The sequence below is a fragment of the Bacillus sp. 5w2 genome (assembly GCF_054353775.1).
Genome location: NZ_JBTIWT010000025.1, coordinates 1 through 57,671, shown reverse-complemented (window position 1 = coordinate 57,671; position 57,671 = coordinate 1). Strand labels below are relative to the sequence as shown.

Here is a 57,671-nt window from a genome sequence, read left to right as displayed (position 1 = left end):
GAATAAATTCCTCATTTCTTATAGTGATTTTTTCCGTAAAGTCCAGTATATCAATAAGAAAGCTTATAATCCCAATATTTTTTGACAAAACTTTGACATTTTCACACAAAAAAAGAAGAAAGCTCCTATATGTAGCTTTCTTCTCAAAAGGTATAGTATCCCTTATTTTTCTGATACAGTTTTTAGTTCTTCTAATAACTCTTCTACGTAATGTTGTGCGCTTTGCGCTGCAATACTACCGTCACCTGTTGCAGTTACAATTTGACGAAGCATTTTTTCGCGAACATCACCAGCTGCGAAAATACCAGGAACTTTCGTTTCCATACGCTCGTTCGTTTCAAGGTAACCATTTTCATTTGTAATACCTAATTCAACAAATGGTTTTGATAATGGTAACATACCGATGTATATGAACACACCATCAGTTTTGACTTCTTTCTCTTCTCCACTGTTTACGTCTACAAGTGTTACGCTTCCCACTTTACCATTTGCATCGTTAATTTCTTTTATCGTGTGATTCCAAATGAAATCTACTTTCTCGTTTTGGAAAGCACGATCTTGTAAAATTTTCTGTGCACGAAGCGTGTCACGACGGTGAACGATTGTTACTTTTGATGCGAAGCGTGTTAAGAACACACCCTCTTCAACAGCAGAATCTCCGCCGCCAATAACTACAAGTTCTTTTCCTTTAAAGAATGCCCCATCACATACTGCACAATATGATACACCGCGTCCGCCAAGTTCTGTTTCACCTGGTACACCGATTTTTTTATACTCTGCACCGCTCGCAACGATAATTGCACGTGCTTTATATTCTTTTTTGCCAGCAATAATTGTTTTGTATTCTTTACCATCAATGACTGCTTTCACATCACCGTATGCATATTCAGCACCAAATTTCTTCGCATGCTCGAACATTTTATTTGATAAGTCTGGTCCTAAAATAGACTCATAACCTGGGTAGTTTTCTACATCTTCTGTATTTGCCATTTGGCCACCTGGAATACCACGCTCAAGCATTAATGTGCTTAAGTTTGCACGAGATGTATATACTGCAGCTGTCATACCAGCTGGTCCTGCACCAATAATAATGACATCATAAATTTTTTCTTCTGACACACTATTCACTCCTATTCATTCCTACACAATTAAGTTACCCTCATTATACTGTTAGCATCATTTTTTTCCCAATGATTTGCTTACCTTATGTGTGCGTACGCTTAACAGCCTGCACATACTTTCGAACAGTCGCTACAGATACATTATATACATCTCCAAGCTCCGACTGTGTCATCTTATTTCCTTGCTCGCCGCGCACAATGTATTCAACCGCAGCTGACCAGCCGTATACATTTGTAAAAACTGCTCCGGATGTATATAAACGTATGAACGTACAAAACCAAAATTGTAAACACTCTTCGATTAATTCATCATCTTTTTTCGTATAATTGTATAAGGCATCCGCGATTCGCGCGCACTGTTCAAATTGCTGTAAATCAGCTGGAATGCTCTTATGGCTATTCAGTAAAAAGAAATACTTTGCAAGTTGCGATACGATTGGAACACCATTCTTCGCCTGCGTTACATCAAAGAAGAATCCAACCTTCTCTGGCGTTGATAATTCATTCATTAAATATAAAGCTAGCATTTGTTCCTCAAGCGTCGCACTTTGCTGAAATGACTTTCGTAATTCTTCAAATAAAACGTTTTGCTCTTCATCTGCTAAATTCAGCGCATTCCATGGTTCTTTTCCCTTTTTATCAGGGTGTAATTCTACAACATGTTGCCACATTTTTTCAGCTACTTGCTGCTCTTTCACCATATATGCAGAATATGCAAACCAATAATAAAAACTAACGTCTCCTTCGTATCCTTGACGCTTTAATACTTTGAACCATTTATATGCATGCTCGAAATGACCAATTGTCGCAAGGGTCGTTCCAAGTTTCAAACGATGTTCAAATGAAATTGGATATACTGCAACTAACTGAGCAGCTAACGCTTCTACTTGTTTATGCTCTCCAATTGAATATAGAAAAATAAGCGTATTACAAAGCGCATGTATGTTACCAGGATTTTTCTCTAAAATCATTTCCGTTAACTTTAGTGCCTTATCTACATTACCAGATTGAAAATGCGCAATGGCTAAATTATTATGCCCCGACCAAAATTCCGGATAATCTTTCGTAACAATTTCTAATGTAGTAATTGCTTCTTCCAATTGTCCATTACGAATATAACGATTCGCTTCTTCCTGCATAACAATTAAATCATCTTCATCCTCAATCTCTTCTGCACCCATCGCTTCTTCTTCCATAATTTCAAGTAATTCTAATGTATCTTCTACGAATTCCTTCTCTTCTGCAACTTCTAAATAGCGCTCCGCATACTTTTTCGCCTGCTGAAATAGACCCATATATGCATAGTTATTTGCAATAAAATAATAGCATTGTTCAAGATCAGGGTTAGTTCTAACTAGCCTTAAGAATATTTGATTCGACTCTTGGTATTCACCAGACTCAGACAATACTGTTGCTAATTGGCATAAAATAAACGGCTCCTTCTCACTTTGTGCCGCTCTTCGAAAATATTTAATTGCATCTTGCAATTTTTGCCCTTTGTAAGCCCTCATCCCTTTTTTATAAAAGAAGTCCGCTAATTGATTAAAAGAGATAACTTGTCCGTTCTCCTTATACATTCTTTGATTTTTCCCCATATATCCTCCAGTTTTTTGTTTTCTTCGTTCACACATTCTTCTATCTATAAGTATAAACGATTCCGTAAAAAACAAAACAGTATATTGTACTCAATTATTTCCTTTTTATTCATTAAAAAAGAAGAGAAATGTTACATTTTTAGCATCAACCTTCTCTAGCAATCATCTCTTCTTTTGTATAAATAACACGCATTGGATTTCCACCCACGAAAGCGCCGCTTGGTACATCTCTATGAACAAGTGTGCCAGCTGAAACAATCGCAGCATCCCCAATTTCCACACCTGGTAATATAGTTGTATTTGCTCCAATCATCACTTCATTTCCTATGACAATCTCTCCAAGTCGATATTCGCGAATTAAATATTCATGTGCTAAAAGCGTTGTATTATAGCCGATAATCGAATTTTCTCCCACAGTTATCTTTTCTGGGAACATAATATCCGGCATTACCATAAGCGCAAATGATGTTTTCTTTCCAACTTTCATCCGTAAAAACGTGCGGTACAACCAATTCTTGACAGATAAAAATGGCGTATAACGCGCAATTTGGATAATAATAAAGTTCTTCATTACCTTCCAAAAAGACACTGTTTTATACACATTCCATAATGAATTTTCTCCTGAAACAGGATAGCGCGTTGTCCGTCGCACTTAGCTCGCCCCTCTACTAAAAAGTGAAACTGTATGTAAGTTAGTAGAGAAACACACCCCTACTAACTTGCTTGGACCTTTATGAACGGTTCATATCAGACAAAATCGGTAGTAAATCACTCATTTTATCTAACATAAAGTCCGGCTTGTAAGCCTCTAAATACGCTCTACCTTTCAACGTCCATGAAACCGCAGCTGTTTTCGTGCCCGCATTTTGTCCGCCGACAACATCATGATGATTATCCCCAACCATCAATGCTTCTTCCGGTTTCGCATCCAATAACTCAAGCGCTTTTTGAAGTGGCTCTGGATGTGGTTTCACATGCTCTACATCATCAATTGTCACAACAACATCAAAAAATTCATCAAGCTTTGACAACTTTAATCCCATCTCAACGGTTTGTCTCGCTTTCGTTGTAACAATACCAACTTTATAGCCTTGCTTCTTCAACTCTTGAACTGTTTCATATACAGTTTCATATTCTTCCACTAATTCATCGTGATGATCATGGTTAAATTGACGATAACATGTAATCATCTCTTCAACCTTGTTTTCATCAATCTTGCTGAAAGTATCATGTAAAGAAGGGCCGATAAATGGCAATACATCTTCACGCTTATATTGACTTGGATAATATGTATGTAACGTATGTAAAAAAGAAGAAATAATAAGTTCGTTTGTATTAATTAAAGTTCCATCTAAATCAAATAACACTGTATTTATTCTCATTGCCTTAGTCCCTTCTCTTTCCTGAATATGAAAGAAGCAGCATCTTGTAATAAGATGCTACTTTTCTCTAATTTTCCGAATATCTTTTATCAGCTTGCCCCATTTTTCGTCTCACAATAATGAAAATAATAGAAATAACAACAAGTCCAATTGACATTACTTGTGCGATACGAAGTGGTCCTAACATTAAACTATCTGTACGTAAACCTTCTACGAAGAAGCGCCCTACTGAATACCAAATTAAATACGTGAAGAATAATTCGCCGCGTCGTAAGTTCACTTTTCGTAATGCAAGTAATAAAATGACACCTGCAAAATTCCATAATGATTCATATAAAAACGTCGGATGATAGTACACACCCTCAATGTACATTTGATTAATAATGAAATCCGGTAAATGAAGACCTTCTAAAAACTGTCTCGTTACTTCATCACCATGCGCCTCTTGGTTCATAAAGTTTCCCCATCGGCCAATTGCTTGTCCTAGTAAAATACTCGGCGCAGCAATATCAGCCAACTTCCAGAATGAAACCCCGCGTCGTTTCGCAAATAGAATCCCTGTAATAACAGCCCCAATTAAACCACCATGAATCGCCAAGCCACCTTGACGAATATTAATAATTTGACTCGGGTTTTGCGCGTAATATTCCCATTCAAAAATAACATAGTACATTCTCGCAAATAGAATAGCGATCGGTACTGCAATTAATACAAGGTCAACGAATGTATCTTTTGGAATACCTAGCCTTTCTCCCTCACGAGTTGCTAGCCAAAGACCTAATAGCACACCTGTACCGATAATAATCCCGTACCAATACACAGGGAACGGCCCAAGTTGGATGGCTACGCGGTCAAGCTGTGGTACAGAACCTAACAGCATATGTATGACCTCCCTCTCCAAAGTTTACTCCTGATTCCCTAACTCAATCGCACTCATTAATCGTTCTGAGAACTGCTGTGCTGCATTGACTCCCATACGTTTTAAACGGAAGTTCATCGCTGCTACTTCAATAATAACAGCCAAGTTTCGACCAGGACGAACTGGAAGTGTAATCTTCGTAAGTTCTGTATCAATAATTTTCATCTTCTCTTCATCAAGACCTAAGCGATCATAATTTTTCTTTTGATCCCAAATTTCAAGATTAATAACAAGTGTAATACGCTTATAATTTCGCACTGCCCCTGCACCGAATAACGTCATAACGTTAATGATACCTAGACCACGAATTTCTAATAAATGCTCAATTAAATCTGGTGAGCTTCCTACTAATGTATCTTCATCTTCTTGGCGAATTTCTACACTATCATCCGCAACAAGGCGGTGACCACGCTTCACAAGTTCAAGAGCTGTCTCACTTTTACCAACACCACTTTGACCTGTAATTAAAACACCAACACCGTAAATATCTACTAATACACCATGAACAGCAGTTGTTGGTGCTAGCTTACCTTCTAAATAATTAGTTAAACGACTTGATAATCTCGTTGTCGTTTGAGAAGAACGTAATAAAGGCATGCCTGATTCACGTGATGCTTGTAATAACTCATCTGGTACATCTTGATTACGAGTTATAATAATACATGGCGTCTCCTCGGTACAAAGCGCTTTCATTCTCTCTTGTTTTTGCTCTGTTGTTAACGTATCAAAGAACGTAAGCTCCGTTTTTCCAAGAAGCTGCACACGATCAGCTGGATAATAAGTAAAAAATCCTGCCATTTCAATTCCAGGTCGTGATAAATCACTTGTATCAATCGGACGATGAATTCCTTCTTCACCACTTATTAACTCCAATTGAAATTGTTCAATTAAATCTTTTGTCCTTACTTTCGGCATATGTATAAACCTCCACTCCGCTGCGGGTTCAGTCTCATTTGATGTAAAATTCCATTCTACCGGATATTGTACCATTTTTTTCTGGAAACAAGAAATACGGTTTCTAATAAATAAAAAAAAACATTTCATACAAACAATGAAATGTTTTTCTTTTTGTCATTTTCTCTTTTTTTCATATAGCGGTTCCACAATTGCCTTTTCAATAATCATATTAAAAATTGAAATACAAATTGCTGCAACGATCGCTACACCAAACCCTGATATATTAAATGCATCTCCTAATAATGAATCTGCTATTTTTAACGTAATCGCATTAATAACAATTAAGAAGAACCCGAAAGTTACAACAGTAATTGGTAACGTAATTAAAATTAAAAACGGTTTTACGAATACATTTAAAACAGCCAAGATAATACTCGCAATAATTGCAGTTTGTATATTTGCTACGTAAAACGCGTCTGGTGCAATCCCTTTTAAAAGTCCCGATACAGCGATTAACACAACGCTATTTACAAGAAGTGATACAATCCATCTCATTTTCTTACACATCCTTTTGACATATATATTTCATCATACGCTAATAGCTAATAAACGCAAGTATCATGCAAACACTTATATCAACCTATTCTATTCTTCATGCTTGTATACCTACTAACATTTCTTTGTGAAATAAGGGCCATACCATCCATGCTCATGCGTTTTCACAAAGGTCCAAGTGAACTCTTTATCTACAATATAAATATCACCTTTATATGCATCGTCCGTCTCCCTTAATATATCATCTATATGCAATAAGCTCGAATCCTTTATTAGCAGTACGTCGTCACAATGTTGATAGAATACATAACAATCCTTTTTCACTTCATTATGAAACGCGTTCTCTGCTTCTTTACCCTCTAAACACTTCTTTTTCTCATAACTAAATATGTGCCATAGATAACCACATGCATACTTATCTCCGTAAAGGAAAATGTCTTCTTTCTCCTCATCGCTTAAATGATTTGCAAAATGATCCTCCCAGCGCTTGCGAAAATATACACCCCACTTTTGAAACTCTCTTACCTCCATGTTCTTCTTTAATCCTTCTAAGAACTCCATCTTCTCCCCCCTACGAAATAAAAACCGAGTGTCATTTCCACTCGGTTTTTATTCATACACTTATTGTGATAACTCTACTTCTTTTATTTTCTCTTTCATTCTCGCTTTATCACGAACTAAAATATCTTTTAAATACTTACCTGTATATGAGCGCTCTTCTTTTACTACTTGCTCTGGTGTTCCGGAAGCAACGATTTGTCCACCTTTGTCCCCGCCCTCTGGTCCAAGGTCAACGATATAATCAGCTGTTTTAATTACATCTAAATTATGTTCAATCACAAGTACTGTTTCACCACTCTCAACAAGGCGCTGCAACACTTCTAGAAGACGTGCGATATCATGCGCATGTAAACCAGTCGTTGGCTCATCTAAAATGTATAGCGTACGTCCTGTAGAACGACGGTGTAATTCAGAAGCTAGTTTCACGCGCTGTGCTTCTCCTCCAGATAACGTCGTAGCTGGTTGCCCTAATTTCATATAACCAAGCCCAACGTCTACAAGCGTTTGGAGTTTACGCTTAATTTTCGGGATATTAGCGAAGAATTCTACCCCGTCCTCAATTGTCATCCCTAACACTTCAGAAATGTTCTTATCTTTATACTTCACTTCTAACGTTTCACGATTGTATCGTTTACCATGACAAACTTCACACGGAACGTATACGTCTGGTAAGAAGTGCATTTCGATTTTAATAATCCCATCACCGCGGCACGCTTCACAACGTCCACCTTTTACATTAAAGCTGAAACGTCCTTTTTGATATCCGCGCACTTTCGCTTCATTCGTTTGTGCAAACACATCACGAATATCATCGAATACACCTGTATACGTAGCTGGATTAGAACGTGGTGTACGACCGATTGGCGATTGATCAATATCGATTACTTTATCTAAATGCTCAAGACCTTTAATCTCTTTATGAGTACCTGGCTTCGCTTTCGCTTTATATAATTTTTGCGCTAACGATTTATATAATACTTCATTAATCATCGTACTTTTACCAGAACCAGATACACCCGTTACCGCTACAAACGTACCAAGTGGGAATGACATCTTGGCGTTCTTTAAGTTATTCTCTTTTGCACCGATGATTTCCACTTTACGTCCGTCACCCTTACGTCTTTCAAGTGGAACCGGAATAAACTCTTTACCGCTTAAATACTTCCCTGTTAATGAATTTTCATCTTGCATCACTTCAGCTGGCGTCCCCGCTGATACAACTTGACCACCGTGAATACCAGCACCAGGTCCGATATCAAGTAAATAATCAGCAGCCATCATCGTATCTTCATCATGTTCAACGACAATTAACGTATTTCCTAAATCGCGCATTTCTTGCAATGTGCGAATAAGACGATCGTTATCGCGCTGATGCAAACCGATAGAAGGCTCATCAAGAATGTAAAGTACGCCAGTCAGACGAGAACCGATTTGTGTCGCTAAACGAATACGCTGTGCCTCACCACCTGATAAAGTTCCTGCAGCACGACTTAACGTTAAATAGTCTAAACCGACGTTTACTAAGAATCCAACGCGCTCCTGAATTTCTCTTAAAATTAAATGAGCAATTTTTTGTTGTTTCTCCGTTAGCTCCACATTTGAGAAGAATTCCTGTACTTCTTGAACAGAATACTTCGTTACGTCAGCAATCGTTTTATCACCAACGAAAACAGCTAAACTCTCAGGCTTTAAGCGTCCACCTTTACACTTCGGACAAGCTTGCTCTGCCATATATTTCTCCATTTGCTCACGAATATAATCAGAACTCGTTTCACGATAACGACGTTCGATATTTGGAATAACACCTTCAAATAAAATCTCATTTTCCTTTACTTGACCAAATTCATTTACATAGCGGAAATAAACTTTCTCTTCTCCGCTTCCGTACAACACTTTATCAAATAAATCTTTCGGTATATCTTTCACAGGCATATCCATATCAACGCCGTAATGATTACATACAGATTGTAAAAGCTGTGGGTAATATTGTGAGCTTGTCGGTTCCCAAGGCGCAATCGCATGTTTATTTAATGATAAATCCCAGTTCGGGATAACAAGTTCTAAATCTACCTCTAACTTTGAACCAAGTCCATCACAAGAAGGACATGCCCCAAACGGACTGTTGAATGAGAACATACGCGGCTCTAATTCTCCGATTGAAAAACCACAATGCGGACAAGCATGATGTTCACTAAACAGAAGTTCCTCTTCTCCCATTACATCGATTAACACTCGTCCCCCGCCAAGCTTTAATGCACTTTCAAGAGAATCCGCAAGACGGCTTGCAATCCCTTCTTTTACAACAATACGGTCAATTACAACTTCGATAGAATGCTTCTTATTTTTATCTAACGCAATATCTTCAGATACATCAAGCATTTCACCATCAACACGTACACGAACATACCCTTGCTTCTTAATATCTTCAAGCACTTTCACGTGCGCACCTTTACGCCCAGAAACGATAGGAGCTAACACTTGTAATTTCGTACGTTCAGGATATTCAAGTACACGGTCTACCATTTGCTCTACTGTTTGTGATGTAATTTCAATGCCATGATTCGGACAAATCGGCGTACCAATTCGCGCAAATAATAAACGTAAATAATCATAAATCTCTGTGACCGTTCCAACTGTTGAACGAGGATTACGACTCGTCGTTTTTTGATCGATTGAAATCGCTGGTGACAATCCTTCAATCGTATCTACATCTGGCTTATCCATTTGTCCTAAAAACTGGCGCGCATACGCAGATAACGATTCTACGTATCTGCGCTGCCCTTCTGCGTAAATCGTATCAAACGCTAATGATGACTTCCCTGAACCAGACAATCCCGTTACAACAACAAGCTGATTTCTCGGAATGGTTACATCAATATTTTTTAAGTTATGTGCTCTAGCACCTTTTACAACAATAAAATCCTTACTCACGCTCACTCTTTTCACCCTTCCGCTTTTAATTCTAATAGTAAATCTCTTAATTCAGCTGCACGCTCGAAATCTAACGCTTTTGCTGCCTCTTTCATCTCTGCTTCCATCTTCGTAATTGTCTTTTCACGCTCTTTTTTCGTCATCTTCTTAGCTGGCGCTGCTTCATATGTTTCTGGCTCTTCAGCAGCTGTCGTTGCCCGGATTACATCACGCACGCCTTTTTGAATCGTTTTCGGCGTAATACCATGCTCTTTATTGTAAGCTTCTTGTATAGTACGACGACGCTGCGTTTCTTCAATCGCAATTCCCATTGATCTCGTTATACGATCTGCGTACATAATAACGCGGCCATTTTCATTACGTGCCGCACGACCGATTGTTTGAATTAACGAACGCTCTGAACGCAAGAAACCTTCTTTATCAGCATCTAAAATAGCTACAAGTGATACTTCTGGAATATCTAACCCTTCTCGTAATAAGTTAATACCAACAAGTACATCAAACTTACCAAGGCGAAGATCACGGATAATTTCAATACGTTCTAACGTTTTAATTTCAGAGTGAAGATAGTTCACTTTAATTCCTACATCTTTTAAGTAGTCCGTTAAATCCTCTGACATCTTCTTCGTTAAAGTCGTAATTAATACACGTTCATTTTTCGCAATGCGATCTTGAATCTCTCCTAATAAATCGTCAATTTGCCCTTCAATTGGTCGTATATCGATTGGTGGATCTAAAAGCCCTGTTGGACGAATAATTTGTTCTATTACTTCTGGTGACTGCTCTAACTCATACGGTCCTGGCGTTGCCGAAACGTAAATAACTTGATTCGTTTTCTCTTCAAATTCATCAAACATGAGCGGTCTATTATCTAAAGCTGATGGCAGACGGAATCCATGATCCACAAGCACTTGCTTACGTGCTTGGTCCCCGTTATACATCGCTCTTACTTGCGGTACTGATACGTGCGACTCATCCATAACGATTAAGAAATCTTCCGGGAAATAGTCTAATAACGTATACGGCGTTGCACCTGCTGGTCGAAGCGTTAAATGGCGGGAATAGTTTTCAATCCCTGAACAAAAGCCCATCTCGCGCATCATTTCTAAATCATAACGTGTACGTTGCTCTATACGCTGCGCTTCTAACAACTTGCCATTATCATTTAATTCCTTTAAACGCTCTTCTAATTCTTTTTCGATATTTTCAATAGCGACCTTCATCTTTTCTTCACGTGTAACGAAGTGAGATGCTGGGAAGATTGCTACATGATCACGTTCTGCTAATACTTCACCTGTTAACGCATTTACTTCGCGAATACGATCAATTTCATCGCCGAAAAATTCAATTCGAATACAATGCTCGTCAAGTGATGCTGGGAAGATTTCAACTACATCTCCGCGCACACGGAATGTACCACGCTTGAAATCAATATCATTACGTCCATACTGCACATCAACAAGTTCACGAAGCAATTGATTACGGTCCTTTTCCATACCAACTCGAAGTGAAACAACTAACTCGCGGTATTCTTCTGGAGAACCTAAACCATATATACACGAAACACTCGCAACAATAATCACATCATCCCGTTCAAATAATGAAGACGTTGCTGAGTGACGCAATTTATCAATTTCATCATTAATCTGCGCGTCTTTTTCAATAAACGTATCTGTTTGTGGCACATACGCTTCCGGCTGATAATAATCGTAATAACTAACAAAATACTCAACTGCATTATTCGGGAAAAAGTCTTTCAACTCACTATATAACTGTCCCGCTAACGTTTTATTATGAGCCATGACAAGTGTTGGCTTCTGCACTTCTTTAATGACATTTGAAATCGTAAATGTCTTACCCGTTCCTGTCGCTCCAAGCAACACTTGCTTTTTCTTTCCACTATTAATTCCTTCTACAAGCTTCTCTATAGCTACCGGCTGATCACCTTGCGGGGAATACGCTGAGATAATTTCAAATTGATGTTCCAAGTAAAATCCGACCTCCTCATAAAAAATCTGTATTATTATTTTACCACGAATGCCCATAAAAAACCTAAAAAAACGAACAGATATTCGGTAAAATTTTCGACAATATATACATAGAAAAAGGAAGGAGTCAAATCTTCCTTCCTCTACTAACTCTATTTTTTAGGTACATATAATAAATCATATCCATTGCGCCCATTTTCATTCGCACAGTCTATTAACCTATAAGCCGTTTGTGATTCACGTTGCTCTTTAACAATCCTTTTACAGCTATCTTTATGTAACCCTTTATCCTTCCCAGCAAATTTGTCTTTTCTATTATCTGACACATAAAATATATCGTTCCCACTATACTCTAACGTTTGAAAAATCGGGTCCCCTTCAAGGGTATACTGTACAATTCTTATTTTATCAACTTCCCTTTGCTCGACATTCCAAACGAACTTTTCAAATTTATCTAGATTGGAAATCCTGGTTCCCTTTACAATGACATCGTTCTTCTTATCAATTGTAGTGTTAGATGGTGAACATGCTACTAAACTAAAAAGAAATAGACATATAAAACTGATTCTTCTTCCTATTGTCATCCTCTCCTATAAAAATTATTTGTATACCCAAAAGCTACTTTCAACTATGAAAGTAGCTTTTCTTTTCCTTTCTCCTTCTTCGGAAAAATCACATATGAAAATGAAATCGCTGTATCAACTAAAAATATAATTGCCCACACTTGGCTCACGCGACTTGCAGCTTTATTTAAAACAATTCCTGACTCTAACCAATTGCCCCATTGTTCAAATGGAATCAATCCGTACGCGAAGAAAAAGAATATGTGCACACCAACGAATAAAACAAGATGTACTACCAAATTTTTCACTTCCTGCTTCGCATAGGCCATACCTGTTAATTCTATCTGTTCTTCTATAATAGGCGCCGGCTCATTCCGCCATTTCGCAACTAGCTTTTGCGCAAATATATCCAGCTTCTTCAAATCCTTTTTCCCGTAAAAGACTGCATACAATAAAATAATTACAGTAATAATTTGAAAGTTAGAGAACTTTCCTGTTTGATAATAGTCCACTGCCCCTAAAGTTAAAATAAACACTTCATTTACGAGGAGTACAATCCCCATAATAAAACTCGCCTTTTTCAAACGGAATCCGTAACGGAGTAAAAAGAAACCGATAGCTGATAACCAAAATACAATTTCCGCCCCAATTAAAAAATACCAACGATATTCTGCGAGTATACTCATTTATCCTTCTCCCTTTCATCATAAATACGAAAAGCCTCATCCATATATACTAAAAGTTCTTCTTCAATTGGATACATGCTCATTTTCTGTGAATCTTCCTTCGATTTTCTAACTTCCCATAACTTATCTAAAAACGCTTCGTCACCATTAGCCATTTCTAAACACTTCTGCATTAATTTCTTCGTTGCCTCTTGTACCTCATCACTCCCTGCTTCCTTACCATCTTTCATAAAATGACGTAATTGCTTTAATAAATCTACCCATTCTAAAACATTCGGATCTTCTTCACTCATCTTTGGTAAGTTATGAAGCAATTTTTGTTCTTCCTTTGAAAATACTTCATTTTGAAATATTTCACGTATACGAGGAGACTGTTTTGAAAGCTGAATAAGTTCAAACATAACTTTCCAATCGAGTTCTCCCTCTACATCTACCGAATAAACAACCGCTTGTAAAACACGCTCCATTTGATTAAATTTCTTTTGTTCTTCCTGTACAAATCGAAGTTGTTTTTCAAGCGAATCCTTTAAATTCAGCTCACCTTTTACTAACATATTCGCAGTTTCTTTTAATGAAAATCCCATTTCTTTTAAAAATAAAATTTGTTGCAAACGAATGACATCAGCTTCACTATATAACCGATGTCCCCCCTCTGTTTTCCCACTTGGCTTTAATAAATCTATTTGATCATAATAACGTAATGTACGTACCGTAACCCCTGTTTCTCTCGTCAATTGCTGTATTGAAATCACTACCATCACCTCTTCCCCTTCATTATAAAAGATGACGTTACGTAACTTTCAAGTGTTTTGTAAAAAAAATACAAAAAGCTGTTTATACTCTTTGTATAAACAGCCTTTATGGAAATAATCCCTTTTGTATGGCACGCCCACAAAATAAAATAAGTGCCCCAACAACAACACTCGTTGCCGTTTTATGATAATGGGCTAATAATAATAAATAATACGATAAACCTACAGTACCAATCATAATACAAATACTCGGCACTGGATTACGAGAAAAATTTTGCATTCCCCAAAGAAGCGCAAATATAGCTGTAGCGACACATAACACCGGTAATCCCATCCCAGTTCCCCTTTTCTATTTATGCCTTACTCAGGCGATGCCAAACTCATACACGATCAGCCTCTTTACTATTTCTATATCTCCACTTCGGCCAATAGTTCACAAGAAAATACACCCACTGCCCTAGTACAAATAAAACAAACGGCATACCAGCATTTCCATCAACAATTAAATTATATAAACCCCATATCGCTAAACTAATCGTAAAAAATAATCCTACATATTTAAACGCTTTATCTGACTGGAATCTCTCAAACTCATCCTGCATTTTTTCATTCCTCCTATCGCTATGCTCGTTTCCCTACCATAACTCCTATGATGAGACTACCTGCAAATAAGGAACTACATATTATCAATATCTCTTGCACAGGTATAACAGCCCTGCCTATTGCTTTACTCGCAACAATATAAACAATAAGCAACAGAAATGCGAATACAAATGAGACGTTTACATGCTTTTTTATATTTTCATTTACTCGCTCATCTATATCGGGAAGTTCTTCTTTTCTGTACTTACGCTTTTTGTAATACACATACACTGTCAAAAATACAATTGCTAAAACGTTACTCACTACGAGCGGTAAAATTGGTATAGCCGGATTCATAATATGAACTATAATGTCTCCCAAAAACAATCCAAAAAACGCACCGATATACAACTTTCTAGCATTGTTCATTTTCTCTCCCCTTACTCCAGCGTAAAGATTTCCTCCACCTTCACTCCAAAATATTTGGCGATTTTTAGGGATAACTCTAGACTCGGGTTGTAATGATGGTTTTCAATCGCCACGATTGTCTGCCGTGTCACCTGCATCGCCTTTGCCATTTCCACTTGTGTTATATGATGTTGCTTTCTTAATTCTTTAATTTTATTTTTTACACCCATAGGCTCCACCTTCAAAAGTAAAGATATCTTTACTTGAATTATAAATATTTTCCAGTTATAAGTAAAGATATCTTTACAAATTTTAGAAAAACGTTTCACTGAACATCTACTCTAACAAAGTACAAAAGTAATTCAATTTATATCAGCGATTTTTTAATATATCGACATCCGTAGCGCTATAATCATAAGAAAAAGCTGTCCCCAAATACCTTTGGGAACAGCTTTTTCATCCTACTACATAAATCCTAATCCCCAGACAAGAACGTATCCAAGAACCGATAAGCAAACCGAGCCGATTAGCCCCGCGACGAATGCTTTACTTCCTAATTTACGGAACGTTTTAAACTCTACATTTAAGCCGAGCCCTGCCATCGCCATTGCGATTAACATATAAGCAATGACCACAATGTAGCCCGCGACAACTTCTGGAATAATTCCAAGTGAATGCACTGCACTCATCGCTAAAAATCCGAAGATGAACCAAGGAATTGGAAGGTCACGCCACGATCTTTTTTCTTCGCTTCCCTCGCTCTTACCAAACCATAATCCGATTAAAATCGCTACTGGTACAAGCATTGCAACGCGCGTTAATTTCACGATAACTGCGATGTCTACAGCCGCGCTTCCCCCTGGCGCCGCAGCTGCGATGACATGAGCGATTTCATGAAGCGTCGCCCCTGAGAATACACCGTAACCGTACGGAGAAAAGCCGAGCACTGGGTATAATAGCGTATAAATAAGTGTAAATATCGTACCTAAAATTGCAATAATTGCTGCTCCAACTGCCGTTTCTTCATCCTTCGCTTTCACTTGCGGTGCAATTGCCACGACCGCAGCCGCCCCGCAAATTGCTGTTCCGCATGCTGTTAAAATTCCAAGTTTCTTTTCTACTTTGAATACTTTCGTTAGTCCATATACAACGAAAATCGTAAATGTAATAACAACCGCTGCGATGACCAATACTTTCGGTCCCGCCTTCGCAATATCAACAAGATTTAACCGCATTCCAAGTAAGATGATCCCAAAGCGAAGCAACTTCTTACTCGCGAAATTCGTTCCAGCTATCGCTTCTTGCGGAACTCCGATAGCTGCTCGCCAAACCATCCCAATTAGAATAGCAATTACTAATTGTCCCATAATATTTAAAAATGGAAGCTCTGCTAAATATTTCGCGACAATTGCGATTAATAATGTAATCCCAATTCCTTGCGAAAATCCAAAGCCCTTTTTCTTTTGTATAACAAGTGTTTGTTCCACTTTGTACCACCCCAATAATCGTATTGGAACATGCATGTTCTTTCTACTTACATTATAAGAGAGTTTCTATAATAAGTTTAATATCAATATTGAATCTCTATCATCAGAAATACTTATGATAAGATGATAGAAAAACGAAAGGATCCCATTATATGAACGTAGACATTTTAAAGATTTTTGTTACTGTCGTTGAACAGAAACACTTCTCCCGTGCAGCAGAATTATTAAACCTCTCGCAACCTGGCGTAAGTATGCACATACGCAACTTAGAAAACGAATTTGGCACTACACTTATTCAGCGCTCTCCTAAGCACGTTCAAGTGACAGAGGCTGGAAACATTTTATATATACACGCAAAGCAAATGCTCTCTCTTTACGAAGATGCTAAACAAGAAATTAACGAATTACATAACGTTGTAACAGGAACTCTTCGCATCGGTGCTAGTTTTACAATTGGCGAATACTTACTTCCAAAAATACTAGCTAACTATGCGAATGAAAATCCACACGTCGAAGTTCATACTTTTATCTCAAATACAGAAGACGTTTTGCAAAGCCTTCGCTCTAATCAAATTGATATCGGCTTAGTTGAAGGGCAAGTCGTATATGCCGATGTTGACGTTGAAACATTTATGCAAGATGAAATGAAGCTCGTCGTTCCGCCAAATCATCCACTGCTCCGCACAAATGAAATAAATGAAAACACACTCCAAGATCAAGTATGGGTATTAAGAGAAAGTGGTTCTGGAACACGTGCTTATAGTGATCGCTTTATTCATCAACACCATTTAAAAATGAAACGATTCTTTACATTCAGTAGTATTCAAAGCGTGAAGGAAGCAGTTAGTGCTGGGCTTGGCATCGCTATACTTTCTGATTGGACTGTACGGAAAGAGCTACTGGCAAAAGAGCTATTCCACGTCGAAGTTCCAAATGAACAACTCATCCGTCCCTTCTCCATCGTGCGTGGCAAATACTTTATTCAGTCTAAAGCTATTCAAGTGTTTTTAAATCATGTAGGTTCTTTTGCGAAAAAACAGAGTTGACCTTCACATTAGTGTGAAGGTTTACAATACGTTTAAAAGGAGTGAAACACGTTGCGAATTGGAGAGTTATCAAAAGAAACTGGCGTTAGCGAAAGATCACTAAGACATTATGAGGAAAAGGGATTACTCCCTTCTAAACGCCTCACAAATGGCTACCGTGATTTTGATGAAAATGCCATCAAAAAAGTAGAACTTATTCAAATGTACTTACAAATTGGCTTGAATTTAGAAGAGACGGCAAGGATGCTGCGTTGCCTTGAAATTGAACCACACCTGTACGACAATCCTTGCAGCAGTATCCTTACGCTTTATGAAGATAAACTCAATGAAGTAACAAAGCAAATTTCATTACTTTCCAGTATTCAAAAGAATTTGCAACAACACGTTTCACTCCTAAAACAAGCAAAAGAAAAGGAATGATTACATGTTTGTTATACACGGCAGTTCAAGACAAAACGGAAATACGGAAGCTTTAACACATATGATGATTGATGGAATGGAAACAGAACAAATTTACTTGCGAGACCATACAGTTCATCCTATTACGGATCAACGTCATGATGCAGAAGGATTTCAACCTGTAAATGATGACTATGGGCAGTTAACCAAACGCATGTTAGAGCACGACACGATTATCTTTGCTACACCATTATATTGGTACGGAATGAGTGGACATATGAAAAATTTTGTTGATCGCTGGTCACAAAGCTTGCGTGATACATCCCTTCATTTCAAAGAAAAAATGAAGGGCAAAAAAATGTATGTTGTCATCGTTGGTGGGGACAATCCAAAACTAAAAGCATTACCGCTTATTGCTCAATTCCAATATATCTTTGATTTTGTTGGTTCATCATTTGAAGGGTATGTTATCGGAGATGCGAATGGATTAGATGAAATCCAAAATGATGCTGAGGCGCTAGCAAAGGTACAAATTTATAATAAAGAATTCAAAAATCACAAACAGAAATAAGTTTGACAAACTCATTTGTATGCGCATACAATAAAAGTAATATTATGAAAGGAAGGTACTTTGACCAATGAAGTTCTAATTCTCTTATTTATTTCATCCATCACAAATAGTGAACAAAAATGATGAAAACTAGCAGGGGATTAGTCTGTCCATTTGTCGATACTTTCTTTCGAAACGATCATGTAAAAAAATCGTTTATTTATGTACGATTTTTTACATGCAAGGGCGACGTTTATCCTCTCTAGTGAAACTAGGGAGGTTTTTTTATGACTATTTTATTCGCACGTAATATTGAAAAGAGCTTTGGTGATCGCACACTATTTACGTTACCATCACTGGAAATTCAAGCACAGGATCGCATAGGAATTGTCGGAGTCAACGGAGCTGGTAAATCTACGTTATTACAAATATTAAGTAAAGAAATAGAAGCTGATAAAGGCATAGTAACTCATCATAGCTCTATAAGCATCATTCCTCAAATTAGCGAGGAATTACCAGAGGTCGCTTCTTCTCCTGCAAAAGGAAAATGGAATATTTCAAACGTCTCAAATTCAATGAGCGGCGGTGAACGAATGCGTCTAAAGATTGCCCATGCTCTCGAGCAAGAGGCAGGCATTTTATTCGCTGACGAACCAACAAGCCACTTAGATATGACCGGTACAGAGCAATTAGAAAAAGCACTTTTATCTTATAAAGGGGCTCTTGTTTTAATATCGCATGATCGTGACTTTTTAGATAATATATGTACAAAAATCATTGAAATTGAAGACGGGATGATTCAAGAATATAAAGGAAACTATTCCAACTATCGAAAACAAAAAGAACGTGAGCGAATACAAAAACAAGCAGAATATGAGCAATATGTACAAGAAAAAAATCGTTTAGAGCAGTCCATTCTACAAAGAAAGCAACGTGCTTCTAACATGACAAAAATCCCAACACGGTTCAGTTCATCTGAATCTAAACTGTATAAGTTAAGCGGGGCTCATGGGCAAGAAAAGGTTAGCAAAGCAGCGAAAGCATTAGAGACACGTCTCGAAAAACTAGAAAAGAAGGAAAAGCCAAAGGATCTTTCTCAGGCCCAGTTTGACGTGCAATACCATACACCCATTCATAGTAAAGTGGCAGTACAGTTCAATAAAGTAACAAAGAAAATAGACGACCGCACACTATTTACAAATATGAATGGAACGATTGCTCCTGGTGCAAAGCTTGCCGTTTTAGGGGCAAATGGAAGCGGCAAAACAACTTTGTTCAACATGCTTCTCGCAAACGAGCGTGGCATACAGCTATCGAAAAGCTGTAAAATCGGATACTTCGAACAAACACTATCAATTTTAAAAACAGATAAAACCATTTTAGAAAACGTTCTAGAAGAAACAAACTATACAGAAGCATTCGCTCGCACAATACTTGCACGACTCCTATTCCGCCGTGAAGATGTTCATAAACCTGTTCACGTTCTAAGCGGCGGTGAACGAATGAAGGTTGCACTCGCAAAAGTATTTTTAGGAAACTATAATATGCTTCTGCTCGATGAACCGACAAACTATTTGGACTTAGCGACGCAAGAAGAATTAGAAATCATGTTACAAGAATACCCTGGCACAATACTTTTCATTAGCCATGACCGTGCCTTTATTCGCTCTGTTGCAGACCATATTCTACAAGTAGATGAGAGTGAACCAAGAGTCTTCCACGGTAATTACGAGCAATACACAAAAAGAACAACCGATGCTTCTGTAAACGTTACTGAACAAGAATTATTACGATTACAAACAAAATTAACAGAAATCATCAGCCGAATTTCCATAACAAATCATCACGATGACATCACATCTCTCGAACAAAAATATGAAACATTATTAGTCCAAATCCGAAAATGTAAAGAAGCACTCTAGTATCTTCCCTATATATCGACGGGACCTTCCGCATTTCCCAAGAAATATCGAGGCTTCGACATAGAATATCGTCCTATCTATCGTGTTAGACGTAATAACAACAAAAAGCCGTGCACCCGCACGGCTTTTCACTTTATATACGAACAGCAGTCCCGCTCACTGCAACCATTAGCATTCCTTCGCGAACTACTTCGTAATCCACGTCGATACCCACAATTGCATTCGCATTTTTTTGTCTTGCGAAAGTTTTCATTTCTTCCATTGCGATGTCGCGCGCTTCTTTTAATTTACTTTCATAAGCGCCTGCACGACCGCCGACAACGTCACGGACAGAGGCGAAAAGGTCACGAACGATATTCGCGCCCATAATCGCTTCTCCATTGACGATATCGATATACTCAATAATTTCTTTGCCTTGAATTGTAGACGTTGTTGTTACAATCATACTTTATAGCCTCCCATATGAGATTTTCACCTACTTATGGTGCACTAATTCAGTACAAATTATATTTACGAACTAAACTGAGCTTCGTATAACCTACTGTATCCTCCGCCTTGCTCAATTAATTCATCATGTGAACCTTGCTCTGCAATACCGTCTTTATTTACAACGACGATACGATCTGCATTTTTAATCGTTGCAAGTCTGTGAGCGATAACTAACGTTGTACGGCCAACTGCTAATTCTGCAAGCGATTTTTGAATCGCAAGTTCCGTCTCTGTATCTAATGCGGAAGTCGCTTCATCTAGTATTAAAATTGGCGGGTTTTTCAAGAACATACGAGCAATAGCTAGACGTTGTTTCTGTCCGCCTGAAAGTTTCACACCGCGCTCACCGATAACAGTATCTAAACCGTCTGGTTGTGAGTAAATTAAATCTTCTAATTGAGCTCTCTTTACCGCCTGCCAAATTTCAGCTTCTGACGCCTTTAAGTTTCCGTAAGCGATATTTTCACGAATCGTTCCTGAGAATAAGAACACATCTTGCTGCACAATTCCAATTTGCTTACGAAGTGAAGATAACGTCATATCTTTCGTATCAATACCATCAATTTGAATCGATCCAGATGATTGCTCGTAAAATCGTGGTAATAAACTACATAGTGTTGTTTTCCCTGCCCCTGACGGTCCAACGAAAGCAACCGTTTCACCTGCATGGATTTTCAAACTAATCTCATTTAAAATCGGTTCTTTGTTTTCATATCCGAACGTAATGTTGTTATATTGAATATCACCATGTACATGTTTTACTTCTATCGCATCTTTAGAGTCTACAATGTCAGGCTCTGTTTCAAGAAGCTCTACATATCTCTTAAAACCAGCAATCCCTTTCGGATAGCTTTCGATTACCGCATTAATTTTTTCAATTGGACGGAAGAAAATATTCGTTAATAGAACGAATCCGATAAATCCACCGTACGTTAATTCGCCTTGCAGAACAAACCATGTACCGCATATTAAGACGAAGAGCGTTACGAGACGCATGAGCATATAACTAATCGATGAATTTAACGCCATAATTTTATACGCCATTAATTTCGTTGTACGGAAACGAGCGTTGTTCACAGCAAATTGTTCTTTCTCAAACTTTTCATTTCCGAATGCTTGTACAACGCGAATACCACCAACGTTGTTCTCAATACATGCATTGAAATCCGCAACATCTGAGAATAAACGTCTAAACGTACCTGTCATTTTTTTGTTGAAGTAAAGTGCCAACCATAGTAGGAATGGAATGACGAAGAACGTTAATAGCGCTAACTTCCAGTTGATCATCATCATAAATGAGAATGCCCCAACTAAAGTCATAACAGCGATAAATAAATCTTCTGGCCCATGGTGAGCAATTTCCCCGATTTCCATTAAATCGTTTGTAAGACGTGAAATTAAATGACCTGTTTTATTATTATCAAAAAATCTGAATGATAGCTTTTGAATGTGATCAAATAATTTCTGCCTCATATCCGTCTCAATGTTAACGCCAAGCATATGTCCCCAGTATGTAACGACATATTGTAAACCTGCATTTAATATATAAACTGCTAGTAAACCGAAACAAGCCCATAAAATAAGCGTCCAGTTTTGTCCTGGCAATAACTTATCAATAAATTGATTTACGATAAGCGGGAAGCCAAGTTCTAGTAATCCTGCGACAACCGCGCAAGAAAAGTCGAGTATAAATAAACCTTTATACGGTTTATAGTAAGAAAAAAATTTACGTAGCATATCTTACCTCCATTTTCCAAAATTAAAAAGACTCCCTAAATGATAAACATTATCAAAAAATTATTCAAGTTATCCGTCTATGAAACTAAAAAAGTGGATAAATTTAAAAAGCCTAACTCCTCATTTATATCCATGAGAAATTAGGCTTCATTTCTATATGTTACGGATCGTATTCAATCCAAAGTGCTCTACTGATAAGTTTCGTTCCTTTTATTTTTTCACAAATACATCCTTTAAATAGTTCAAAACTCATCATACTCCCGATAAATCTTTCGCTTCTCTGTTCTTATCCCGTAACTTCCAACTGTGCAATAAACGGTTTAACTTGTAGATCTAAATTTACATATTAACCCACCCTAAAATCCCCTCACTACACTTGGATTTGAAAATAACGACGAACAGTTTCTTCAATCTCATGTTTTTCTAGCTTTTCTTTTGTTTTTTCTTTTCCATCAACAATAATCAGTGTGTCTCCTAACAAGGTGATGCGCCCATTTTCTGTAACTCGTGAAAGGAAATACACCTTATTGAACATTGATTCTGGAGCTGTTTCAGTTAAGACACAAATTGGATGAATGTTTTCCAAGTTCCATTTATGAGACGGCTGTTCAAATCGATATAGCATCTCCCAATCATCATCCGTCTTTTTTTGCAAATAATAAAATGATGTTGTCTCGTCTTTATTTACTCGGTAAAGACCATCACTATCCACAACTTCCTCTCCATTCAACGGAACAGGAATTCTCGGTGAATTACCGCCCATGCCTACATCCACCAAATACTCTTTATTATCAATTGGTGCGATTATGAATAAATGAGCATTTTCAAGAGCCCAAATTCCTTCTCTTACATATACAGTTCCTGCCATAAGATAGGAATCAAATCCTAATTCTTTTAGCAGAAAATAAAATATTCCGTTTAACTCGTAGCACACGCCACCCTTCTTCGCATGAACAATTTTTTGATATAAATCTTCTTCACGCAAAGATAGAGGTTTTCTTGCAAGAATATCAAGATTCTCAAAGTGAACGTTGAGTACATGTTGCTTTTGAAGATGAGATAAGTAAGAGAAACTTACCTCTCTTTTTTCAGATTGAATATGCTCTAAATATTTTTGAATATCCAAAAATCATCCACCTCATTTTTATCTATATATAAATTCTTATAGTATTTCTTTTCACACTCCTATTATAAAATTGATTATTGATAAACAAAAATATAAAATAACTATCATATTAATAACTTCGAGTATATAAGAGAAGGTGAACATAATTTATGGAATTGCTGCAGCTCAAGTATTTTAAGACAGTCGCTCGGACGGAACATATAACAAAAGCGGCACAAGAACTTCATATCTCCCAACCAGCTTTAAGCGTTACTATCTCTCGATTAGAAGAAGAGTTAGGGGTTCCCTTATTTGATCGAATCGGACGAAAAATCCGTCTAAACACTTTCGGAAAGGCTTTTCTCAAGCAAGTGGATACAGCCCTTGAGGTACTCGAAGTAGGCAAACGACAAGTTACAGATATGGCTGGATTAGAACAAGGAAGTGTTGTAGTAGCTACTACAACTTTAAATCGGGTCTCTGAATTGCTAGCACCTTTCCTAGCCCTATATCCACACATTAACTTCCGCATAACACAAGCATCTACAGAAGAATTAAAAATTCAGCTTCTTGAAAAAGGCGAAATCGACTTTTGTCTCACACCTTCACCTATTGATCGACTAGGAGTCTATAGTCTTCCATTAATGACCGAAGAGATCGTACTAGCTGTACCAAGTACACATCGACTCAAAGATCGCGATCGTATCAAGCTAAGTGAAGTAGCAAATGATCCTTTTATCTCCCTAAAACCAGGGTATAGCTTCCGTGAGATTACAGACAATTTCTGCAGACAAGCTGGGTTTACGCCTAACATTGTATGTGAAGGAGATGAACCTGCAGCAATAAGCGGCTTAGTACGCACTGGACTTGGCGTTGCTTTTTTACCAATCGCAGCAAAAAAGGAATTGCCCCCGCTAACGCTTCTCCATATTGAAGAGCCCGTTTGCCAATGGACGCCTCATTTAGTATGGAATGAAAAACACTACTTATCACTTGCTGCACAAACGTTTCGTGAGTTTGTTGTACAACATTACGCTCAAGTAAAACCGTAAATCAAAAAAGAAGAGGCTATATAACTACAATGTTATATAACCTCTTCTTTCATTTTATTATTACATAGCTTCCGAATCCCACTCATGCTCCTGCTGAACAAATACAATACCTAATTCATGATGTCCCCCAGCGTATAATGCCGTTTGAGCAAGACGAAGCTCACCATTTGTATCTAATACTTCTAATTTACAAAATGCCCCCGTCGTCTTCGTTTGAAGCGCATCATAAAATTCCTCAGCGCTTCCTGGAATGACTCCATTTACTTTCGTAATTACTTCTCCAGGCAGTAAATGCAGCTCTGCCCCAATTGTATTCGGGATTGTATCTAATACAACAAGCCCATCATTACGTGCAGCGAAGTACGCCGGTCTTGTCTCATCCGCAATTTTTTCTTGCATGGAAATTGTGAAACGCCCAAGCATTGCGACTCCCATTGCGATAATGGCAAGTACGTGCCACCAATAACTTGCGATTCCTAAAACAAGTACAATTCCTGCTAATCCGTAGACACGTCTTCCTGTAAATAATAAAGCTTCTGTTGGCTCATAACTTCTAATCTTTCTCATAAATCCAATTAAAAATGGAACGAGGAATAGAGAATAGGTATCTGAACCGATTGAAACGACAGGCCACCATGAAATAAACTGCGTTACTGCATCACCTGGTACAAGAATAAAAATAGGCACGATCCATAAACGCTTTGATTCGTGTAAACCAATCTTTAGCCCACGCTTACCCTTACGAATCTTCGGCGTAGAATATCCTACTGCATTTTTAGAAATCAACAAGCCCTCTACAACAAGCATGACGCCTAGTAAAATAGCAAGAGATACAATCGTACTCTCTTCCCCTTCTCCAAGCTGTAAGAAGGAAACTGGTAGCTTAGAAGATAATAGAACGCATACAATTGCGATACTAAATGTATAAGCTGCTGATAAATATCGGTACATAGCAGTTAATCCAAATAATAACGTCCAAAATAAGATGACCCATAAGCTCGCTTTGGAAACAACAAGGCCAAGTCCAATTGTAATAATAGATACGAGTAATCCGTATCCAACTCCCGCAAATAGAGATGTTCGCAGTTCAAACCAAATATCATAAACTTTAAAGGAAAAATCCTTTCGTTCTCGTAACATACGTAAGTATCCAACGAAGATACTACTTATTAAAAATACATAGACAGCAGGGTGTAAGAAAAAACGTCCAACTGCCCGCATTATTTCAAAAATCCATGCCTCCACGAACCCAATCACCACCATTTATATCATTCTTTCTTTTTATATTATCATAACTGGACAAACGTTTGTTTAACACAAAAAAATACAGGCAGCAAACTGCCTGTATTTCTTTTTATCCCGCTTTAATGGGGAGTAAGACCCCCACCTCAAAATTCAGCGAAAGCAAAGAATTTAGGTGGGGGGTCAACTGCCCATAAAAGTCCGATTGGTTCAACTAATAATCAGTGGGGGATGAAGAAAACCCCCACTGATTAAAGTTTCACTTTATTTCACTATTAACTTTAATGCTGACTGTAATTGTAGATCGTTTTCTCCAGAACGGATTTTTTCAATAATTTTAGTTTGAATCGCCTCAGCTGTCTTTTTATCCAGCTGTCCTGTCGCTTCCATCTCATTCGCATTTTGGAATGCTTTCAGCGCTGATTCTGTCTCTTTACTAAAGTATCCATCTTCACGTCCTGGTACATATCCTAAACTCTTAAGCATTTCTTGCGCGTGTTTTACTTGGACATCATTTGAATTGTATGAAAGTGTCTTTTCAATTTGAATTGGTGTCGCATGATAATAATCTGGTTGCTTCACTTCTACTGTTGGCGCAATTCCTTTTTTATGAATCCAGTTTCCATCCGGTGTTAGCCATTTAAACATCGTTAATTTAATGTTGCTGCCATCTTTAAATGGAACGGCTTGCTGAACAGTACCTTTACCAAATGTTTTTTCACCAATTAAATCGTATCCTTCTCCCTCTTTTAGCGCACCCGCTAAAATCTCTGAAGCAGAAGCACTTCCGTTATCAATTAATACTGAAATTGGATATGGCTTTCTCTCTTTCAGTTCCGTAGAGAATTTCTTCTTCTCACCATTTCGTTGTTCTACTTGTAGCATCGGCTTTTTATCCGTCATAATTTCCCCTAGTATCTCTTCTACACTATTTAAGTAGCCACCAGGATTACCACGCACGTCAATAACTAAGCCTTTTATGTTTTTCTTCTCTAACTCTTTTAACTGATCCTTAAATTCTTTCGCCGTATTTTCAGCAAAAGAAGTGATTTGCATATAACCGATATCTTTTCCGCTCTCTTGTTTCACAGAACTAAACACTGTGAAGATTGGAATTTTTTCACGCTTAATTTTAAATACAATCGGATCAGCTACTCCTGCACGCTTAATTTCAATCGCGACAGTCGTTCCTTTTTTACCACGAATCTTTAATACTGCTTCTTCACGTGATAAATCTTTCACACTATTTCCATCTACAGATAAAATTTGGTCATTCGGTTTAATTCCAATCTTTTCTGCCGGTGAGCCTTTAATTGGAGATACGATAATAAGCTTACCGTCCGTTTTGTTCACCTCAGCCCCGATCCCCTCTAGCTCAGGATCAAGCGATTCACTAAACTGTTTAGCCGTTTCTTTATCCATATACGTGGAATAAGGGTCCTTCAGCGTAGACAACATGCCTTGTATTGCACCTTCGACTAACTTGTCATCCTTCACGTCTTCCACATAACGTGAATCAATTAGTGCATACGCCTCATTAATTTTTGCCAAATTCCCTTGCGCGGTGCTAGCGTTTCCACTCGAAATTGTTTGCGTTACCTCTGCTGGGTTAACCCCAAATAAAGACATACCTGCAAACATTCCGCCAGCACCAATTAAAAATGCAACAACCATTCCAATAATTGCAACTCTACGTTTCAATGCGGAATTCCCCTTTCCAAAACACACAGGTGGTGTAGCAAAAGGCATCACACAGTGTGTGATGCCTTTACCTATTTCTACTATATGATAAGCTTGTACGAATTATGTTTGCAACTTTTTATACTTTTAAGAAGCGACGAATTGACATTACACTTCCCCACATACCGATTAAAGCCCCAATTAACACTAGTAAACCAGCTAATTGGAATACGAAAGGACTGTATGGTAGAAGTTCGAAAATTGTTCCGCCAAGTTTTTCGTTAAACACACTTTGTAGTGAATTATACGTAACTAGAATTAGGCCAATTGGAATAATTGATCCTAATACTCCTAGGAATAACCCCTCTAATAAGAACGGCCAACGAATAAACCAGTTTGTTGCACCTACCAGTTTCATAATTTCGATTTCTGTACTACGAGCATAAATTGTAATTTTAATTGTATTAGAGATTAAGAACATCGCTGTGAATAAAAGACCAGCAATTAGCGCAATCCCGATATTACGTCCTGTTTTTACAGTATCAAATAATTTTTCAACTTGACCTTTACCGTATTGAACGTTACTTACAAACTGCATTTTTTCAATCTTTTTCGCAATTGTTGCTGTATCTGTTGGTTCTTTTGCTTTTACAATGAATACGTTTTTAAGTGGGTTATCTTGTTCAAATAACTCAAACGTTTTTCCGCTATCACCTAAGCTTTTAATTAAGCGTTTTAGCTCTTCTTCTTTAGATGAATATTTAATAGAGTCTACTTTTGCAACCTTACTCATATCATCTTCTAATTTCTTTTGATCCGCTTCTTTTGCTGCTGGATCAATGTGTACACGAATCTCTACATCTTGCTCTACTTTCGTCGCAAAATGGTTCATATTCATAATCGCTGTTAAAAAGACACCTACAAGTAATAATGTAACTGTTACTGCACTAACAGAAGCAAACGTCATCCATCCGTTACGTGATAGATTCTTTACACCTTCTCGCAAATGTCGACTAAGGGTCTTAGCCTTCATATCCGTATCCTCCCTCAATCTCATCTCGAACAATTTTTCCGCCTTCAATCGCGATTACACGATGACGAATTGTATTTACGATATCTGAGTTATGTGTCGCCATAACAATCGTTGTACCACGCTCGTTAATACGCGTAAAGATCTTCATAATATCAAGAGCTGTTTCAATATCTAAGTTACCTGTTGGTTCATCGGCAATTACAACCTTTGGTCTATTAACAATCGCTCTCGCAATCGCAACACGTTGCTGCTCTCCGCCCGAAAGTTCACTTGGTAGTGCGTCTGCACGATCCTCAAGACCTACAAGACCTAAAACTTCTGTTACACGCTCACGAATGGCTTCTTTTTCTTCTTCAATTACTTCTAAGGCAAACGCAACATTCTCATATACCGTTAACTTAGGTAGTAATTTAAAATCTTGGAAAATTACGCCTAATTGACGACGGAAATAGGGAACATCTCTTTCTGCTAATGTTTCAATAACAAGTCCATTTACATTAATTGATCCTGTAGATGGCTTTTCTTCACGATACATCATTTTAATAAATGTAGATTTCCCGGCTCCACTCGGTCCAACTACATATACAAACTCACCTTGTTTAATGTTAACTGTGAGACCAGCAATGGCTTTCATACCATTCGGGTACTCCTTATAAACATTCGTCATTTTTATCATTATTTATCACCCAATACTTAATGATTTTTTTCGAAATACTTTTCTGTACATCTGAAAATAAAAGATAACCTTTTATTCTCGCTTAACCACTCTTGTTGAAGGTAGTCTACTTACAATCTTTTTATAAGCAATACTACTATGTAATATATTTCAGCAAAATTCTACAAACCTCATTGTAACATCAAACGGTTTCCAGTTCGGATACAATTTTGTTACAGTTATGTTACACTCCAAAAAAGGAAACGAGTCGTCATAATTCTTACCCAAAATCATTTTGGGATAAGATTATATAATCAACTCGTCCATTTTACCCTTTTTATTTATGTTCAGCTAACCACTCAGCTACTTTTTTCGCATCCTCACCTTGAATGATTCCTGGTGACATGGACCCGCGACCCTTTTCAATAATCTTTTCAATCTCTGCCGCATCATATTTCTGTCCTACTTTTCGTAAATCTGGGCCAGTTGCTCCTGATAAATCTTTAGCATGACAACCAATACAACTTTTTTGATAAATTTGCTCTGCGCTATCTGTGCTTGCAGATTGTTTCGAAGGCTTACTCTCTTCTTTATTTCCACATGCTCCTAAAGCAAAAACTACTGATGTCCCTAGCGCAATAGCCAACAATTTCTTTTTCACTTCTATCGCTCCCCATTGTTGATATTCTTTTCATTCCTAACACACTCATTTTCATTATAAGCATTATCTTTATATAGAAAAACTAAGGTATATTTCATATTCTTCAAAAATACAGTAAGAACCCTGATAATATAAAGCTTTCATAAGTTGTTTCAATTCTGTGAACAACGTAAAAACTTCTATAAAGAATTCTTTTTGAACAGGAAATCAGAAAAGTTCTGTTCAAGTCTTACTCTATTACCGCCCTGTTTTACTATTCTCTACTTTTTACAATACAATATACAACATTGTATGCTACATATAATCTCATCAAAAAGAGAAGTTGTCGTTTCCAACTTCTCTTCCTCTTTACTTCATCTATAAAAATAAAATCAAATTCTTTATATCCTCGATTATCCTCAGCATACGCCGACAACTTTGTTGGCTTTTTTTCGCTTATCCCGCTATTTGTGAGCAGTAAGACCCCGCCTCAAAATTCAGCGAGAGCAAAGAAGTTAGGTTGAATGCGGGCTGATAATCAGTGGGGATGAACAAAATTCCCTCTGATTAAAGTTTCACTTTATTAGATGCGAGAACGTAAGTAAGCATCAATAAATGGATCAATTTCTCCATCCATAACTGCTTGCACGTTACCAACCTCTGTATTTGTACGGTGGTCTTTCACAAGAGAATACGGGTGGAATACGTAAGAACGAATTTGGCTACCCCATCCGATTTCTTTTTGTTCACCACGAATTTCATCTAACTCCGCTTGTTGCTCTTCTAATTTCTTTTGGTATAATTTCGCTTTTAACATCTTCATCGCGTGCTCACGGTTTTTAATTTGTGAACGCTCTGACTGACATGTTACAACTGTGTTTGTTGGTGTATGTGTAATACGAACTGCTGAGTCTGTCGTATTAATATGCTGTCCACCCGCACCACTTGCACGGTACGTATCAATTTTTAAGTCTTCTGAACGTATTTCGATTTCAACTTCATCATTGAACTCAGGTACAACTTCACAAGATACGAACGATGTATGACGACGGCCTGAAGAATCGAACGGCGAAATACGTACAAGACGATGTACACCTTTCTCTGCCTTTAAATAACCGTAAGCATTATGACCTTTAATTAATAAAGTAACACTCTTAATACCAGCTTCGTCACCTGGTAAGTAGTCAACAGTCTCTACTTTAAACCCACGTTTTTCAGCCCAACGTGTGTACATACGTAATAACATAGAACCCCAGTCTTGTGACTCTGTTCCACCAGCACCTGGGTGTAATTCTAAAATCGCATTATTTTTATCATAAGGATCGCTTAATAATAACTGAAGTTCATAGTCATTCATTTCTTGAATTAAGCCTTTTACTTCTGATTCAAGCTCCTCATGTAAATCTTCATCATATTCTTCTTTTAAAAGCTCATGCGTTATTTCCAAATTTTCGAATGTCTCATCTAACTGACGAAACTTTCCAACCATATCTTTCAGTGCATTTGCTTCATTAATTACAACTTGTGCGCCTTGTTGGTCATCCCAAAATCCTGCGGCCATCATTTTTTCTTCTAATTCTGCAATTTGTTTTTCCTTAGTAGGAAGGTCAAAGAGACCCCCTAAAAGCCGCTAATCTCTTAGCCATTTTCTCTAATTCTTGTCTAATTTCTACTAATTCCATTTCCTTCACCTCTATGTAATTGCTGTTACTTTCGTATGAAAACAAGGGAAACTCTCTCCGCTTATGACGGAGAGAGCTTAATCCTTCTTAATTATACATTTTTGATGTAAAATTTTGCAAAGCAGTCTGGGCTACCGCCCTGTATTACTTCCCGATACCACAGCAGTTTTTATATTTTTTACCGCTACCACATTTACATAGATCGTTGCGTCCTACTTGGTCACCTTTTACAACTGGTTTTTTCTTCGCCTCTTCGCCATCACTAGATGGATGAACAGCTTCGCCTTGAACAACTTCTTGACGCTCTAAGTTTTGTTCAATTTCAGCCTTCATAATGTAACGAGAAATTTCCTCTTCAATAGACGCAATCATCGATTCGAACATTGCGAATCCTTCCATTTGATACTCACGAAGTGGATCAATTTGACCGTAAGCACGTAAATGAATACCTTCACGAAGGTGATCCATCGCATCAATATGCTCTGTCCATTTCGTATCTACAACACGGAATACAACAACTTTTTCAAACTCACGCATTTGCTCTTCTGGCATAAGCTTTTCTTTGTCGTTGTAACGCTCTATTAATTTCGCGATAATTGGCTCGCTCATTTCCTCTGGAGCAAGGCGACGTAATTCTTCTTCTTTTACATCTCCTTCTTGCAGAAGGTTTGTATTTAAGTAGTCAACAAGACCTTTAATGTTCCAATCTTCTTCCATTTCCTCTTGTGTATGAAGCGCAACAGCACGTTCTACTGTAGATTTCATCATACCTTCAATAATATCGCGTAAGTTGTCCGATTCCATTACTTCTTGACGCTGTTTGTAAATAACTTCACGTTGCTGACGAAGTACATCATCGTATTGTAGTAACTGCTTACGTGCATCATAGTTATTTCCTTCTACACGTTTTTGCGCAGATTCAACTGCACGAGAAACCATTTTACTTTCGATTGGCTGTGAATCATCCATACCAAGGCGATCCATCATTGATTTCATATTATCAGAACCGAAGCGGCGCATTAGTTCATCTTCCATTGATAAGTAGAATTGCGTAACACCAGGGTCTCCCTGACGACCAGAACGACCACGTAGCTGATTATCAATACGACGACTTTCGTGACGTTCTGTACCGATAACGGCTAAACCAACGTTTTTAATATCTTCTCCAAGCTTAATATCCGTACCACGGCCCGCCATGTTCGTCGCAATCGTTACAGCGCCCTTAATACCAGCTTCTGCAATGATATCTGCTTCACGCGCATGGTTTTTCGCATTTAAGATGTTATGACGTACACCCTTACGTGTTAACATTTTTGAAATAAGCTCTGACGTTTCAATTGCAACTGTACCGACAAGAACAGGTTGTCCTTGTTTATGACGATTTACAATATCCTCAACAACAGCATTAAATTTACCTTCCATTGATTTGAAGATTAAATCAGCACGGTCATCACGAACAATCGGTTTGTTTGTTGGAATTACGATAACATTCATATTGTAAATGTTACGGAATTCTTCTTCCTCTGTTTTCGCTGTACCAGTCATACCAGATAACTTTTCGTACATACGGAAGTAGTTCTGGAACGTAATTGTCGCAAGCGTCATACTTTCATTTTGAATTTCTACGCCTTCTTTTGCCTCGATAGCTTGGTGTAAACCTTCGCTATAACGACGACCTTTCATAAGACGACCAGTAAATTGGTCTACAATTACGATTTCGCCTTCTTGTACAACATAATCAGTATCACGGTGCATAACAACGTGCGCACGAAGTGCCTGGTTAATATGGTGAAGAAGTGCTACATGTTTTAAATCGAATAAGTTTTCAATATGGAAAGCTTTCTCCGCTTTCGTAATACCATCTTCTGTTAACATTACATTTTTCGTCTTCACATCAAATGAGTATTCTTTTTCATTTTCTAATGTACGAACGAATGCATTTGCAAACATGTATAGCTCTGTTGATTTTTGCGCTTGCCCAGAAATAATAAGCGGCGTACGCGCTTCATCGACTAAGATAGAATCGACTTCATCGATAATAGCAAAGTGAAGCGGGCGTTGAACGCACTGCTCTTTATATAAAACCATGTTGTCACGTAAGTAATCGAATCCCAGCTCATTATTTGTGCTATACGTAATATCAGCAGCATAAGCCTCTTGTTTTTCTTCGCGTGACATACTGTTTAAGTTAATTCCTACTGTTAAGCCTAGGAACTCATGAAGTTGTCCCATTTCACTTGCATCACGTTGTGCTAAGTATTCATTGACTGTAACAACGTGAACACCTTTTCCTGTTAAGGCATTTAAATATACAGGTAATGTAGATGTTAATGTTTTACCTTCACCCGTTTTCATCTCAGAGATATTACCTTCATGTAAGGCAATACCACCCATTAACTGTACGCCATACGGACGCATTCCAAGAACACGAGTCGCAGCTTCACGAACAACCGCAAAAGCTTCAGGTAGTAGATCATCTACTGTCTCACCTTTTGTTAGACGTTCTTTAAATTCAAGCGTCTTCCCTTTTAATTGTTCATCAGTTAATGGCTTAATAGATGGCTCTAATGCATCAATTTGCTCAACTGTCTTCTGCATACGTTTAATTTGGCGTTGATTTACATCAAACACCTTTTTTAAAATACCGATCATAGGAAATACGCTCCTCTTTTTATTAAAATAAAACTTCTGATTGTTTTTTCTTTTTCTCTATTTCAATCAGTCGTTATAAAAATCAAATGTATGTTATGCCAATTTTTCTCCTAATTAAAAAAACTAAAATGTATATACCTAATGATAATTGTAACACTTGTCTTATAACTATGACAACAATCGGCAAGATGTCTCGTTCTAAATTAAGAAAATTTTTTAAAAAAATCTATTTCCAGCAAAAAAAGCGCAGCCATTTCGGCTGCGCTTCTGAATTATTATTTAGTTTCGATTAAACCATATTTCCCATCTTTACGGCCATATACAACATTAGTTTCATTTGTATCAGCATTTGTGAAGACGAAGAAATTATGTCCTAGCATATCCATTTGTAGGATCGCTTCTTCAACGTCCATCGGTTTTAAATCGAATCGTTTTGTACGTACAAGTTCTAGTTCATCCTCTTCTACCTCATCCAGAACAGCTACTGCTTCTGGAAGGATAAAGTTCGTTTTCATAGAACCTTTCTCACGTAACTTACGATTTACCTTTGTTTTATGTTTACGAATTTGTCGCTCAATTTTATCAACTACTAAATCGATAGCAGCGTACATATCGCTATTAGTTTCTTCTGCACGAAGTAATAAATCAGTAAATGGGATTGTTACCTCGACACGTTGCTTGTCAGAGTATACTTTTAAATTAACTTTAATCTCTGGGAATGTATCAAAATAACGCTCTAACTTACTTAGTTTTTTCTCTACATATTCCTTTAATGCTGGAGTTACTTCAATATTTTCACCACGAATGTTGAATTTCATAGATGAATTCCTCCTTTCAAGCCTATGTACTATAATTTCGACACTGGCTTAAAAACTCCTTCTAACTTTTTTAAAAAAATTAGTGGAATTGCGATTTTTTTATCGTTTTTTGTTGAAATGAAAAGATGCATCGTTTCTATCTTTATTTTATCCTATTCACATCGTGAATAACGAATATAACTGTGGACAATTCGTTACAGAAAAGAAACAACTTTTTGACAACTTGATTCATAACAAAAACCCCTTGCAAAAAACAAGAGGTTCTACTACATATATATAACGTTGCCACAAACGCAGCTTTCTCTTCCCAAAAACAATATCCCTACAGTTTTACAACATTAGCTGCTTGTGGTCCACGTGCTCCATCTACAATGTCAAACTCAACTTGTTGCCCTTCTTCTAATGACTTATATCCATCTTGTTGAATAGCAGAAAAATGAACAAACACATCATCACCATCTTCACGCTCAATAAACCCAAATCCCTTTTCTGCATTGAACCATTTCACTCTTCCTTGCATATTCATTCCATTCCCTTCACTCTAAAAATCAGGGCATTCGCCCCATAATTTGACTATAACGAATGACAACTTACGAAGTCAAAGAAGACTTATCGTCTTTTTATTATCCCTTTCGACAGTTATAGATCAACTTCTACAGAGCGTCAAACTAGAAACTTCCCTTGCTCCTCTATCGTATAAAAGACTTCCAATTTGTCTAACTGTAATTCCTGTCGTATATACATCATCAACAAGTAAGATGTGTTGACCATGAAACATCTCTTCTCCCTGAAAATAAAAAGGATTACTTCCCGAAATCCTTTCTTTACGTGTCTTCTTACTTTGCTTTTCTGTTTCCCTTCTCCATAATGATGGATAAGAAATTTTGACAGGTAAACAAGCTGCTAATAACTCTGCCTGATTAAAACCACGTTCATATTCCCGTTCCCTACTAAGTGGAACAGCAATAACACTTGAAACACTCGCAAAATGCTTTTGAAATAGCTCCCGAAAGGATCGATGAAAAATATGAACTAACTCCGCATCCCCCCGAAACTTAAACTGTGCTAATATTTCTTTCATCTCACCATCGTATACGTGCAAAGAACGATTTTTAAAAGGACGATACTTCTCCTCATTTATCCACCTTACGCAATCCACACAAATATCATTTTCTTTATATTCGGAAGGCAAGTCCTCTAAAGGTCGCCCACACTCCATGCAAATTTCTCCTATAATATAGGAAAGTTTCCGCTCACACCTATCACATATATATTTTTTATGAGGCTTTACAAAGAAGGTACACCAACTAACTGTTCCCAAAATATATTCATCACAAAGTAGACAATGCATTAATCGATCAATCCTTGTTCTTTCGCATTTTTGTTCATACTTTGAATATGTTTTTTCGCTCGTACCATCGCCTCTGTCTTACCGTAATGAAAATAAATAACCTCACCATAAGGTTCTTCAAAACTACGACCTGCTCGGCCTGCAATTTGTACGAGCGCACTTTCCGAAAATATTTCTTCTTCCGCGCCTAACACCGCCACTTGTAAGTTCTTCACAGTTACTCCTCTCTCTAAAATTGTCGTTGTAACTAATAACGGAATTTCTCCCTTTCTGAAAGATGCCACTTTTTCTTTTCTCATTGGATCTTCTGCATGTACACCATCCACTCTATGATCCAATGATTTCAATAACAAGCTCATTTCTTCTATATATCGTACATGGGGAACAAATAAAAAAATGGGATACTTTTTGTTTAAGTACATGTTTAACCATTGTAGTAAAACTCGAGGAATTCTTTTATGATGGAGGCCTTTCTTCCAATTTCCGCACCAGCAAAATAGAGGGACTGGCAACGGATGACGATGGTATCGTCCAGAGACAATGATACCTTTTTGTTTCCCACTTCTGAAATTACGCTTCCACTTTTCATCGGGAGTTGCTGTTAAATAAATACGCGCTGCTTTCTCTTTCATCGCTTGTTGTACTGCATACTGTAACATTTGATCTGCATGATACGGGAAAGCATCTATCTCATCTACAATCATGACATGAAACGCTTGATAGTAACGTAACAATTGATGCGTAGTTGCAACGACTAACGCTGCATCTTTGTCTCGGTCTACACTTCCTCCGTATAAGGCTGCTACATGTATATTTGGAAACACCTCTTGTAATCTCGGTGCTAGTTCCAGCACAACGTCTGTTCTTGGTGTTGCGATACAAACTCTTTCTCCCTTTCGCAATGCCTCTTCCATACCGTAAAATAACATTTCTGTTTTTCCAGCCCCGCACACAGCCCAAATAAAAAACGATTCTTTTTTCTTAACAGCCTCTATCACTCCTTGTGCAGCCAGCTCCTGACCAGTAGACAGAGCCCCTTTCCACTGTAACGGATTTAACTCCTTTTCTCCTTTTCTTTCATTAATCCCGCGAACGAGTACAACACATTCACTAACTCTCCCCATCGTTATACACTTCCGGCAATACGTACATACTTTACTGCACCTTTTACATAAAAATGATGCAAATAGTCGCTGCTCTATATTTCCGCAGCGCTGACACACATATTTAGAAGCCTTCTTTTTAACACCTTGTACACATACGACCTCTTTCTTCTTTTTCAAATCATGTAATGTATCCCGCACGTCTGAAGAGAGTTCTTCTAATAGCAACTGTTTTCCAGCAAGCATCAGCAACCACCTCCAGCACTACTATAAACTTTTCTTATAATCTCGTAAAAACTCAAAAAAGCCGATAACCCACTTATAAAATAGTAAGCTATCGACTTTATACACGTTTTTTTATTAAATTATAATCCTATAATCTTCCGTAACCTAAGAAATGTTTTTGGTTATAAGAGCTATTTACGCTACCGTAAGTAACACCTGTTGATTCATCAGCAGCATGAATCATTTGACCGCCACCAATATAAATACCAACGTGAGATACGCCTGCTCTGTAAGTACCTTGTAAGAAGATAAGATCTCCTGGTTTTGCTTCAGATGGGCTAATCTTTTGTACAGAGTTCCATAAACCTCTAGTATCTTGACGACCTAAACCGTAAACATAAGAGATTAAACCACTGCAATCAAATCCACCATTCGAAATTGATGCACTACCCCATACATATTTCAGACCTACTAAACCTTTAGCTTTTGAGACAACATCTTGTCTTCCGCCACCATTATCAGCTGGTACTTCTGGAGCTGGTGTTTCTTTTTTCTCTTCTTTTTTCTTAGGCTCTTCTTTTTTAGCTTGTCCATCATTGTTTGCTGGAGCTGCTGTTTGAGCCTGTGTTTGTGCTGGTTGAGCTGGAGCCTGCGCTGGTTGGGCTGCTTGCTCTGCCTGCTTTTGAGCAGCAACTTCTTGTGCAGCTTTTTCTTGCGCTTCTTTTTCAGCAATTTGTTGTAATTTTAATGCCTGTTGTTCAAGCTCTTTTAATTGGCTTTCCGTACTTGTCATCGTATTTACAACTGTATCCATTTTTCCGCTTAAATCATTTACTGCAGTTTCTTTTTTCGCTTTTTCAGTGTCAAGTTCTTTCTTAGCAGTTTCAATTTGAGCCTGTGCTTCTTTTAATTCTTTTTGCTTTGTTTTTACCGTTTCAACATCTTTTTTCACGTTCGTTTGATCTTCTTGTTGAGTTTTCATGATATCTTCGTCAGACGCAAGAATTTTAGAAACAGAATTTAAACGATCAACTAAATCTGCAATGTTTTTAGAGTTTACAAGAACTTCTGTTACAACGTTCGTATTTGGTTGTTCTTGAAGTGCAACTAAACGTTTTCTTAATAACTCTTCACGCTTTGCAATTTTCGTTTGTAATTCTGCAATATCTTTATTTTTTGTTTCAATTAATTGCTGAGTATCCGCAACTTTTTTCGTTGTTTCATCAAGTTTCGAAGCATTCTCTTGAACAGACTTATCCAAACCTTGAATTGTTTTGTTTAAGTCATTCATTTGTTTTTGTAATTCATCACGTTCTTGTTGTTGTTTATGTAAAGTGTCATTTTGTGTATTAATTTGTGATTTCACGTCAGAAATTTTATCTTCTGCAAATACATTTGGTGTTAGTCCTGAAAACATTAACCCTGCAACTAATGCGCAAGATGCCATTTTTAGCTTTTTCATTTTATTTTTTACACCGCTTTCTTTTTTCTTTTTCCGTATATAACCTATAAAATTTATACCATAATTCGGGATTTTTTTTGCTAATGTTACGCTTTTGTAAAACAAATGTAATATTATATGTAACTATATCGCAAAATATGCGTATTTTTGTATGTATGTGTAGAATTTTAAAGGCTTTTTATAAGCAAAAAAAACGTAAGGTTTCCCTCACGTTTTGTTAAATATGCTAATACGAATGAAATCAAAACGTTATTTCATCCATTTCTCAGCCCAATTTTGGACTTCATCCATAACACTTTCTAATGCTTTCCCTTTGTCAGTTAAGCCGTACTCGATTCGAACTGGTACTTCTGGATAAACACTACGAACTACAATGCCTTCGCTTTCCAATTCCTTTAAACGCTCTGACAACATACGATCGCTCATATTGGGTATGATATCTGCAATTTCTCTAAAACGTTTTGACTCTTCAAGCAAAGATTTAATAATTAAGCCAGTCCATTTTTTACTAAGCAAAGTAAAAGCTGACTCAAACTTTGGACATAAACAAGAATTATGCTCCATATGTTTCACCTCTCTTCCATTATAATATAGTCTCTTGTAAAAAGTAAGTTATAAAACTTTCCTCATTATTTTATTTTACGTACATTTTACCATTTCCAAATATTAACTTGTCAACTACACGTAAAATATCCGTAAAAAAACCCTCTTCCAAAAGAGAGCTTTTTATATCTTTATTACTTCGTATACCATCCAAGACCTAGTGCACCTTCACCTAAATGCGTTCCAATTACAGCACCAAAATAACCTGTGCGGATTGTAACATGAGGATATTTTGCTTCCAATTCTTTCTTCCATGCATTCGCTTCTTCTTCACGTTGTGCATGAATGATAACAGCTTCCATAGGTACACCTTTACTTGCTTGCTCATCAAAAATTTCGATGATACGTTTTAACGCTTTTTTACGCGTACGAATCTTTTCAAACGGAATAATGACTTTATCTCTAAAATATAAAACCGGCTTTACTTGTAACAGACTACCGATGAAAGCTTGCGCACTATTTAATCGTCCTCCACGTTGTAAATGGTGTAAATCATCTACTACAAAATACGCATCCATCGTTTTCTTCATTTCATCAAAACGGGCGATAATCTCTTTTGGATCCTTTCCTTCGCTTGCTAGCTGTGCACCTTCACGCACATAGAATCCTTGTACTTCACAACTAATTTCAGAGTCGTACGTATATACATCAATACCCTCTACCATCTGTCCAGCTGCCGTTGCTGTTTGATATGTACCACTAATTCCACTTGAAAGATGAATACTAATAACTGCATCATAATCCTTAGATAATTCTTCATATAGCTCAACAAACTTTCCAATTGCTGGCTGAGAAGTTTTCGGAAGTTCTTCTTGCTCACGTACTTTTACATAAAAATCATCTGCTGAAATTTCAGCTTCTTCTTGATAAGATTCCGTTCCAAACACAACGTTTAATGGAATCATATATATATTGAGTTCATCACGAATATGCTTCGGTATATATGCTGTACTATCAGTAACAATAGCTATTTTCATTTGCGTACCTGCCTTATAAAAAAGTTTTTATTTCCTAATTTTACACGAAAACTAAAAATGGTGCATCCATACATGAAAATGCCAATTTGAAATTATACTCACCATATCGACAAATTACAACAAAAAGACGAAATACTCACCAAAATATTTAGCGCAATTATAAAAAATGTTTGAATATAAAAACGCTCGCTTTTAAAATGTAAAGTACTAGTCATTTTGATAGATAGGGGCGTATAAGAGTGTTATTACAATATTTAACAATCAAAGACTACGGTGAAAACGAAATTGTCATTCAAAAATCAAGATTTATCTGTTATGTTAGCAGAGCTACAACAGAAGAAGAAGCTCAAGAATTTATACAAAAAATAAAAAAACAAAACTGGAATGCCACACATAATTGTTCTGCATATTTGATTGGTGAACAAGATCAAATCCAAAAAGCAAATGATGATGGTGAGCCTAGCGGTACAGCTGGTGTACCTATGCTTGAGGTATTAAAAAAGCGAGGTCTAAAAGATACCGTCGTCGTTGTTACACGCTATTTTGGTGGTATCAAACTTGGCGCAGGTGGATTAATTCGCGCATATGGAAAATGTACAAGTGAGGGCATTAATCATGTTGGTGTTGTTCAGCGGCAACTAATGCGTGTTATGCAGACCGAAATTGATTACACATTACTTGGCAAAATTGAAAATGAATTACGTAATTCAAAATATGCCATTAAAGATATACATTATCTAGAAAATGTCACATTTGATACGTATGTAGAAGAAGACGGAAAACAAGCATTCACAGATTGGATGATTGAATTAACAAATGGGAAATGTACAATTACAGAAGGAGATATGTTGTACTTAGAACAAGATGTTATCTAAGAATAACTACATCATCACCTTTAAAGATTAATGTAGTGAATCACTTCCCTACAAATGAACTAAGGAGATTATATATGGAAGAACGTTATTATCATCTCCAAAATAGCAGAATAAAAAAGAAACGAAGAAGAAAGTTTTTCTACTTCCTTATTTTCTTATTTTTATTTGGCAGTGTAGGATTTTATATATTAAATTCCTACTCTTCTCTCATGGGGATGTATAGTGGTTTTACTCGTGAAAAATCGGATTTGAGAACCGAAGATGTAGAAATTACAAAGGAGCCTTTTACACTCCTTATTATGGGTATAGAAGATTATGCAACAGACGGTCAAAATGGTCGTACAGATTCATTAATGTTTGCGACAGTCAATCCGAAAACGAAAAAGATTTCGCTTATGAGTATCCCTCGTGATAGTCGCGTTCCAATTGTCGGAAAGAATAAAGAGGACAAAATTAACGCTGCGCATGCTTACGGCGGAGAAGAAATGGCAATCAAAACTGTCGAAGGTTTTCTAAAAGTGCCTGTAGACCATTATCTTAAAATTGATTTCCAAGGCTTTAAAGGTATTGTTGATGCTGTTGGCGGTGTTACTGTTGATGTCCCATTCGATTTTTGGGAGCGTTCAGACGTGGATTACTACAAAAAAATCGAATTTAAGCAAGGACAACAAGAATTAAATGGTGAAGAAGCCCTTGCTTACGTTCGTATGCGAAAACAGGATCCAAATGGCGATTATGGTCGAGCTGCTAGGCAAAGGCAATTACTAGCCGCTGTTGCTCAAAAACTAAATTCCACCTCTACCGTATTTAAAATTAAAGATTTAACAACAGTCGTTGGAAAATATATAAAAACTGACATCCCTATTTCAGACGGACTTGCTCTTTACAATAAACTTTCTGGGTTTGATCCTTCTACAATGCAAACTTTCAAACTTGAAGGAGAAGACAAAAAAATAGGTGGTATTTATTACTTCCTTCCAGATCCAATCGGCGTAGAGACAGTACGTAACGAAATAAAAAAAGAATTAGGAGAAACAGCAAACACTCAAGAAAATCCAACAACAAAAACCGAATCAAATCCTTCTTCAAATTCTAACTCTAACGAAAAAGCGAAGAAAGAAACGAATCAGAACCAAAATCAGAACAAAACACCAACTGCCCCCCCTCCTTCTACGAATGCTCATGCAGAGTGGATTATGAGAAATCAGCAATAAAAAAAGAGCCAAATCGTATATGATTTGGCTCTTTTTATTTACTTGTTAAAGTGTTGTAAAATTGCTTCTACAATACGCTCTGATGCAAGGCCATCACCGTAGGGGTTAGATGCTTTTGACATCTTATCATGAGCTTCTTTGTTTGATAACAATTCATCAGCAAGACCAAAGATTGTCTCTTCGTCTGTTCCTGCTAATTTCAATGTACCTGCTTCAATACCTTCTGGTCGCTCTGTTGTATCACGAAGAACAAGAACCGGTACACCAAGTGACGGCGCTTCCTCTTGTACACCACCAGAATCAGTTAACATTAAGTATGAACGAGCAGCCACATTGTGGAAATCAATTACATCTAGCGGCTCAATTAAATGAATGCGGCCATGATCACCTAAAATATCATTCGCTGTTTCACGAACAACAGGGTTCATATGAACAGGATACACAACTTGCACGTCTTCATGCTTATCAACAAGACGTTTAATTGCACGGAACATATTACGCATTGGCTCTCCTAAGTTTTCACGACGGTGAGCTGTCATAAGTACAAGACGATCATTTCCAAGCTTCTCTAGTACAGGATGACTATATGTTTCTTTTACAGTCGTTTTTAGTGCGTCGATCGCTGTATTTCCTGTGATGAAAATGCGTGACTCATCTTTATTTTCTTTCTGTAAGTTCGTTGCTGATTTTGCTGTAGGTGAGAAATGAAGATCTGCCATTACGCCTGTTAATTGGCGATTCATTTCTTCTGGGTATGGAGAATATTTATCCCATGTACGAAGTCCTGCCTCAACATGACCTACTGGAATTTGATTATAGAAAGCAGCTAAACTTGCAATAAATGTTGTCGTTGTATCACCATGTACAAGTACAATATCTGGCTTTGCTTCTTTCATTACTTTATCCAAACCTTCTAAACCACGCGTTGTAATATCAATTAAAGTTTGGCGATCTTTCATAATATTCAAATCGAAATCTGGCGTAATTCCAAAGATACTTAATACTTGGTCTAACATTTGACGATGTTGCGCTGTTACAGTCACAATCGATTCAATTTTGTCTGAATGCTTTTGCAACTCTAATACAAGAGGTGCCATTTTAATTGCTTCTGGACGTGTCCCGAAAATTGTCATTACTTTTAAACGTTCAGTCATTTCATTGCCTCTTTTCTTTCACTAGTTACAATTTCTATTATGACATATAAGAATATACATGAATATATGCCTTTTTAACGAATAACGGAAAAGTCCCTCTTACAAATACTTTCTCTTCCAACAGAATAATAATCTATCCCTCGCTTCTTGACATCCTCATTAGTATAACAATTTCTACCATCGAATAAAATAGGTTCTCTCATAAGTTGTGCGTACTTCTCTAACGGATAAGCTCGGATAGCCTCCCATTCTGTCATGATAAAAGCCGCACTCGCTCCTCTAATCGATTCATCTATACATTCGCTATATTGTATAGTCTCCCCAAAGATATTTTTCATATTTTGAATCGCCTTCGGGTCATATAGAACTACATCCGCACCTATATGAATTAATTCTTGTATCATAATAAGGGACGGTGCGTCTCTTACATCATCAGTATTCGGTTTAAACGCTGCTCCCAGCACCGCAATCCGCTTCTTGTTCATATTTATTACTTTCTTCGCTTTCTCAATCAATAACAACTGTTGTTTATTATTCACTTCAATGACTGCCTTTAACAAACGAAAATCATGCGCCACATTCCCTGCAATTTGCACAAGGGCTTTCGTATCTTTCGGAAAACACGATCCCCCGTAACCAATGCCCGCATTTAAAAAAGACGCACCAATTCTCTTATCCATTCCCATCCCTTGTGCAACGTCTAATACATTGGCTCCTACCTTCTCACATATATTTGAAATTTCATTGATAAAACTAATTTTTGTCGCTAAAAAAGCATTCGATGCATATTTAATCATCTCTGCACTTTTTATATCTGTAACATATGTTTTTAAGCGTAATTCACTATACAAATCCTCTACTTTTCGTGCCGCTTCCTCATGATCCGCTCCAATTACAATACGATCTCCTCGAAAAAAATCGAAAATACCTGAACCCTCCCGTAAAAATTCGGGATTCGATACAATATGTAATTCATGTCTCCCCTGTAACTTCTCCTCAATCCATCCTCTAATAGCACCATTCGTCCCTACAGGAACAGTACTTTTTGTAACAACAATAATGTCGTTAGTCGCATATGTTCCAATATCAACACATGCACTTTGAATATATGTTAAATCCGCTGTCCCATCTAATAAAGAAGGTGTTCCAACTGCAATAAATATAAACTCCGCATCGTTAAATGCTTCTTCTTTACTTGTTGTAAAAGTTAAACGATTATTCTCACATACATCATTTATTAATTCATATAAGCCCGCTTCATAAATGGGCAGATCCCCTCGCCTTATCCGTTCAATTTTCTCATCATTTATATCAAAACATGTAACCGAATGTCCTAATATCGCCAACCCTACTCCTGTAATCAACCCAACGTATCCGGTACCTATTATCGTAATTTTCATTTCCTTTTCGCACAGGAATATACAATAGAAAATATACGAATACATAGAATTCTCCCTGTGCTTCCCCCTCTCACATTAAAAATGAGAAAACTCCTTTACTTCTTTATTATATGAATTACTTTTTTCATTCTTTTTTAAGTTTTTGTAAAATTAAATGCACGAATATAAAGTGTAACGCTATTCAGTGAGGGCATCCATTCCCCACTGATTATTAGTTAAACCAATCGGGATTTTACAGGAATTAAGATCCCCATCTAACTTCTTTTTTCCAACTGAATTTTGAGGTGCGAACCTTACTGCCCGTTCATGCAGGATAAATTCCCACATTTTAACACGGAACTTACTCATTTCTACGTGTAACACTTATAATATTGAAATAAAAGTATTCACTATCAAAGAAAAAGAGAAAATGTCATATTCCAAAGCCCAATACGATGAACCTTCTCAAATGATTCAACATTCTGTATACAATTGTCATATATTCTATCTGCTTCCATTTACCGTAAAAACAAAAAAAGATTGAATTCTAATCTTTTTGTGATACCATATGTTATGAGCCTGTAAATAAACATCATAATTTTCAGATAAATATATTTAAAAAAATTACGTTAGACTATAAAAGGGTGGGGTATTAATGGACTCACAAGTGATTTATGCCATTTTGGCATCTTTCATCACTGTACTCGTCGTTACTCCTTTAGTTATTAAGTTAGCTTTTAAAATAGGAGCAACAGATAAGCCAAACGCTCGTAAAGTGCACCAAAAGATTATGCCTCGTCTTGGCGGGTTAGCGATATTTATTGGTGTAGCTGTAGGATTTGTTGTCGGCGGATTATATGAACAAAGAATGTTATCGATAACGCTAGGTGCAATTATCATTGTAATCATCGGTATTTTAGATGATATGTACGAGTTATCTGCGAAGGTAAAATTCGGTGGACAACTATTAGTTGCCATGATGATTGTAAAAAGTGGATTATTAGTGCAAGTATTATATATTCCAATCCTCGGGGATACTGAACTTGGATGGCTTGCTTACCCAATTACAGTATTTTGGATTGTAGGTATTACAAATGCAATCAACTTAATTGATGGCTTAGATGGATTATCTGCTGGTATTTCATCTATCGTACTTGCAACGCTAGCATATATGGCCTTCACTAGCCCATGGGGCACTGGAGCCGCTATTATCTTACCACTAGCATTAATTACATTAGCAAGTACAATTGGATTTTTATTCTACAACTTCCATCCAGCAAAAATTTTCATGGGAGATACAGGCGCACTATTTTTAGGATACTGTATTTCTGTTATATCGTTACTTGGATTATACAAAAGTGTAACGTTATTCAGCTTTATCGTTCCAGTTATCATTTTAGGCGTACCTGTATTTGATACGACATTTGCAATTATCCGTCGTATCGTAAATAAAAAACCTATTTCAGCACCAGATAAATCGCATTTACATCACCGTTTACTTGCAATGGGCTTTTCTCATCGAAAAACGGTACTAATTATATACGCATTCGGTATTTTCTTTAGTGTAAATGCAATCATTTTCTCTAGTGCGACATTATGGTTATCCATTATTCTTCTTTTCGTTTTAATCTTCTTTACAGAAATTATTGCTGAAGTAATCGGGCTTGTACATGAACGTTACAAACCACTTATTTCCTTTTATAAAAAAGTGAAAAAACGCGAAGACTAATTGTAGTATAGCCTTTACAATTATGAAATATTCAAATAGCATCCTCTTTCTTATAAGAGGATGCTATTTTTTATTCATTACTTTACATTTCCAAAATATAGATTGTTTGAGAGTTCCTCTATTGGAGAAAGATATACATAATAAGAAAAAGAGTACATTTTCTTTTTTACATCTTGATTGTCAAACTGAGGGTGAATGTTATGATCAAGCGAGTATTGCAATACATTATTTTACTTTTAACGATTACTATGTACGCGTCATCTCATGCGGGAGCAACTACAATTATCCCTGCTGAACATCATCCAAATATCGAAACTACCTCTCCTACCCAAAAAATCGCGTACTTAACATTTGATGACGGACCAAACAAATATACTACGCAAATTTTAAACATCTTAAAAGAAAAGAACGGAAAAGCAACTTTCTTTGTTATTGGTGGAAAAGTACCACATTATAAAAAGACAATGCAACGATTAATTAAAGACGGACATTATATCGGACTTCACAGTATGTCACACGATGTAAAACGCCTTTACACTGGTGATCCATCCGCTTTAATTACAGAAATGGAACAAACACAAAACATTGTTCAGCAAGTTACAAAATTAAATACACATCTCGTTCGCGTCCCGTATGGTAGTATGCCTTACTTAAAAAAGAATTACCGTGATGCACTCGTATCAGCACAGTATAAAATGTGGGATTGGACAATCGATACATATGATTGGAAAAGCTATGACAATCCTTCTGCCATACTAGAAAGAGTACGTAATCAAAGCGATGAACAAGTCGAAGTGATTTTAATGCATGATTCAAGTGTAACCGTACAAATACTGCCAAACGTAATTGATTATTTGCAGTCACAAGGATACAAACTTCTTCCCTATAATCCATCTTCCCACCTCGAAGTGAACTTTTGGAAAGACACAAGATTGTAACAGCTTTAGTGCCTATTTGCTAAAGCTGTTTTATTTTTCTCTTCCCACCCTTCCCATTTTTGTGTAAAATTTTAAATAGTGATGAAGTTTCGAGGTGAATAGAAATGAAACGAATAGATCTCATTTTTAACGCAATACAAGAAGGAGTTTATACAGAAGGTGTAACTGCATCAGAACTTGCTACCCTGTTACAACTAGATCGCGCCAATGTAAGCAGCGACTTAAACAAACTTGTAAAGGATAAACGTTTATTAAAAACAAATACGCGTCCTGTTCGTTTTTATATAGAAACGAACGCTTCGTTGGAAACGCATTCAAAAGAAATAACTTCATTAGATACATTTGCAATTGAAAATACAAGCCTTAAAATCGCAATCGAAAAAGCGAAAGCTTCTATTCTCTATCCTCCAAACGGTATGCATACTTTACTGCTCGGAGAAACAGGAGTCGGAAAATCTATGTTCGCTTCTTTAATGCACGAATATGCAATTGAAGTTGAACAGCTTCCTAAAAATGCACCATTTATCGTCTTTAACTGTGCTGATTACGCAAATAATCCACAGCTACTACTGGGGCAATTATTTGGGATTAAAAAAGGAGCTTATACAGGAGCCAGTGATCAAAAAGGGTTAATTGAAAAAGCACATGAAGGAATCCTTTTCTTAGATGAAGTACATCGCCTTCCTCCAGAGGGACAAGAAATGCTTTTCACATTTATCGACCGCGGGGTATACCGCCGCCTTGGAGAAACAGAAAACGAGCGTAAAGCACAAGTGTTAATCATTACTGCAACAACAGAAGAGCCAAATTCATTTTTATTAAAAACATTTACAAGACGTATACCGATGACTGTCACACTTCCACCACTTCGTGAGCGTACACATAAAGAACGCTTTGCTTTACTACAACTATTTTTTACGAGTGAAGCAATACGCCTGCGAAAAGAAATTCACGTTAGTCCAAATGCAATGCGTGCTTTCGTCTTTTACAATTGTCCCAATAACATCGGTCAATTAAAAACGGATGTACAAATTGCCTGCGCGAAAGCCTACTCTGACTTTGTGACGAAGAAACGTGATTCTGTCTATGTTTCAAGTACAGATTTACCTTGGTATATGAAAGAAGGGCTATTCATTGAAAGAAAGAGCCGTCATCTATACCAAATACCAAATGAAACATTTATATTTACAGGTGATGAAGGTTGGAGTAATCATAAAACAGAAAATGAAAAACGGTCTTCTATTTACGATTATATTGATTATAAATATGAAGAACTTCAAGCTCGCGGTATTGAAGAGGAAGAATTAGAATTACTAATAGAAAATGATATTCAAAGCTTTTTCGTACAATATTTTAACCAAATGTCCCAAAAAACAAGTCATGAAAATGTTTTTAAAATTGTGGATCGTAATATCGTTTCCGTATGTGAAAAAATTGCGGAACTCGCTGAAAAACATTTATCTAAGACGTTTGATGAAAAAGTATTTCTCGCTTTAAGTTTACATGTACAGACAACTCTACAACGTTTGCAAGCTGGAAAACAAATTCATCACCCACAATTAAATCAAATTCGTACGAAATATAAAGACGCTTTTTCCGTAGCTATGCAATGCATTCAGCTACTAGAGGACGAATTACAAATAACAATGCCTATTGATGAAGCGGGCTTTTTAACAATGTTCTTCGTTGTTGATCCAATTCCTGCCTCACAAACAGAAGTAAAAGTATTAATATTAGCGCACGGCAACGGCATCGCAACAGAAATGGCAAACGTCGCAAACGAACTTCTCGGCATTGAGGAAGTAACCGGTATCGATATGCCGTTACATGAATCGCCGAAAGATTTCTTAGAACGTGTGAAAGTGTATATGAAAACACTCCAAAATGTAAACGGGCTTCTCTTACTCGTTGATATGGGATCACTCGCTTATATTGGCGATATATTAGAAACTGAGTTCAAAATTCCGGTACGTGTTCTTTCCATGACAAGCACTCCACACGCACTAGAAGCAGCTCGAAAAGCTCAGCTTGGCTACTCGCTAGATGCATTATATGAAACAGTGAAGAACTTAACACCGTTTTACTTAAACGTACAAGAAGAAAAGAAAAAGCCACTATCACCAATGAAATCTGTTATTTTAACAGCTTGTTTAACTGGTGAAGGCAGTGCTTTAGCTATCCAAAAAATGTTAGAGAACTATTTGCGATTTGATAAAGAATTAATTGAAATTATTCCGATTAGTATCGTCCATGAAAAAGATTTAACGAAAATGATTGAGAACATCAAAAAAGAGCGGAATATCATTTGTATCGTCACGAATTTCGATGTACAAGTTCCTTGCTTAACATATCATTTTCAAGATATCGTAAACTACACAGCGATTCAGCCAATTCAAGAATTAATTACGTATGAAGAAACATATGCAAAAATGGCTGATATTCTTGAACAACAAATGCAGCGTAACGACGGAGCATTACTTATTAAAACAATTCGTTACGCATTAAATACAATTCAAGAATTAATTTCCTTACAGCTAACTCCTGACAGCTTAATGGGTGTGATTCTGCATATGAGCTGTATGGTTGACCGTCTTCAAAAAGGAGAAAGCCTCCTCCCTCATCCAGATAAAGAGAAACGAAGACAAGATGAGTATTGGATGTATATGAAAGTGAAAAAAGCATTACAACCGATTGAAAATACATTTGAAATACAAATACCTGATGACGAAGTATTTTATGTCATGGACTTCTTTATTAAAAATCAACCTGTGAAAAATTAATCAAGGCAGTTTTTTAATATATCGGCGTAACTCGGATTATATCAGCGATTTTTCAAATATATCGATTTACCGACAATAATCGCTAAAATTTGCACCGTATAGCAAAAAAAGGCTGTTCCAAAATATGGACAGCCTTTTTTGCTACTTCTTTACTTTCCTAATCCGCCCTCTTATTTCGCCCTTCTTATTGGACTTCGTATAAACATTTACATATACATTCGCCTGAATGATTTCTTGAAGTAAGCTATCAAACGCTCTCCCTTGTAAAGGCCCTTCAAAATCCCCCACATTAACTACACCGGTCACGATCCCTTCATTTACACTAATACCTTGCTTTAGCGGACCAAACAAATTTAAAACAACTGGACCAATCTGATCCGCTTTCCCTAAATGAATTTGGCAGGATGTAACTTTTTCTATGTTTTTCAATATGACCCGATATTGCAATTTCTTTAAATCCTCACTAAATATAAACTCTGTTACACCATAAGCTTCTGTATTTACGGGAGGTATTTCCCTCTTACCTGTTAATCTCGCAAAGAAATGTGTTGTCATACGGGCATTCTCCTTATATAAATTTCCCAGCACTACTTCTACTACTTTATGGTTTATACATAATCATTTATGACTTTTTCAATTTTAAGTACAAAGAAAAGATTCACAAAATCTTTACATAAGAATCATTTCTTTTGCTTTACCACCTCTTGTATAATGCACATAGAAAAAATTCTCTAGGAGGTTACTTTGAAAAATAACAACTACTCTTTTCGATTATTAGTCGAGATTTTTCTCGTCTCATTTAAATTAGGGCTTACTTCATTTGGTGGTCCTGTCGCCCATCTCGGCTATTTCCACCACGAATACATACAAAAAAGAAAATGGATGGATGAACGAAGCTATGGAGATTTAGTAGCACTATGTCAATTCCTTCCTGGTCCTGCTAGCAGTCAAGTCGGTATGGGGATTGGATTATTAAGGGGCGGGGTATTAGGAGCTATTATTTCATGGATTGGATTCACCTTACCGTCTGTGCTTGTTTTAGTTTTCTTCGCCTCATTCCTTAATCAATTCGATCTTGGAAGTGCTGGCTGGATTCATGGACTAAAACTTGTAGCAGTCGCTATTGTCGCTCATGCAATATGGGGAATGGCGCAAAAATTAACGCCAGACCGAAATCGTGCGACGATTGCTATTATAACTGCTGCAATCGCCTTACTATGGCCAAATAGTTGGACACAAGTCATTCTCATTATAGTATCTGGCTTTATCGGCTGGTTTTTATATCGCAACCAACCAATTAGCCAATCTCAACATATAAAAGTACCTATTTCAAAAAAGATAGCAGTTTCTTGTCTCGTCTTATTCTTCGGACTATTACTACTGCTACCAATATTAAGACCGTTCTCTTATTACATCGCTTTATTTGATAGTTTCTATCGCTCTGGCGCACTTGTATTTGGAGGCGGACACGTCGTGCTGCCCCTTCTTGAAGGTGAGTTCGTACAAAACGGAATGATGACGAAAGAACAATTTCTAGCTGGATACGGATTAACACAAGCCGTACCAGGCCCACTATTTACATTCGCTTCTTATATAGGAGCTGTGTTAAACGGGACACTTGGGGCCATACTCGCAACAATTGCGATCTTTCTTCCTGCTTTCTTACTCGTTATTGGTGTTTTACCATTTTGGAACAGTGTGAGAAAAATATCTTACATACAAGGCGCACTACTTGGAGTCAATGCAGCCGTTGTCGGTATTTTACTAGCAGCTTTTTATGACCCTATTTGGACAAGCACAATTATGAACGCTGTAGATTTTGTTTTTGCATCTCTTCTATTTTGCCTGCTCGCTTTTTGGAAAACACCACCTTGGGTTATCGTTATACTTGGAGCCTTTGGCGGATATATTTTATCCATTTTGTAAATAAAAAACGACGGCATTCTATAGCCGTCGTTTTTCTATGAAAACTTCACAAGCTCTATTCCTTCAGGCAACTCACTCTCTGTTAAAATACGCAATTCCTTCACACGATCCATTACGTAAGAAGAACGCTTCACAAGCTCTGGATCAATATAAGCTGGATGAACCATAATTTCTACCGTTTGTTCACCTTGTACTCTTCCTTTTAACTTCACGAAGTAATCTTCCGTCACACCATCTGCGTAAAAATCACTGTAAAACACGTCAGAAAATGGGCGTACTGCTCGTTCTTCCTCACAACGACGAATTGGAACATTATATGTAGCAGCTAATCTCTCAAGAACATCGTGCAAAATTGGCAATCCATGTACGTGATGATGACTATCTAAATGGGTCGGTGTTAATCCGTAAGATAAGAATTTCTCAATTTGAGCAGTCCATTCTCTCTCAACTTCTTCGGGACTTAGCTTCCCTTCCCATACGACGCTTTGTTTATGAAACAATCCATCGCTACTTACAAGTGATGGAACATCTCCAAGAAGCGGTTTACCTGCCGTTAATACGAGATGTACGCCTACCCCTAACGTTTTATACTCTTTTGCTAAGCGTACCGCATGCTCTGTTCCCGGCATATTCATCATCATCGTCGTTGAATTTACAAGTCCATTTATATGCCCATCAATAATGCCGTAATTTGTACCTTCTGTAAGACCGAAATCATCTGCATTTACAATTAGTTTAATCATCGTAATACCTCCTAATAGAATAAAAAAAGCGGGCTAAATAGCGCCGCTTTTATTTCTCTACCTTTTTGAAGAACTGCGGAAGATATTCTTTATGCGCTTCCAACATTTCATCTAAAATTTGTTTTGCAACTTTATCTGATGGTACAAGTGGATTAATTGTCATAGCAAGCAGCGCTTTATGATAATCCCCTGTAACAGCAGCTTCAATTGTTGTGCGCTCGAATGATTTAATTTGTTGTACTAAACCGCGAACTGGTACTGGAAGATCTCCAACTGCAATTGGTTTTGGACCTTCTTTCGTAATAATACAGTTCACTTCAACAGCAGAATCATGTGGCAAGCTTGCAATTGTTCCGTTGTTTCGTGTATTAACAGGCTGGATATCACCTTTATTATTGTAAATAGACGTAATTAAACTACATGCTGCGTCACTATAATAAGCGCCGCCACGTTTTTCTAATTGTGGTGGTTTAATATCTAGATTCGGGTCTTTATATAACTCGAATAAATCATCTTCTAATTGTTTTACTACTTCTGCACGTGTACCTTTTTCAATTGAAGCTTCTTTCTCTTCTTCTAACATTTCACGTGTTTTATAGTAGTAACGATGGTATGGACAAGGGATTGCACGAAGGCCACGAATAAAGTCTGGCTCCCAGTTAAGCGCAGCGATATTTTCCATCGTAATTTGCTTTTCTGGATCTGTTACAAGCTCCAACACACGATCCATTACACTTACGCCATCTAAATATACATCTAGTCCGTATACCATATGATTTAAACCTGCGAAATCAACGTGAACACGACTTGCATCTACTTCAAGTAATCTTGCAAGACCCATGCGGATTCCGATTGGAACGTTACATAGACCAACTACTCTTTGAATATTTGTATAACGAAGAACAGCTTCTGTTACCATACCAGCTGGGTTCGCGAAGTTAATTAACCATGCATTCGGACAAAGCTCCTCCATATCCTTACAAATATCTAAAATAACAGGAATCGTTCTCAATGCTTTGAATAAACCACCAGGACCATTCGTTTCCTGACCGATTACATCATATTTTAACGGGATCGCTTCATCTTTTGCACGAGCTTCTAATAAACCTACGCGAAGCTGCGTCGTTACGAAATCAGCATCCTTTAATGCCTCGCGGCGATCAAGTGTTAAATGAACCTCGATTGGTAAACCTGATTTTTTCACCATACGTTTCGCTAAGTTACCAACGATTTCTAACTTTTCTTTTCCTGCCTCAATATCTACTAACCAAATTTCACGAACAGGCAGTTCATCATAACGCTTAATAAATCCTTCAATTAACTCTGGTGTATAACTAGATCCACCGCCGATTGTAGCAATTTTAATTCCAGTCATGCTTTATTCCCCTTTCGCTTCTAACTTTTTATAAAGGTCAATAAACTCTGCTGCTAATTCTTTTACTGTAATCGCATTCATTAAATGATCCTGTGCGTGAATTAAAAGAACACTAACCTCTGTTTTTTCTCCTCTTGCTTCTGATTGTATGAGCTCTGTTTGGAAATGATGCGCTTCATTAATCGCTTCTTTCGCCTTTACCATCGCTTCATCAGCCTCTGCCATTTTCCCCTGTTTGGCAAATTGAAGTGCCTCCATTGCAAAGCTTCGTGCATTACCACTATTTAAAATCAATTGGAATGGAATTTGTTCTGCTGTAGTCATCATAATTACCGCCCTCTCTATTATGGTTCAACCGATTTGAATACCCCTTCAGTTTGAACATTTCTATTAAATTATTATTTTATGAATGATAGTTTGGTGTTCTTGTAGATGGGTCTCATCTTTTTGAACATGATATAAAGGTGATTGTTCTCACAGATAATGTTATCTGTGAGAACAATTACTGTGTTACATAGGTACAGAGTTGTTATTTCCTTGCGCTGCTGCTTTTTCAGTACGAACAACAGAACGGTCGCATAATACTACGAATGGATAGTAGATTGCCATCGCAATTACAAAGTTGAATAACTGTAGAATTGCACCTGAAAGATGTCCACCTGTTACAAGATAACCACTAATAATTGGTGGTGTTGCCCATGGAATCATCACAACTGTTTTTGGTACCCAACCAATAGATATAGCTGTATAAGAAGTAATTACTAATACAATTGGTGTTAGGATAAACGGTAAGAATAAAATTGGATTTAAAATAATTGGTGTACCAAAGATTACTGGTTCGTTAATATTGAATGCACCTGGTCCAATTGATAAGCGAGATACACCGCGTAATTGTGCACTTTTTGCTACAAGTAATACGACCACTAAGAACGCTAATGTTGCACCAGAACCACCAAGATATACGAAAGTATCAAAGAATGGTTTTGTAACAATGTTTGGAACATCAAATGCAGATGTACCACCTTTGAATAAATTCATGTTTTTCTCTAATGCCGGTAAGTATAATGGCTCAATAATACCACCAACGATATTTGGACCATGTAAACCGAAGAACCAAAGAAGATGAACAAGGAGTACAATGACAATTGCACTTGGTAATGTCCCTGCTAAACTTTGCAGTGGTGATTGAATCGTATTAAAAATAAATTCATGAACACTTGTACCAGATAATTTCACTGCTAATTGAATACCTGCAACTACTGTTAAGATAACAAATGCTGGAACTATAGCTGCGAAAGATCTTAAAACTGCTGGTGGTACTCCATCAGGCATTTTAAAAGTAATGTTTCTTTGTACAAAGAAACGGAATACCTCAGTAACAAGGAGTGCCACGATAATTGCTACGAATAACCCTTGTGCACCTGTCCAAGCTAAGTTCAATCCGCCTTCTTTCGGTGTTGTTGGCGTAAGAATAATTAACGCACCAAATGAAATAATACCTGCTGACAAGCCATCAACGCCGTAAGATTTTGCTAAGTTATAACTTGTTGTAAATGCTATGATTAGTGCTAGAATTGCGAAAGAACCAGTCCACATTCCACCGCCAACTTGTTTCCACGTTTCACCAAACAAACCTTTCATGAAATCTTGGAAAGCGTCAGACGGAAAACCATTAATTAGTGATGCCAGTGCACCAACTAAAATAAGTGGCATAACTGCAATAAATCCATCACGGATCGCAGCTAAGTGACGTTGCGATCCGATTTTACCAGCGACAGGAACAATATATTTCTCCATGAATGCAATAAACTTTTGCATTTCGCTTCCCCCCTAATTATTTTTTAAGTGTTAATGCGTGATCTAAAACTGCTTCTCCATTCATCATGCCGTAGTGCATTGGATTGATAACGTCGATTCCAACGTTTCTCTCATCAGCAAGCGTTTTCATTGAAGAAAGCATGTAACGAACTTGCGGTCCTAGTAATAACACATCTGCTTGATCGATATTCGTTTTTACTGCATCCCCAGATACAGCCCAAATCTTTCCTTCTAGACCGCGAGCTTTTGCAGCCGCTTCCATTTTTGTAACTAGTAAACTTGTAGACATCCCTGCTGAGCAACATAATAAAATATTCATTTGAAAATCCCCCTTGTGTAGTATAAAAAGTTTATGTTTATTTATTTTTCTTTACGCTATTTATTAATGCAATTAGCGTGCCAACTTTTCAAAACCACTAAAATCAGCACTTTTTCGACTGTTTTCTTTGTGTGTTAACGCTTTCAATTAGTGTGTCACTCAAAAAACACACAGTGTGTTATAAAACAACACGCTTTTAACACATAACTGTATGAAAATAGATTAGTGTTTAGTTGTCTAGTTGTGTTTAAAACAAAAAACACTAAAAAGTTTTTTTCAGTGTGAAAACCTATTAAAAAATAACCCCCTCTTGAACACACTCTTCTATTTATTGTCCAAGCAAACTCTACTAAATTACATAGAATAGAATAAAATAACACAATTCGAAAGGGGATTCCTATGCCAAAACATAGAAAACAAAGCAAAATAAAGATTTATAGAATAACAAACTATAAAAAAAACAAGCTTTCTGAATTAGACTCTGACAAATTTGAATTAGAACAGCAGGAAATAGAAAATAAGCAGGACAAGCACGGTAAACAAGACAAACAGGACAAACAAGACAAACAAG

General features: G+C 37.1%; 54 protein-coding genes and 1 pseudogene. 12 read left to right on the top strand and 43 right to left on the bottom strand.

From position 1 onward, the window contains the following. Positions 1–162: 162 nt before the first annotated feature. From trxB to ACXY7N_RS27275, 18 genes are all read right to left on the bottom strand, one after another. Positions 163–1,119: a thioredoxin-disulfide reductase gene (gene trxB, locus ACXY7N_RS27360; protein WP_001288065.1), complete on the bottom strand. Its 957-nt coding sequence runs from the start codon at positions 1,117–1,119 to the stop codon at positions 163–165. Between the two features lie 85 nt (positions 1,120–1,204). Further along, positions 1,205–2,716 carry a tetratricopeptide repeat protein gene (locus tag ACXY7N_RS27355; RefSeq protein ID WP_016085596.1) on the bottom strand — a complete coding sequence of 504 codons (1,512 nt, stop codon included), beginning with the start codon at positions 2,714–2,716 and terminating at the stop codon, positions 1,205–1,207. Between the two features lie 145 nt (positions 2,717–2,861). Further along, complete coding sequence (locus tag ACXY7N_RS27350) at positions 2,862–3,368, bottom strand: acyltransferase (RefSeq protein WP_016085595.1); 507 nt, start codon at positions 3,366–3,368, stop codon at positions 2,862–2,864. Positions 3,369–3,447: 79 nt separating this feature from the next. Further along, positions 3,448–4,098, bottom strand: a complete 651-nt coding sequence (gene ppaX, locus ACXY7N_RS27345; RefSeq protein WP_488592808.1) for a pyrophosphatase PpaX — start codon at positions 4,096–4,098, stop codon at positions 3,448–3,450. 67 nt (positions 4,099–4,165) lie between these two features. Beyond that, positions 4,166–4,978, bottom strand: a complete 813-nt coding sequence (gene lgt, locus ACXY7N_RS27340; protein ID WP_016136008.1) for a prolipoprotein diacylglyceryl transferase — start codon at positions 4,976–4,978, stop codon at positions 4,166–4,168. A 24-nt stretch (positions 4,979–5,002) separates the two neighbouring features. Next, positions 5,003–5,932 (bottom strand): HPr(Ser) kinase/phosphatase, encoded by a 930-nt coding sequence (gene hprK / locus ACXY7N_RS27335; RefSeq protein WP_001127251.1) that lies wholly within the window; start codon positions 5,930–5,932, stop codon positions 5,003–5,005. A 156-nt stretch (positions 5,933–6,088) separates the two neighbouring features. Continuing rightward, positions 6,089–6,469, bottom strand: coding sequence for a phage holin family protein (locus tag ACXY7N_RS27330; RefSeq protein ID WP_001267308.1), 381 nt, complete (start codon positions 6,467–6,469; stop codon positions 6,089–6,091). Between the two features lie 114 nt (positions 6,470–6,583). Continuing rightward, the gene (locus ACXY7N_RS27325) at positions 6,584–7,030 is read right to left on the bottom strand and encodes a DUF4275 family protein (protein ID WP_016136009.1); all 447 of its coding nucleotides are present in this window, start codon (positions 7,028–7,030) and stop codon (positions 6,584–6,586) included. A 60-nt stretch (positions 7,031–7,090) separates the two neighbouring features. After that, the gene (gene uvrA, locus ACXY7N_RS27320; protein WP_016136010.1) at positions 7,091–9,961 is read right to left on the bottom strand and encodes an excinuclease ABC subunit UvrA; all 2,871 of its coding nucleotides are present in this window, start codon (positions 9,959–9,961) and stop codon (positions 7,091–7,093) included. 11 nt (positions 9,962–9,972) lie between these two features. Next, positions 9,973–11,949: an excinuclease ABC subunit B gene (gene uvrB, locus ACXY7N_RS27315; protein ID WP_016085590.1), complete on the bottom strand. Its 1,977-nt coding sequence runs from the start codon at positions 11,947–11,949 to the stop codon at positions 9,973–9,975. 152 nt (positions 11,950–12,101) lie between these two features. Further along, positions 12,102–12,533 (bottom strand): DUF4362 domain-containing protein, encoded by a 432-nt coding sequence (locus tag ACXY7N_RS27310; protein ID WP_016136011.1) that lies wholly within the window; start codon positions 12,531–12,533, stop codon positions 12,102–12,104. A gap of 44 nt (positions 12,534–12,577) precedes the next feature. Beyond that, on the bottom strand, positions 12,578–13,198 hold the full coding sequence (locus tag ACXY7N_RS27305) for a hypothetical protein (protein WP_016136012.1): 621 nt from the start codon (positions 13,196–13,198) through the stop codon (positions 12,578–12,580). Further along, positions 13,195–13,956: a MerR family transcriptional regulator gene (locus tag ACXY7N_RS27300; RefSeq protein WP_033659973.1), complete on the bottom strand. Its 762-nt coding sequence runs from the start codon at positions 13,954–13,956 to the stop codon at positions 13,195–13,197. The genes ACXY7N_RS27305 and ACXY7N_RS27300 overlap by 4 nt, the downstream gene beginning before the upstream one ends. A 100-nt stretch (positions 13,957–14,056) precedes the next feature. Then, complete coding sequence (locus tag ACXY7N_RS27295) at positions 14,057–14,284, bottom strand: hypothetical protein (protein WP_000524131.1); 228 nt, start codon at positions 14,282–14,284, stop codon at positions 14,057–14,059. Positions 14,285–14,330: 46 nt separating this feature from the next. After that, positions 14,331–14,552, bottom strand: coding sequence for a hypothetical protein (locus tag ACXY7N_RS27290; protein WP_016136014.1), 222 nt, complete (start codon positions 14,550–14,552; stop codon positions 14,331–14,333). A 19-nt stretch (positions 14,553–14,571) separates the two neighbouring features. Beyond that, complete coding sequence (locus tag ACXY7N_RS27285) at positions 14,572–14,961, bottom strand: hypothetical protein (protein WP_016136015.1); 390 nt, start codon at positions 14,959–14,961, stop codon at positions 14,572–14,574. An 11-nt stretch (positions 14,962–14,972) separates the two neighbouring features. After that, entirely contained in the window at positions 14,973–15,170 is a 198-nt protein-coding gene (locus ACXY7N_RS27280) for a helix-turn-helix transcriptional regulator (RefSeq protein WP_000538359.1), read from the bottom strand. A gap of 234 nt (positions 15,171–15,404) precedes the next feature. Beyond that, positions 15,405–16,427, bottom strand: coding sequence for a YeiH family protein (locus ACXY7N_RS27275; RefSeq protein ID WP_016085583.1), 1,023 nt, complete (start codon positions 16,425–16,427; stop codon positions 15,405–15,407). Positions 16,428–16,579: 152 nt separating this feature from the next. On the opposite strand from ACXY7N_RS27275, the gene ACXY7N_RS27270 reads away from it, so the two are divergent. From ACXY7N_RS27270 to abc-f, 4 genes are all read left to right on the top strand, one after another. Beyond that, on the top strand, positions 16,580–17,473 hold the full coding sequence (locus tag ACXY7N_RS27270; protein WP_016136016.1) for a LysR family transcriptional regulator: 894 nt from the start codon (positions 16,580–16,582) through the stop codon (positions 17,471–17,473). Positions 17,474–17,524: 51 nt separating this feature from the next. Then, positions 17,525–17,893 carry a MerR family transcriptional regulator gene (locus ACXY7N_RS27265; protein WP_016136017.1) on the top strand — a complete coding sequence of 123 codons (369 nt, stop codon included), beginning with the start codon at positions 17,525–17,527 and terminating at the stop codon, positions 17,891–17,893. Between the two features lie 4 nt (positions 17,894–17,897). Continuing rightward, positions 17,898–18,443, top strand: a complete 546-nt coding sequence (locus ACXY7N_RS27260; RefSeq protein ID WP_016085580.1) for a flavodoxin family protein — start codon at positions 17,898–17,900, stop codon at positions 18,441–18,443. Between the two features lie 266 nt (positions 18,444–18,709). Next, positions 18,710–20,344 carry a ribosomal protection-like ABC-F family protein gene (gene abc-f / locus ACXY7N_RS27255; protein WP_016136018.1) on the top strand — a complete coding sequence of 545 codons (1,635 nt, stop codon included), beginning with the start codon at positions 18,710–18,712 and terminating at the stop codon, positions 20,342–20,344. A gap of 133 nt (positions 20,345–20,477) precedes the next feature. Here the strand turns inward: abc-f and ACXY7N_RS27250 are convergent, their stop codons facing one another. From ACXY7N_RS27250 to ACXY7N_RS27240, 3 genes are all read right to left on the bottom strand, one after another. Then, on the bottom strand, positions 20,478–20,789 hold the full coding sequence (locus tag ACXY7N_RS27250) for a heavy metal-binding domain-containing protein (RefSeq protein WP_000637523.1): 312 nt from the start codon (positions 20,787–20,789) through the stop codon (positions 20,478–20,480). Between the two features lie 65 nt (positions 20,790–20,854). Then, positions 20,855–22,570 carry an ABC transporter ATP-binding protein gene (locus ACXY7N_RS27245; protein WP_016136019.1) on the bottom strand — a complete coding sequence of 572 codons (1,716 nt, stop codon included), beginning with the start codon at positions 22,568–22,570 and terminating at the stop codon, positions 20,855–20,857. Positions 22,571–22,940: 370 nt separating this feature from the next. Beyond that, entirely contained in the window at positions 22,941–23,696 is a 756-nt protein-coding gene (locus ACXY7N_RS27240) for an arylamine N-acetyltransferase family protein (protein ID WP_016136020.1), read from the bottom strand. A 149-nt stretch (positions 23,697–23,845) separates the two neighbouring features. Here ACXY7N_RS27240 and ACXY7N_RS27235 point away from each other — a divergent pair, with 149 nt between their 5' ends. Next, on the top strand, positions 23,846–24,727 hold the full coding sequence (locus ACXY7N_RS27235) for a LysR family transcriptional regulator (RefSeq protein WP_488592807.1): 882 nt from the start codon (positions 23,846–23,848) through the stop codon (positions 24,725–24,727). Between the two features lie 60 nt (positions 24,728–24,787). On the opposite strand, the gene ACXY7N_RS27230 is transcribed toward ACXY7N_RS27235, so the two are convergent. The 14 genes from ACXY7N_RS27230 to ACXY7N_RS27165 all read right to left on the bottom strand — a co-directional run bounded on the left by ACXY7N_RS27230 (position 24,788) and on the right by ACXY7N_RS27165 (position 40,850). Next, entirely contained in the window at positions 24,788–25,972 is a 1,185-nt protein-coding gene (locus ACXY7N_RS27230; RefSeq protein ID WP_016136021.1) for a PDZ domain-containing protein, read from the bottom strand. Between the two features lie 261 nt (positions 25,973–26,233). Further along, positions 26,234–27,670 (bottom strand): S41 family peptidase, encoded by a 1,437-nt coding sequence (locus tag ACXY7N_RS27225; RefSeq protein WP_080120081.1) that lies wholly within the window; start codon positions 27,668–27,670, stop codon positions 26,234–26,236. Positions 27,671–27,788: 118 nt separating this feature from the next. Continuing rightward, the gene (ftsX, locus tag ACXY7N_RS27220) at positions 27,789–28,682 is read right to left on the bottom strand and encodes a permease-like cell division protein FtsX (RefSeq protein ID WP_000645023.1); all 894 of its coding nucleotides are present in this window, start codon (positions 28,680–28,682) and stop codon (positions 27,789–27,791) included. Further along, the gene (gene ftsE / locus ACXY7N_RS27215; protein ID WP_000594325.1) at positions 28,672–29,358 is read right to left on the bottom strand and encodes a cell division ATP-binding protein FtsE; all 687 of its coding nucleotides are present in this window, start codon (positions 29,356–29,358) and stop codon (positions 28,672–28,674) included. The genes ftsX and ftsE overlap by 11 nt, the downstream gene beginning before the upstream one ends. 316 nt (positions 29,359–29,674) lie before the next feature. Then, positions 29,675–29,998, bottom strand: a complete 324-nt coding sequence (cccB, locus tag ACXY7N_RS27210; protein WP_000727965.1) for a cytochrome c551 — start codon at positions 29,996–29,998, stop codon at positions 29,675–29,677. A 562-nt stretch (positions 29,999–30,560) separates the two neighbouring features. Further along, a protein-coding gene (gene prfB, locus ACXY7N_RS27205; RefSeq protein ID WP_098405031.1) for a peptide chain release factor 2 occupies positions 30,561–31,659 on the bottom strand; the annotation gives its coding sequence in 2 pieces (ribosomal slippage) (positions 30,561–31,586 and positions 31,588–31,659; 1,098 coding nt in all). Between the two features lie 144 nt (positions 31,660–31,803). Next, the gene (gene secA / locus ACXY7N_RS27200) at positions 31,804–34,311 is read right to left on the bottom strand and encodes a preprotein translocase subunit SecA (RefSeq protein WP_016085573.1); all 2,508 of its coding nucleotides are present in this window, start codon (positions 34,309–34,311) and stop codon (positions 31,804–31,806) included. A gap of 275 nt (positions 34,312–34,586) precedes the next feature. Beyond that, the gene (gene hpf, locus ACXY7N_RS27195) at positions 34,587–35,129 is read right to left on the bottom strand and encodes a ribosome hibernation-promoting factor, HPF/YfiA family (RefSeq protein WP_000671186.1); all 543 of its coding nucleotides are present in this window, start codon (positions 35,127–35,129) and stop codon (positions 34,587–34,589) included. Between the two features lie 322 nt (positions 35,130–35,451). Next, positions 35,452–35,649: a cold shock protein CspC gene (gene cspC / locus ACXY7N_RS27190; RefSeq protein WP_001990088.1), complete on the bottom strand. Its 198-nt coding sequence runs from the start codon at positions 35,647–35,649 to the stop codon at positions 35,452–35,454. A 126-nt stretch (positions 35,650–35,775) separates the two neighbouring features. Then, a complete protein-coding gene (locus ACXY7N_RS27185) occupies positions 35,776–36,480 on the bottom strand; it encodes a ComFC family protein (RefSeq protein ID WP_082181535.1) in 705 nt (234 codons plus the stop codon). Then, on the bottom strand, positions 36,480–37,829 hold the full coding sequence (comFA, locus tag ACXY7N_RS27180; RefSeq protein ID WP_088084580.1) for an ATP-dependent helicase ComFA: 1,350 nt from the start codon (positions 37,827–37,829) through the stop codon (positions 36,480–36,482). Before comFA ends, ACXY7N_RS27185 begins: the two co-directional genes overlap by 1 nt. Positions 37,830–37,956: 127 nt before the next feature. Next, positions 37,957–39,375, bottom strand: coding sequence for a C40 family peptidase (locus ACXY7N_RS27175; RefSeq protein WP_033659985.1), 1,419 nt, complete (start codon positions 39,373–39,375; stop codon positions 37,957–37,959). A gap of 144 nt (positions 39,376–39,519) precedes the next feature. Then, a complete protein-coding gene (locus ACXY7N_RS27170; protein ID WP_016085569.1) occupies positions 39,520–39,834 on the bottom strand; it encodes a winged helix-turn-helix transcriptional regulator in 315 nt (104 codons plus the stop codon). A gap of 173 nt (positions 39,835–40,007) precedes the next feature. Further along, on the bottom strand, positions 40,008–40,850 hold the full coding sequence (locus tag ACXY7N_RS27165; RefSeq protein ID WP_488592806.1) for a DegV family protein: 843 nt from the start codon (positions 40,848–40,850) through the stop codon (positions 40,008–40,010). Between the two features lie 239 nt (positions 40,851–41,089). Here ACXY7N_RS27165 and ACXY7N_RS27160 point away from each other — a divergent pair, with 239 nt between their 5' ends. Further along, entirely contained in the window at positions 41,090–41,725 is a 636-nt protein-coding gene (locus ACXY7N_RS27160; protein ID WP_016085567.1) for a YigZ family protein, read from the top strand. A 74-nt stretch (positions 41,726–41,799) separates the two neighbouring features. Next, on the top strand, positions 41,800–42,939 hold the full coding sequence (locus ACXY7N_RS27155) for an LCP family protein (RefSeq protein WP_488592805.1): 1,140 nt from the start codon (positions 41,800–41,802) through the stop codon (positions 42,937–42,939). A 38-nt stretch (positions 42,940–42,977) separates the two neighbouring features. Here the strand turns inward: ACXY7N_RS27155 and wecB are convergent, their stop codons facing one another. Continuing rightward, complete coding sequence (gene wecB / locus ACXY7N_RS27150) at positions 42,978–44,093, bottom strand: non-hydrolyzing UDP-N-acetylglucosamine 2-epimerase (RefSeq protein ID WP_016085565.1); 1,116 nt, start codon at positions 44,091–44,093, stop codon at positions 42,978–42,980. Positions 44,094–44,167: 74 nt separating this feature from the next. Then, on the bottom strand, positions 44,168–45,538 hold the full coding sequence (locus tag ACXY7N_RS27145; protein ID WP_488592804.1) for a UDP-glucose dehydrogenase family protein: 1,371 nt from the start codon (positions 45,536–45,538) through the stop codon (positions 44,168–44,170). A 589-nt stretch (positions 45,539–46,127) separates the two neighbouring features. Here ACXY7N_RS27145 and tagO point away from each other — a divergent pair. The 3 genes from tagO to ACXY7N_RS27130 all read left to right on the top strand — a co-directional run bounded on the left by tagO (position 46,128) and on the right by ACXY7N_RS27130 (position 50,919). Further along, on the top strand, positions 46,128–47,201 hold the full coding sequence (gene tagO, locus ACXY7N_RS27140) for a UDP-N-acetylglucosamine--undecaprenyl-phosphate N-acetylglucosaminephosphotransferase TagO (RefSeq protein ID WP_000378314.1): 1,074 nt from the start codon (positions 46,128–46,130) through the stop codon (positions 47,199–47,201). 200 nt (positions 47,202–47,401) lie between these two features. After that, positions 47,402–48,139: a polysaccharide deacetylase family protein gene (locus ACXY7N_RS27135; RefSeq protein WP_488592803.1), complete on the top strand. Its 738-nt coding sequence runs from the start codon at positions 47,402–47,404 to the stop codon at positions 48,137–48,139. Positions 48,140–48,243: 104 nt separating this feature from the next. Continuing rightward, positions 48,244–50,919 carry a sigma-54-dependent transcriptional regulator gene (locus ACXY7N_RS27130; protein WP_098986011.1) on the top strand — a complete coding sequence of 892 codons (2,676 nt, stop codon included), beginning with the start codon at positions 48,244–48,246 and terminating at the stop codon, positions 50,917–50,919. Between the two features lie 141 nt (positions 50,920–51,060). Here the strand turns inward: ACXY7N_RS27130 and exsM are convergent, their stop codons facing one another. Next, entirely contained in the window at positions 51,061–51,474 is a 414-nt protein-coding gene (gene exsM, locus ACXY7N_RS27125; RefSeq protein WP_088084581.1) for an exosporium regulatory protein ExsM, read from the bottom strand. 189 nt (positions 51,475–51,663) lie between these two features. On the opposite strand from exsM, the gene ACXY7N_RS27120 reads away from it, so the two are divergent. After that, on the top strand, positions 51,664–52,845 hold the full coding sequence (locus ACXY7N_RS27120; RefSeq protein ID WP_016136033.1) for a chromate transporter: 1,182 nt from the start codon (positions 51,664–51,666) through the stop codon (positions 52,843–52,845). 35 nt (positions 52,846–52,880) lie between these two features. Here the strand turns inward: ACXY7N_RS27120 and chbG are convergent, their stop codons facing one another. The 5 genes from chbG to ACXY7N_RS27095 form a co-directional block, all read right to left on the bottom strand. Further along, positions 52,881–53,588 (bottom strand): chitin disaccharide deacetylase, encoded by a 708-nt coding sequence (gene chbG, locus ACXY7N_RS27115; RefSeq protein ID WP_098986010.1) that lies wholly within the window; start codon positions 53,586–53,588, stop codon positions 52,881–52,883. A gap of 49 nt (positions 53,589–53,637) precedes the next feature. Next, entirely contained in the window at positions 53,638–54,963 is a 1,326-nt protein-coding gene (gene celF, locus ACXY7N_RS27110) for a 6-phospho-beta-glucosidase (RefSeq protein WP_000145754.1), read from the bottom strand. A 3-nt stretch (positions 54,964–54,966) separates the two neighbouring features. Beyond that, positions 54,967–55,290, bottom strand: a complete 324-nt coding sequence (locus tag ACXY7N_RS27105; protein ID WP_000989055.1) for a PTS lactose/cellobiose transporter subunit IIA — start codon at positions 55,288–55,290, stop codon at positions 54,967–54,969. Positions 55,291–55,473: 183 nt separating this feature from the next. Continuing rightward, on the bottom strand, positions 55,474–56,781 hold the full coding sequence (gene celB, locus ACXY7N_RS27100; protein ID WP_098986009.1) for a PTS cellobiose transporter subunit IIC: 1,308 nt from the start codon (positions 56,779–56,781) through the stop codon (positions 55,474–55,476). 16 nt (positions 56,782–56,797) lie between these two features. Next, positions 56,798–57,100: a PTS sugar transporter subunit IIB gene (locus tag ACXY7N_RS27095; protein ID WP_001023569.1), complete on the bottom strand. Its 303-nt coding sequence runs from the start codon at positions 57,098–57,100 to the stop codon at positions 56,798–56,800. A gap of 399 nt (positions 57,101–57,499) precedes the next feature. Here ACXY7N_RS27095 and ACXY7N_RS27090 point away from each other — a divergent pair. After that, positions 57,500–57,671 (top strand): annotated as a pseudogene (locus tag ACXY7N_RS27090) (polyamine aminopropyltransferase); the annotation flags it as partial.

Coding starts and splice junctions, on each gene's coding strand:
- ACXY7N_RS27355 (WP_016085596.1), bottom strand. CDS start 2,716: ATGGGGAAAAATCAAAGAATGTATAAGGAGAACGGACAAGTTATCTCT.
- ppaX (WP_488592808.1), bottom strand. CDS start 4,098: ATGAGAATAAATACAGTGTTATTTGATTTAGATGGAACTTTAATTAAT.
- lgt (WP_016136008.1), bottom strand. CDS start 4,978: ATGCTGTTAGGTTCTGTACCACAGCTTGACCGCGTAGCCATCCAACTT.
- hprK (WP_001127251.1), bottom strand. CDS start 5,932: ATGCCGAAAGTAAGGACAAAAGATTTAATTGAACAATTTCAATTGGAG.
- ACXY7N_RS27330 (WP_001267308.1), bottom strand. CDS start 6,469: ATGAGATGGATTGTATCACTTCTTGTAAATAGCGTTGTGTTAATCGCT.
- ACXY7N_RS27325 (WP_016136009.1), bottom strand. CDS start 7,030: ATGGAGTTCTTAGAAGGATTAAAGAAGAACATGGAGGTAAGAGAGTTT.
- ACXY7N_RS27310 (WP_016136011.1), bottom strand. CDS start 12,533: ATGACAATAGGAAGAAGAATCAGTTTTATATGTCTATTTCTTTTTAGT.
- ACXY7N_RS27305 (WP_016136012.1), bottom strand. CDS start 13,198: ATGAGTATACTCGCAGAATATCGTTGGTATTTTTTAATTGGGGCGGAA.
- ACXY7N_RS27300 (WP_033659973.1), bottom strand. CDS start 13,956: ATGGTAGTGATTTCAATACAGCAATTGACGAGAGAAACAGGGGTTACG.
- ACXY7N_RS27295 (WP_000524131.1), bottom strand. CDS start 14,284: ATGGGATTACCGGTGTTATGTGTCGCTACAGCTATATTTGCGCTTCTT.
- ACXY7N_RS27290 (WP_016136014.1), bottom strand. CDS start 14,552: ATGCAGGATGAGTTTGAGAGATTCCAGTCAGATAAAGCGTTTAAATAT.
- ACXY7N_RS27285 (WP_016136015.1), bottom strand. CDS start 14,961: ATGAACAATGCTAGAAAGTTGTATATCGGTGCGTTTTTTGGATTGTTT.
- ACXY7N_RS27280 (WP_000538359.1), bottom strand. CDS start 15,170: ATGGGTGTAAAAAATAAAATTAAAGAATTAAGAAAGCAACATCATATA.
- ACXY7N_RS27270 (WP_016136016.1), top strand. CDS start 16,580: ATGAACGTAGACATTTTAAAGATTTTTGTTACTGTCGTTGAACAGAAA.
- ACXY7N_RS27260 (WP_016085580.1), top strand. CDS start 17,898: ATGTTTGTTATACACGGCAGTTCAAGACAAAACGGAAATACGGAAGCT.
- abc-f (WP_016136018.1), top strand. CDS start 18,710: ATGACTATTTTATTCGCACGTAATATTGAAAAGAGCTTTGGTGATCGC.
- ACXY7N_RS27250 (WP_000637523.1), bottom strand. CDS start 20,789: ATGATTGTAACAACAACGTCTACAATTCAAGGCAAAGAAATTATTGAG.
- ACXY7N_RS27245 (WP_016136019.1), bottom strand. CDS start 22,570: ATGCTACGTAAATTTTTTTCTTACTATAAACCGTATAAAGGTTTATTT.
- ACXY7N_RS27235 (WP_488592807.1), top strand. CDS start 23,846: ATGGAATTGCTGCAGCTCAAGTATTTTAAGACAGTCGCTCGGACGGAA.
- ftsX (WP_000645023.1), bottom strand. CDS start 28,682: ATGAAGGCTAAGACCCTTAGTCGACATTTGCGAGAAGGTGTAAAGAAT.
- ftsE (WP_000594325.1), bottom strand. CDS start 29,358: ATGATAAAAATGACGAATGTTTATAAGGAGTACCCGAATGGTATGAAA.
- secA (WP_016085573.1), bottom strand. CDS start 34,311: ATGATCGGTATTTTAAAAAAGGTGTTTGATGTAAATCAACGCCAAATT.
- hpf (WP_000671186.1), bottom strand. CDS start 35,129: ATGAAATTCAACATTCGTGGTGAAAATATTGAAGTAACTCCAGCATTA.
- cspC (WP_001990088.1), bottom strand. CDS start 35,649: ATGCAAGGAAGAGTGAAATGGTTCAATGCAGAAAAGGGATTTGGGTTT.
- ACXY7N_RS27185 (WP_082181535.1), bottom strand. CDS start 36,480: ATGCATTGTCTACTTTGTGATGAATATATTTTGGGAACAGTTAGTTGG.
- comFA (WP_088084580.1), bottom strand. CDS start 37,829: ATGCTTGCTGGAAAACAGTTGCTATTAGAAGAACTCTCTTCAGACGTG.
- ACXY7N_RS27170 (WP_016085569.1), bottom strand. CDS start 39,834: ATGGAGCATAATTCTTGTTTATGTCCAAAGTTTGAGTCAGCTTTTACT.
- ACXY7N_RS27165 (WP_488592806.1), bottom strand. CDS start 40,850: ATGAAAATAGCTATTGTTACTGATAGTACAGCATATATACCGAAGCAT.
- ACXY7N_RS27155 (WP_488592805.1), top strand. CDS start 41,800: ATGGAAGAACGTTATTATCATCTCCAAAATAGCAGAATAAAAAAGAAA.
- wecB (WP_016085565.1), bottom strand. CDS start 44,093: ATGACTGAACGTTTAAAAGTAATGACAATTTTCGGGACACGTCCAGAA.
- ACXY7N_RS27145 (WP_488592804.1), bottom strand. CDS start 45,538: ATGTATTCGTATATTTTCTATTGTATATTCCTGTGCGAAAAGGAAATG.
- tagO (WP_000378314.1), top strand. CDS start 46,128: ATGGACTCACAAGTGATTTATGCCATTTTGGCATCTTTCATCACTGTA.
- ACXY7N_RS27135 (WP_488592803.1), top strand. CDS start 47,402: ATGATCAAGCGAGTATTGCAATACATTATTTTACTTTTAACGATTACT.
- ACXY7N_RS27130 (WP_098986011.1), top strand. CDS start 48,244: ATGAAACGAATAGATCTCATTTTTAACGCAATACAAGAAGGAGTTTAT.
- exsM (WP_088084581.1), bottom strand. CDS start 51,474: ATGACAACACATTTCTTTGCGAGATTAACAGGTAAGAGGGAAATACCT.
- chbG (WP_098986010.1), bottom strand. CDS start 53,588: ATGATTAAACTAATTGTAAATGCAGATGATTTCGGTCTTACAGAAGGT.
- celF (WP_000145754.1), bottom strand. CDS start 54,963: ATGACTGGAATTAAAATTGCTACAATCGGCGGTGGATCTAGTTATACA.
- ACXY7N_RS27105 (WP_000989055.1), bottom strand. CDS start 55,290: ATGATGACTACAGCAGAACAAATTCCATTCCAATTGATTTTAAATAGT.
- celB (WP_098986009.1), bottom strand. CDS start 56,781: ATGCAAAAGTTTATTGCATTCATGGAGAAATATATTGTTCCTGTCGCT.
- ACXY7N_RS27095 (WP_001023569.1), bottom strand. CDS start 57,100: ATGAATATTTTATTATGTTGCTCAGCAGGGATGTCTACAAGTTTACTA.